Origin of the sequence: Pseudomonas sp. CCC4.1 (genome assembly GCF_035019225.1) — a bacterium.
Taxonomy (GTDB): domain Bacteria; phylum Pseudomonadota; class Gammaproteobacteria; order Pseudomonadales; family Pseudomonadaceae; genus Aquipseudomonas; species Aquipseudomonas bubulae.
In genome coordinates this window covers 1-44,552 of sequence record NZ_JASJWL010000035.1, presented here as the reverse complement: position 1 = coordinate 44,552, position 44,552 = coordinate 1, and the positions used below count along the sequence as shown (strand labels likewise).

The window sequence follows — 44,552 nt, the reverse complement described above, 5'->3', positions numbered from 1 at the left end:
AGCCTGCTCGCGAAGGTCGTTCGCGAGCAGGCTCGCTCCCACAATAGGGCTTGACCTGCAACAGAGTATCTACAGGTCGGCCACAGGTTTTGGCCTTTGGGTTTATTTCTGTAAAAACTGTGCGAAGTTGACGCCAGTACCTGTAGGACGCACGTCCTGCAGATAGGAGTCCTTGTCTGCACTCAACTCCAGGCTCATGGTCGGCGTACGCTTGTGCGTTGCACGTACTACCATGCCTTCGCGTTTTTCACGCAGGAATGCAGTCGTTACCTTCAGGTGCAGCAGTTCGTCGGTGCTTGGGGTGTGCAGGAGCAGATGCACCCATTCGTACTGGCCGACGGCCAGGCGCGCCAGCGGAATATCGAACCACCAGATGTTCTTGTTGGTGTTCAGTGCGGCGAAATGGCAGTTGTTGACGCCGAGTACCGCGCCGCCGAGTTCCTGGTTCCTGCGGGCAATAGCCAGCTTTTTATCGAGTTTCATAACCTTCCTACAATTGCGGATCTTCAGCGCCATAGCCTGAATACGTCGCGTATTCTCGGGGGTTAGCGGGCAAACATAAAGCCCAACCTGCGCTGATCGACGAAATGATGGGCAGAAAATAAATGAAACTCGATGCCGGACCACAAGGTCAATGTTGGGTTGGCCTTTTTACGGGTTTGGCGATCCGGTATTTTCAAAGTCGCCAATTGGGCTACTTTTAGGTAAAACCCTTCGCTTGGAGGCGTGTTGACCTCATTAACGGTGCGGCGAAAGGAGACGCTATGTTATTCCCAGGCTTGAACGGCCTGCCTTTGGGCAAAGTCTTGATCCGAACGGTCAAGGAATTTATCGACGATGAAATGTCGACCTACGCCTCGGCGCTGGCCTATCAAATGCTGTTTTCGTTATTCCCTTTCATTCTGTTCCTGATTGCATTGATCGGTTTTTTGCATCTGCCAGACTTCTTTACCTGGTTGCGCCTGCAGTCCGAACTGGTACTGCCGCCGCAAGCGCTGGAGCAGGTCAACCCGGTGATCGACCAGTTGCAGCAATCCAAGGGCGGATTGCTTTCGGTAGGTATCGTCATTGCGCTATGGACGGCTTCTGCGGGTGTGCGCCTGATGATGAGCGCAATGAATGCTGCCTACGACGTGGTTGAAGGGCGCCCTGTCTGGAAACGTTTTCCGCTGTCGATTTTCTACACGATCGGCATTGCCGGCATGCTGCTGGTCGCCGCCGCACTGATGGTGCTCGGACCGCAGGTGATGAGCTGGCTGGCGGGGCAGGTGGGGCTTGAAGACTTTGTGGTCACGCTGTGGACCATCCTGCGCTGGCCGGCGATTATTTTGCTGATGATGGTGGCAGTGGCGTTGATGTATTACGTGATGCCCGATGTTGAGCAGAAATTCCGTTTTATTACCCCGGGCTCGGTGCTGGCGGTAGTGGTCTGGATTGTGGCTTCCTTGGGGTTTGCCTTTTATGTCAAAACCTTCGCGGACTACAACGCCATGTATGGCAGTATCGGTGCAATCATCGTGCTGTTGCTTTACTTCTACATTTCGGCCGCGGTGCTGTTGCTGGGCGCTGAAATGAATGCTGTGATCGAACATATGTCGGCTGAAGGCAAAAATCCGGGCGAGAAGACATTCGATGAGTCTGCCGACCCTGATCCAAAGCAGCATGTCTCCGGCCTTGGCCGCGACCACTCCCTTAAATCCACTTCTGATGAAACCTGACCATGATTCGTGAAATCCTGAAAATGGGTGATGAGCGTTTATTACGTGTGGCCCAACCGGTGCCGGATGAGATGTTCGACACGCCAGAACTCTGGCAACTGCTCGACGATATGTTGCAGACCATGGAACACGCTGGCGGCGTGGGCCTGGCAGCGCCGCAGATTGGCGTTGACCTGCAACTGGTGGTGTTCGGTTTCGAGCACAGCGAGCGTTACCCGGATGCCGAAGCCGTGCCGCAGACCATTCTGATCAACCCGCTGATCACGCCGCTGAGCCCGGCAGTTGAAGAGGACTGGGAGGGTTGCCTGTCGGTGCCGGGTCTACGTGGGGTCGTCGAGCGCTTCCACAAGATCCGCTACGAAGGTTTCACCCCCAAGGGTGAGCCAATCGTACGGATTGCAGAGGGGTTTCATGCGCGGGTCGTGCAGCATGAGTGCGATCACTTGATCGGTCGTCTGTATCCGTCACGGATCAAGGACTTCAGCAAGTTCGGTTTTATTGAGGTGCTGTTTCCTGATCTGGATCCGCACACCAAGGAGTAAGGCCCATCGCTATCATCGCTTTGTTGCGTTGATAGCGAACCAGCCGCTCATGCAGGGCATGGGGCAATTCCACGTCCAGGCTAAACCCCAGCTTTTCATAAAACCCCTGCAACTGCGGGTCGCAGAACAACCAGATCGGGCCATCGACGGCAGCTATTGCCTGGCTGACCAGATCGCCAGCCACCCCTTGGCCGCGTAGCGCTGGCGCGACAAAAAGCCCGGTCAGCCAGTGGCCGTGAGCCATTGGCCGCAAACATAAACCGGCAATAATCCCCTCTTTGCGGGCGACCCATAACTGCGCTTCCCTGACCGCCTTCATCGATGATTGATGTGTGCGATAAAACTTGTTCATCAGTGGCCATAAAGCCGCTTCAAGCGGGGCGTAAATAATGGCAGTCATAAGTCCACAGGCTCGGGGGAGGGGCGCGCAGTATAAATAACTAAAAGGCAGATTTCTGCGGGTTATCTGAATAGTGTGGGTGATCTGTATTCGGAATTAAAGGGTACACATACGCATTCATTTCGAAATAACCGACTTTAAATGAAAGTTCACCATGGATCAGTGCTATACCTCAGTGAACAACCCTGGTTACTGGAGTGCATAACATGTCCAAAGGTATGGATTCAAAGAAAGCAGCGAAGAAAAAGCCGGCTAAAACAGCCGATGAAAAACGCGCTGACAAGAAAGCCAAAAAAACTGACACCGGATTGTTTGGTCATTAAGTGGATTTACCGGGGCTCGCTCCTCGGGGCCCTGTCACTTTTAATACTGCATCATCCATTTGGTAAATTTTTAAAGCGTGAGCGTTCCGTCGCAGGTTGATGGCCATTTGCTTGCGCGCGTCATTTGGCTAGCTATGCTCCATGTTTACGGGGTCGTAGCCATAAGTGCTCAAACCCTCGAAGTGCGTACAGCTCTAACGTTAAGAGTGAGATACCCAGCTGATTGGCTGCGTCTTGAAACTTTTGAATTATCAATAGACAGCACCTCCAGGGATTGAGCCATGTTTAATTCGCATCGCAAAGCCGATCTGCTCGAAAATCAACGTCTTAGCGGCTTATTAAATGACATGGCCGCTAAAGTGCAGGCTATCAGCCGTTCCATGGCAATTATTGAGTTCGCCCCTGACGGCACCATTCTGGATGCCAACGAGAATTTTTGTCGGGTTGTGGGTTATTCCGCTGACGAGATTCGGGGCAAGCACCATCGGCTATTTTGCGAAGCGGCTTACGTAAAATCCAGTGAGTACAACAATTTCTGGCGGGACCTGGCCCGAGGCGAACCTTTGAGCGGCACCTTTTCACGGCTCGACAAGGCGGGGCGTGAGGTGTGGCTGGAAGCCAGCTACATGCCCATCGTCGGCGCTGACCAGCACGTTGTGCGTGTCATCAAGGTGGCTTCGGATGTCACAGATCGAATCAATAAAGAACATGAAACCCAGAGCATCGTAAACGCCCTGAGCCGGTCGATGGCGGTGATCGAGTTCTCACCGGATGGGCGGGTAATCAATGCCAACCAGAACTTCCTCGACACCATGCATTACTCGCTGAGCGAAATTGTCGGCCAGCATCACGGCATGTTCTGTCGTCGAAGCGAGGCCGAGTCAGCCGGCTACAAGGCTTTCTGGGCCTCGCTCAATCGCGGCGAGTACCATTCCAGGCGATTTGAGCGGGTCGACAAACACGGTCATACGGTGTTTCTCGAGGCCTCCTACAACCCGATCTTCGATGCCAGGGGGCGCCTGTACAAAGTGGTGAAATTCGCCAGTGATATCACTGCTCAGGTCACCAACCTGCAGACTGCCGCCGAATCGGCCCACAGCACTTCAGTGCAAAACGATGCCTGTGCGCAGAAGGGCTCGCAGGTGGTGCAGCAAACCGTGCAAATCATCGAGGCCATTTCCAAAGACCTTAATGAAGCGGCGCAGAGCATTGATGCGGTAAGCAAGCAGTCGGACAGTATCGGCAAGATCGTGCAGACCATTCGTGGTATTGCGGATCAAACCAATTTACTGGCGCTCAATGCCGCGATCGAGGCAGCGCGGGCGGGGGAGCACGGGCGCGGCTTTGCCGTGGTGGCGGATGAGGTCAGAAGCCTGGCGGCGCGCACCAGTGCGGCCACCCTGGAAATTGTCGAAGTGGTGCGTCGAAATCATGATCTGTCGCTGAGCGCTGTGACCAGCATGCAGTCGAGCCTTAGCCGCACAGGGCTTGGTGTTGAGCTGGCAAATGAGGCCGGGGAAGCGATTCTGGAAATCCAGCAAGGCTCCCGGCATGTGGTCGATGCCATCAGCCAGTTCAACTCGACGTTGCAACTGCATTAAAGCTGTACTGTTTACATGATGAGGGTGAGGGGCTTTAACTGCTTTCACGCACCATCAGTTCAAAGCCCATGTCCTGCACAGGGTTGGCAACTTTATTGCCTGCCATCAGTGTCAGCATCTGCTCGGCTGCGCGACGGCCAATAGCTTCCCGGGGCGTACGAATACTGCTCAGGCGAGGCACCATAAACTCTGAAGACGGCAGGTCGTTAAAGCCCAGTACGGCGATTTGCTCCGGGATTTTGATGCCGATGCGTGCAGCCTCAAGCAAGGCGCCCTGGGCCAGGTCGTCGTTGCCGAAAAAGATCGCATCCACTTGTGGATGGCTGGCGAGCAATTGCAGGAACAATTCGCCCCCCAGGCCAACCGAAGACGGACGTGGCGTCAGTACTTCAAGATCAGGGTTGTACAGTCCGGCTTCCTGCAAAGTGCGGCGATAACCCTCACCGCGCAGCAACGTGCGTTGATCGAGCTGGGCGCCGATATAGGCCAGATGTCTGCGGCCACGGGAGATCAAGTGCCGGGCAGCTGTTTCACCGGCCTGCAGCTGTGAAAAGCCGACGCAGTTCAAGCCCTCGGCGGCATCCAGCTCCATCATGTACACGCAGGGTACATTGCTGGTCTCGATCATCCGCCGTGAGCTTTCAGAACGATCAAAACCGGTCAGCAGCAGGCCTCGGGGCTGGTAGGCCATATAGTTGCGCAGCAAATTTTCTTCTTCGTCACGGGAATAGTGGAAGTTGCCGATCAATACTTCAAAGCCCCGGGGGCGCAACACGTCATGGATGGCTTCGAGGGTGTCTATAAAAAGCAGGTTGGACAGCGAAGGTACCAGCACCACGACAGAATGACTCTGCGCCGAAGCTAGCGCGCGGGCGGCGGGATTGACCACATAGTTCAGCTCGTCGGCGGCAACACGGACCTTTTCGGCCAGCTCCGTGGCAACGCTGCTGATACCGCGCAGGGCTCGCGAGGCGGTGATGGGGCTGACCCCCGCAAGGCGGGCAACTTCGTTAAGGGTGGGGCGACCCGTGGTCCGGGTGTTTTTATCGTTTTTGGAGGTGGTCATCAGGGCGGCTTGCCAAACAAAAAACAAGTCACTAAGGTAGCGCTGTCCTGGCGGACCCGCAATTGCCTGATTGCGTGTAAATCAGTTACCCCAGCTTTGTATGTCGAGAGCGTCTCCGCGTCTCCCCATAAAAATGAGAAATAGACGTCGGTAGCCTAAGCTTTGTGCTTTGCTTTCAAGTATTGAACGCATGAACAAAGACAGCGCTGTCTACGGACTGAGGTGTTTCATGAGTCAACCTATCACTGCTCTGGTCATCATGGGTGTTGCCGGCTGCGGCAAATCCAGCGTTAGCCAGGCATTGTGCCAGCTCAATGGCGCGACCCCGATTGAAGGCGATGCGTTTCACCCGGCGGCCAACATTGCCAAGATGAGTGCCGGTATTCCCCTGACCGATGAAGACCGTGCCGGCTGGCTTGACAGCCTGTGCGACGAATTGCGTCGTGCGGTTGCCAGTGGTCAGCGCCCGGTGCTGACCTGTTCGGCACTCAAGCTGCGTTATCGCGAGCGTTTACGCAGTGCGGTAGATGGTCTGGGTTTTGTGTTTCTGGAGCTGACCCCTGAGGTGGCGGCTGCCCGGGTGGCCGATCGTCCGGGGCACTTTATGCCCAAGACCCTGATCGACAGCCAGTTCGCTGCGCTTGAATCACCGACCAATGAATCCTTGGTGCTGACTCTGAATGCAGCCCAGATGAACGTTAAGCAATTAGCAAGCGCCGCCCGAGACTGGTGGTGCGAGCAGACGGTAATGGCAACTTCATGATGTTGTTTCAAACAGATAGCGCTATCTGCCTCGGCTGTAGCGGCACCCCCGTACTTGATAACAACAAAAAGGCAGGAGACGCCCCATGCTAGGCATGTCCCATAATACGTTTCTGCTGCTTGATGCAGTGGTGACCATTATCGGCCTGATCGTACTGATCACCCGATTCAAACTGCACCCCTTTATTGCCTTGATCATCGCCTCTGCGTTTCTGGGGCTGACGGCCGGCATGCCTGCCAACCTGATCATCAAGTCGTTCCAGGATGGTTTTGGCGGCGTGTTGGGCTTTGTCGGGATCATCCTGGCGCTGGGCACCATGCTTGGCAAAATGATGGCCGACTCCGGTGGTGCTGACCAGATCGCCCGTACCTTGATCCGTGCCTTCGGCAAGGACAAGGTGCAGTGGGCAATGATGTTTGCCGCCTTTCTGGTCGGTATTCCATTGTTCTTCGAAATCGGCTTTGTACTGCTGATTCCGCTGGTGTTTATCGTTGCGCGACGTACTGGCGTGTCGATCATCAAGATCGGTATCCCGCTGCTCGCCGGCTTGTCGGCTGTTCACGGGCTGGTACCGCCGCACCCGGGCCCGCTGCTGGCCATTGGCGTGTTTGGTGCCGACATCGGCAAGACCATTCTGTACGGCCTGATTGTTGCTCTGCCTACCGCGATCATTGCCGGACCGATTTACGGTACGTTTATCGCCAAGTACATCCCGGGCCATGCATCCCAGGACCTCATGGATCAACTGGCCAGTGAGCCGGAATCCAGCACCTTGCCGAGTTTTTCCATCACCCTGATCACCGTGCTGTTGCCGGTATTCCTGATGCTGCTCAAGACGTTCGCCGACGTGGCGCTGCCCGATGGCAACTTCTTCCGTGTGTGGATGGACATGATCGGCCACCCGATCAGTGCGCTGTTGCTGGCATTGCTGCTGGCGCTGTACACCTTTGGCGCCCGCCAGGGTATCGACTCCAAACGCATCCTCAAGCTGCTGGACGCGAGCCTGGCTCCTACCGCAGCGATCATTCTGATCATTGGTGCGGGCGGCGGTTTCAAGCAGATGCTGGTAGCCAGCGGTGTGGGTGACGTGATCGGCCATATGGCGGTAAACGCGCAAATTTCGCCGATTTTGCTGGCCTGGCTGGTGGCTGCAGTGATTCGTATCGCGACGGGTTCTGCGACCGTAGCGACCATTACCGGGGCGGGGATTGTGTTGCCGGTGGTGGACATGATTCCGGGTGTGAACCGTGAGCTGCTGGTATTGGCAACCGGCGCAGGCTCGTTGATCCTGTCTCACGTCAACGACGCAGGTTTCTGGCTGGTGAAGCAGTACTTCAATATGACCGTGGCTGAAACCTTCAAGACCTGGACCGCGATGGAAACCATCCTCTCGGTTGTAGGTTTGATCTTTATTCTGCTGCTGTCGTTGGTGGTTTAAAGCACCAATAAACCTGTGGGAGCTGGTTTACCAGCTCCCACAGTCGTTTTAGCCAGCGTTAAAGCCATCAGCGCGGAACATAGCGCGAATTCCACGCAGCGCCTGACGAATGCGATCCTGATTTTCAATCAGGGCAAAGCGCACATGGTCGTCACCGTACTCCCCAAAGCCTACCCCCGGCGAAACACAGACCTTGGCATCTGCCAGCAGCTTCTTGGCGAATTCCAGTGAGCCCAGGTGGGCGTAGTGTTCGGGAATCTTGGCCCAGATATACATCGAAGCTTTCGGGTTTTCGACCATCCAGCCCAGTTCGTGCAGCCCTTTGACGATCACGTTACGGCGCTGACGATACTGTTCGGCAATATCCTTCACACATTGCTGGTCACCCTCAAGTGCAGCAATTGCCGCCACTTGCAGCGGGGTAAAGGTGCCGTAGTCGTGGTAACTCTTGATTCGCGCCAGAGCATTGACCAGCTCAGGATTGCCCACCATAAAACCGATACGCCAGCCTGCCATGTTGTAGCTTTTGGACAGCGTGAAGAACTCCACGGCGATGTCCTTGGCGCCCGGTACTTGCATGATCGAAGGCGCTTTCCAGCCGTCATAGACGATATCGGCGTAGGCCAGATCGTGCACAACCAGCACATCATATTGCTTGGCCAGGGCCACCACGCGCTCGAAGAAATCCAGTTCGACACACTGCGCCGTCGGGTTGGACGGGAAGCCCAGGATCATCATTTTCGGTTTGGGGATGGAGCCGCGGATAGCTTTTTCCAGCTCAGCAAAAAAGTCCACGCCGGGGATCAGCGGTACCGAACGCACCTGGGCACCGGCAATCACGGCACCGTAGATATGAATCGGGTAGCTGGGGTTGGGCACCAGCACGGTGTCGCCCTGATCCAGGGTGGCAAGCATCAAGTGCGCCAGGCCTTCCTTGGAGCCGATGGTGACAATGGCTTCGTGCTCGGGATCGATCTCAACGTTATAACGGTCGGCATACCAGCGCGAAATGGCCCGGCGCAGGCGTGGAATTCCCCGCGAAGTCGAGTAGCCGTGAGTGTCTTCACGCTGCGCGACGGTGCAGAGTTTTTCGACGATGTGGGGAGGTGTCGGGCCGTCAGGGTTACCCATGCTGAAGTCGATGATGTCTTCGCCACGACGACGGGCGGCCATCTTCAGCTCGGCAGTGATATTGAAAACATAGGGGGGGAGTCGATCTATGCGCGCAAAGCGTCGCGGCGAACCTTGCTCTGCCATGTGTGCCTCTGATACGTAAGCGCCCGGAACCGTCCGAGCGACGTTGACCACTGCGGTGGTCTGGACGAAACAATACGGGCGCTGATGACCTTTTGTCTAGGTGCTGTCAGCGTCTATTTTTCGCTGATCCGACCTGTATGTGGTTTTGTTCCTATACTCAGATGCTAGGTTTCCTACTTCCTCCATCGAGCATGCCCCATGGACCAACTAAAAAAGTTCGAGCTGTCAGCGCCGCGATTTGCCAAAGGCCAGTTTCAATTGATCGCGGGTTTGGGTGGCCGTTTCACTGAGGAGAGCGTTGATCGAATCCCGCTGTTATGGGAAAAATTCATTCCCGAAATCGGCAAAGTACCAAGCCAAATTGGCGATGAAACCTACGGTGTTTGTTGTAATCCTGATGGCGAGGGTGGTTTTGAATACATTGCTGGCGTGGCTATCAGCAAGCTTGATGATCTGCCTGAGCGGTATCGCTGGATTGAACTGCAGGAGCAGTCTTACGCGGTCTTTGAGCATCACGGGGCATTGGACACGCTTGGTCAGACCTTTCAGGCGATCTGGAAAGACTGGTTGCCAAATTCGGGCTACCAAGCCGCTGATGCGCCCGAGTTCGAGCGCTACAGCGCAGACTTCAATGCGGACACCGGTACGGGGCTGCTGGAAATCTGGCTGCCGATCAAAAAGCCTGCTTAGCTTGCCTGCAACTGCAGGGGCAGCATGGGGGCCAGCGACAGCACCAACCGTCGCTCACCACGATAGGCCTCGCCTTGCTCGACCCAGCCCTGGCTCAGATAAAAAGCCATGGCGCTGGTATTGAACGGGCTGACCGAGAGCATCAATTGGCGAATCTCGGGCCATATCTGTTCAATGGCCCTGGCCAGCTCGCGCAAACAGGCCTTGCCCAATCCCTGGCCCTGAGCACGGCTGTCGACCTGTAGTGCGTGCAAGGTGGCGCAGCCCGGCTCAGCCCAGTGGGCCAGAAGCGGCTCGCGCTTGAGAAGCAAAAATGCCACTGGCAACTCGTCGTTGAGCAGCACCAGCCCTTTGATGCCCGCCTGCGGCTGGACCGGCAACGAGTGCAGGGCAGACTCGATGGTGCCGCAAAAGGCAATCTGCTCAGGGCGAACTTCTATCTCGCGCAGTTGCTCGCGCTGGCGGGGTGTCAGGTCTTCATAAGCGCATAGGCGGGTGTTCATGTCGGGTTTCTGTCGAGGCGCAATAGGAGGCATCTGACAGGCAGTGTCAGTAGCCGCTGAACAGCGCGTCAGTTTCTACCCATCACGGTTCTAAATACAGATTTATTCGTGGGTCAGCGCCCGGTGCCGGACTTGCGGCGTAGAGAGGGCAGCAACATGCCGACGTTTTTTTGATAAACCCGGTACTTGTCCCCAAACAGCTCAACCAGATCTTTCTCTTCCAGTTGGGTGCCGATCAGAATGTAAAGGGTGCTTGTCAGTGCAAACACCAGGTGCCCGACACTCATCTCGGGCGTTACCCAGAAAGCGATCAGGAATCCCAGATACAACGGGTGACGCACGAGCTTGTAGAGCGCGGGGGTTCTGAATGCGTTGTTTACGGGTTTTGGTTGGCGCAGGGTGTCCAAGGGCTGTTTGACGCCAAACAATTCGAAGTGGCTGATCATGAAAGAGGCCAGCAGCACCAACCCCCATCCGAACCAGTACAGCGTGACAAGTAACCCCGCAAACAAGGGCGACTGTACACTCCAGACACTGATATCGATCGGCTGCCACAGCCAGCATATAAGCGCCAGCACCGCACTGGAGGCCAGGACATAAGTGGCTCGTTCAATAACTGGCGGTATGACATGACACCACCTGCGCTTGAAGCTTTTGCGCGCCATGATGCTGTGTTGCAGGGCAAATACGGTGATCAGCAGCACATCGACCACAAGCGCCCAGGGCCATGCCAGGCCTGGCCCCGAATCGATACTTTTCGGGACGGCGACATTCCCCAGAAAACCTATCAGATAAACAAATGTCAGTAGAAAAAACAGATAGCTGAACAGGCTATAGAGCAGCGCTGCGAGTTTTTCAGTACGGCTGGTTGAACGCGGTTTCAGCTCAATTTTGGTGTGCATGAACGACTCCTTTCGAACATGGCGAAATTTCAATTAAAACGTCTACAGCCAGTACCTTAGCCCCTATATGGCAAATGGCTAGCGTCGCGGCCGGGCGGTCATAAGATGTCGTCTCACATACCAGTCGAGGGCGTCAGAGCATCAGGGCAGCGCCATGCTGAAGGTGAAGACTGTGCCTTGGTCCTGGTCCGAGGTGACTTCCATATGGCCGCCGTGGGACAGGGCGATCTGGCTGGCAATATACAGCCCAAGGCCAAGTCCGGCCTGGGGAGTGTCGGTGGCCGGGCGTGAGTAGGGTTTGAACAAATGCGGCAGTTGTTCGGCCGGGATGGGCTCGCCCTGGTTGCAGATCCTCAGGGTGAATACCCCATTGAGTACCAGTGCCGAGATGTCAACGGGCCCGTCGGGGCAGCCATGGGTGATGGCATTGGTCAACAGGTTGGAGAGCAGTTGGGCCAGGCGGCCGCTGTCACAGCGGATGCCCTCAAGTGGCCCTATGTCTGAGCGGATGGAACGTTGCGCATGAACGTTTTGCAGTTCCGAGATGACATGGATGAAGACCTGGTCGAGATCGGGGCACTCGCGCAGCGTCAGCGGGATGCCGCTACCGAGCCGTCCGCGGGCAAAGTCCATAACGTCCTCAACCAGCTGCGAGGCACGGTTGCCGCAGCTCAGGATATGCTTGACCAGGACATCGGTGGAGGGGGCTGGGTGCACCCGTAGCAAGCGCTCTGCGGCTGTGGTGATGGCGAATAACGGGTTGCGCAGGTCATGGCCTATAACAGCGATAAATTGCTCGCGCAGCTCTGCGGTTTCACGCTCCTGCTCCAACGCGGTTTCTGTACGTTGCAGGTTTTCTTCGGCGTCAATTTGCAGCGACAGCAGGCGTGCGAATGACTCCATTGTGGACTGGATCGTACTGTTCCTGAGGCTTGCAGGCTCGGGGTCGAGTGCGCACAGGGTGCCGAAAAAACTACCGTCAGTGCGCCATACCGGAATCGTGATGTAGCTTTCGAAGCGATAAATCCGCGGCGTGTGATGGTGTTGGTACAGCGGATCGGCGCTGGCTTTATCAATGATGATAGGCAGGTGCGAGTTCATGCTTTCAAAGCACAGGGTGCTGACCAGGTCCAGCTCGCCACCGGACTGCAAACCGAAACCCAGCTTGTCGAGTACCGCGCAGGCGGTCCAGGTGGTCTGGGTGACACGGGCAACGGCAGCAAAGCGCATACCGGTCATTTCCGTAATCACCTGCAACATTGCAGGTACGGCACTGATCCGGTTAATTGTCGCGATATCGTCAGCCGTGCCGTACGTCATGGTAAATGCTCGAGCTCAAAAAGATGATTCTAGCCAGAACACTTGAGCGCGGCACTTATTCCTAAGCAAGCGCTAAATAAAAAGGCCGCGCCACCCATGAAGAGTGGCGCAGCCTTTTATTCAAATCAACTTAGGTGTCTTGTTTGTCTTGCAGCACTTCGCCGGTTTTTGCGTCGAGATCTACGTCCCATTTGATGCCTTTGGTATCGCGCAATTCAACTTCATACACCAGCTTGCCGTAGGAGTGATCAAGCTCGGTATCGAGAATGGTCGCGCCAGGGTGTTTGTCCAGTGCTGCTTGATTCAACTTTTCAAACGAGGTGATTTCACCCGATTTGATCAGGCCCGGGATATGGTCCGGGCGTACATCGGCCTGAGCAATACCGGCAGTCAGAGCCAGGGCAACAGTTGCAAATACCAGATTAAGTTTTTTCATGTTGAGTCCCTTTGGGTTGATCTGTTCAAGTGGGATCAGATTAACCGGCGCAACTTAACTCACCCTTAATTTTCGCCCCTTGCCGGCTTGCAGGTTTAAAAGCCATTTTTCTCCAGCAACTGATTGACGCTTTGTGGCACCGGGCGCTGGTAATACGTGAGCAACTCGCTGGCGCGGTTGGTGAAGATGCCGTCGACACCTGCGTCCATTGCCTTTTTGAAGTCAACGGGGGCATCGAGGGTGTAAACATGTACCAGCATGCCCCGGTCATGGGCGGCGCTGTTCATCCAGGGCTGGATCAGGTCGAAGTAGCTCTGGTCACCCCCGTGGGTCAAGGCTGCCGAAGGGCCTGTACCGATGGCACCGTTGGCCTTGGCAAAGTCGAGCCACTGGATGAATTCGGCTTTGTCCTTGGGTTGCTGTTTGGCGTAGTACGCGGCTTTATCCTTTTCGCCGGAGTCGGCGAAACTGACTGAGGTGTTGGGCTTCATGCCGCCTTCACCTACCCATAACAGCAGGATCTTCGGCGTGTTGGGCATTTCTTTTTGCAGTAGCTCAAGGCTGTTTTTGTCGAAGGTTTGCAACATGACCCGGCCTTTGCCCTGGCCGACCAGTGGTTTGCCTTCCGCCTCTGCCGAGGCAACGGGCTCAAGCCAGCCGCGTTCGCTCAACTTGTTTTTCAGATCGTGTTCAAGGCCCGGGAACTGCCTGGGCTCTTTGGTTTCGATGTAGAGGCCCGGTTTGTACTGTGGATTGCCCTGGGCGATATCGATAATTTCGTCCAGGGTCAGGATCGGCAGCCCGACATAGGACGGGCGCGCGCGATCCGGATAAGCCTGGTTGAACCAACTGCCGGCATCCAGGGTTTTAAGCTCGGCCAGGGTAAAGGCGCTGGCCGGGCTGTCCTTGCGTTGCGGAAACTTTTTGGCGACGTCAGTGGTGCGCAACAGGCTGTTGTCATGCAGCGCAAACAGAACGCCGTCCTTGCTACGTTGCAGGTCCATTTCCAGATAGTCAGCCCCCAGATCCCTGGCAAGGGTGTAGGCGGCAGCGGTTGATTCCGGAGCATCGAAGGACGCACCGCGATGGGCGATCACCGCCGGGCGCGGTATGCCGTGAGCGTTGGCCAGTGCCGCCTCGGTCGCATTGGATGCGCCAGCATTCTGTACGCCACCCAAGCCCAGGAGCAGGCTCAGCAGCAGGGCGTTTTTGCCAAAAGTGTCAGGCATTGGTTGAGTTCCTTTCAATCATAAAAGCAGAGGGTGTTTTTTAGCGGTTTTTCGTGAAGATGTGCAGTATTCTTGGCCACATCAACGTCCCCGGCAGAGGGGCAGGCAATCGAACTTGCGTGTAAACCACCGTCCCGGAGCCTTTCAGGCTCATCAGTGAGGTTTACCATGCGTATCACTTCGCAACTCATCTGTCAGGCCGCCGACCTACTTAGCGGCTTTGTTGGTTTCAATCGTAAGACAGGCCAGCACATTGTCCGTTTCAGTGAAGATTCATTTGGAATGGATGTCGCCGACGACAACATCACGCCCACCAGCGAATTTGTCTGGCAGGCCGATGGTGCTGGCACCATGACTCTCAAGCGCGAGTTGATTCAGTTGTTGCTGGATCAGAATATCGATGACCGCCTGAACATCACCGAGCCCTTGAGGGTGTATATGCATCGCCAGGATGTGCCCGAGATTTCGGCCTTGCGTCGCTGCATCAGTTGAATAGCGCTGCCCGGGCCCTGTTTCTATACCGGATCATTGCTCAGCTGTGATTCAGCAAGGGTGTCTGCTGCGCCAACACTGATTTTGTTGCGCCCGGTATTCTTTGCGATATATAGCGCTTTGTCTGCCTCGTTCAGCCACGTGCTGGCCTGGAGGAGTTCGGGGCGGCAAGTGGCAAGCCCGATACTCAGGCTAACGCACAGGCCGGGCTCGTCGGCGTGTTGATAGTTGTCAATCACATGGCGCAGCCGTTCCATGATTTCCCGGGCCTGGTCCAGGGTGCGATTGGGCAGGATGACGCAGAATTCATCACCGCCGTAGCGGCCTGCAAGGTCTTCAGTACGCAAATTGTCCTTGAGCTCCTTGCTGAGCTGGCGCAATACACTGTCGCCGACAATATGCCCGTAGGTGTCGTTGATCTGTTTGAAGTGATCGATATCAATCAGCGCCAGAGTCGCCGGAGAATTGCGCTCCAGACTTTGCTGGAAACTGAGTTGCAGCAGGTCTTTCCATGAGCCGTGATTAAGCAGCCCGGTCAGGCTATCGGTGCGGCTGAGGGTACTGAGGGTGCGTTTATGCTCGGCCAGGGTGATTGCCAGACCATAGCTGACCATGCCTACAGCAAAAGGGTAAAGAATCAGCACGGGTACGCAGGCATAGACCTGCAGGCTGGTGGTATGGGGTGTAAACGCAAAGCCGAACAGCAGCAACGCGACCAGGGCGCCTGCCAGCTGCGCCAGCGCTCCGCGAACCAGCAGTTTTGGCCCTCCGGCAGCCACGTTGTGCATGGTCATCATCGACACGATGATCACCGTAGGCAGCGGATTGAACTCGATAGCCGCCGCCCAAAACCCTCCGCACATGGAATCAATCAAAATATTTCGACGTTCAGCCCGGTAGGGATAGGTTGCACGCGATGACAATTGATAGGCCAGGTGAGGCCATACGAACGCGTTTAGCAGCAGTAGTGGCCAAACCCATATGGATCTGTCGAGGGGGTAGAGGGCGGCCATTAGCCCGATACTGCCAAACCCTGAGCCAATCACTCGCGGCGCATAAATACGCTTGGCGAACGACAACCCTTTGCCTCTTTTATTGTCCATGTCTATCTGCGCAAGATGTGCGGGCGGAGTTTCTGGCAACTGCCGGGTACTGCATTATCGATTGTTGGCTGGTCGGTCAGCCTTGTCGAGAATACACCCCATCTGTTCCGAAAATTCTGAAACAGTAATGGGGACTAGATTAGCTTATTAAGTCGAGGGCAAGCTGCGGCGCAGAAGGATGCCAGTAGAATGTCGATCATCCTCTAACAGGCCTGTAAACAGAGTATTAATCACTTTTGACTGGAGCCTTCAAGCCATGGCACTCGACTCAAGCAGTGCAGAGGGGCCTAAGCCCGCTGAGCGTCATAAAGGTGCATTTCAAAATGCTGGCGTCAGGCCGCCTTCCAGTATCGGCAAAACCTTGGGCATTTTTTGGAGAATGATATTCCAAAAGCCTGCGAGCACTCGCCCTGCAGGTGTGATCCCGGTCAAACCGCTGACCCGTGAGCAATTGGACGAGGCTGCGGATTTCAGTGTGTACCGGTTGGGTCACTCGACTCTGCTGCTCAAGCTCAAGGGAAAGTACTGGTTGACCGACCCGGTCTATGCTGAGCGTGCATCGCCGTTCCAGTGGGCTGGCCCCAAGCGCTTCCATGCGCCGCCCATCAGCCTTGATGAGCTCCCGCCATTGGAAGCTGTGATTCTTTCCCACAATCATTACGATCACCTGGACCAAAAAACCGTATTGCAACTGGCCGCCAAAACACAGCAGTTTTTGGCGCCGCTGGGTGTGGGCGACTTGCTGGTCAAATGGGGAGTACCAGCCAGCAAGGTTCAGCAACTGGATTGGTGGCAGGGCACCCAACTTGCAGGTATCCGCTTTATCGCGACTCCTTCCCAGCACTTTTCAGGCCGCGGCCTGTTTGATCATAACCAGACGCTTTGGGCATCCTGGGTGATGATCATTGATGACGTGCGAATCTTCTTCAGTGGAGATTCAGGTTACTTCGACGGTTTCAAGCTGATCGGCGAGCAGTTTGGGCCATTTGATCTGACCCTGATGGAGACGGGTGCCTACAACACCGACTGGCCCGATGTGCATATGCAGCCCGAACACAGCCTGCAAGCGCACAACGACCTCAACGGGCGTTGGTTGTTACCTATTCACAACGGCACCTTTGATCTGGCCTTTCATGCCTGGTTCGAGCCGTTTGAGCGCATTGTGGCGTTGGCAGAGCAGCGCAAAGTGCTGATTACAACGCCACAAATGGGTGAGGCTTTCAATCTGCTAACCCCTCACCGGGGCCGTGCCTGGTGGCTTGAGGTAGAAACCCCAGGGCAATAGGGCCGTATTTCACTCGATCAGAGCAAAATCATCGCGCCCCATCGGGTCTGGTGTTGTGCCGCGAACATTTCCCCCGCGACCGGGGGTAAAGCCGGGAAAGAACACCAGGCCCTGCGCCTCAAGGCTATAGGCCAGGGCCAGCCGGGTTACGTCGCGAACGGGGGCTTGTGACTCGAAGCGTTCAATGGCCGAGACTGAAACCCCGGACTGCTCACTCAGGTACTCGCGATTCCAGCCCAGCATTTCGCGGGCCTGCGAGCAGTGCAGCGGGGTAAATTGATTGATGACGATACGTTCAAACGTACTGCGCGTGGCTGAATGAGGCATGGGTTTCTCCAGGGCTGAGTCAGTGCTTGAAAATGTACTGTGTTTTTATACAGCTATCTTGGTGCCGGAACAAACTCATTTTTTGATAAGTGCCGAGGGGCGAAATCTGTTGTCTGGCTGCATTTTTATGAGCTTTTGCGCGAAGAGCATGGGTCGAAAATTTCGATAGTGGGGTGTGTGTAATCTTTTCGCGGAAAACGGCCATGTTGCTCACGTCATCGCGGGGACACGGTTAGCAGAGCTTTCTTCGTTGAAATCAGAAAAATCCTAACTCTTTTATTTTAAATAAGCTTAAGACTGGTTCCCATATCAGGGATGTCCCAGTGCTTAGCCTGCACATTGACGCTATCAAAATATAATGCCCATAAAGTTTGCACACTTGTATCTGTTGAAGCAGCCATCACCTTCTACGAAGACACCCACGTTGTATTCAGGGTGGGAGCCTTGCGGCGAAAATCAGCAATAAGTCAGTTGCAAAAGGTATCTGGGGTTTTCTCTGTCGCTGGGTGTGTGCGGTTAATGTAAAAGAGAACTTTTAAACAGTTTTTCAGTAGTCGGATGATGACTGTTTAAACGTTTACCCTTATCTGCAAGAACGGTATAAAAAAGATGATGGAAGCCAAAGGTGAGCCCACCAACAGTATCAATCAACTCCTGTATTTGCTGTATGGCGACAAAGAAGTTTATCGGCTTGAAGCAAAATTCAGTATTTTGTCGGCGTTGCGCTACAGAAAAGATCCGGCTGACTTTACGATCACACTGATGACTGATCAGCCTGAGGCATTTGATGGCTGGCCTGTGAGCGTGTTGCCTCTGAGCGTTGAGGTGCTGGACGCCTGGCAAGGGGCAGGTGGTTATTATCACCGGCGTAAGGCTTGCGCTATCCAGGCGGGCGTTGCGCTGTCTGGCAAAACCATTTTCGTTGATACCGATACGGTTTTTTTCAAAGACCCGGCCCAATTGTTTAAACGGGTCTCTGATAATCATTTTTTGATGGATAAGTTTGAGTTGAGTTGGGCAGATGCTTCCCGGCGCCTGGGGTTTCGTAAACTGGTTACACAGCTCGACGCTGAAAATAAAGCCCCCGCACCGTGGTTGAAGCTGTTCAATAGCGGGGTTTGCGGGATGACCAAAACCAACGGTCATATTTTTGAAGGTGTAATTAGTTTGATTGATCAATGGGCTCATCATGGAGCAACACTTCTTACGATTGAGCAAATTGCTATATCGTTTATGCTGCATGGTCGAAAAGTGATTGCGGCCAATGACTGCATTAATCATTACTTCTCGGTGAAGCACTATCACCATGCAATGTACCGGGCTTTTTTTAATAAGCAGGATGAGGGCTATCGTGAGGGTTTACCGCAAGCATCATTTGCCGTTCCTGACCGTCTTCCCAGGGTCTCACTGCGTCACCGTTTACAGCTGAGGTGGAAATTGAGGGGGCAATGCAGTACCTCTCGAAAAATTGCCAAACTCTATCTGCTGGGTAAGGCGGGTAGCCAATTACCCTATCTTGAGGCGTGTAAGCCTCTTTGGTGGGCTGTAGCCGTTGAGGAGCTGAGAAATCTGGAAGCTGCTGGGAAGTCTCACACGAAACTCGCCGCACTATGGCAGGCGGATTCCGGCTTTTTGAGTTTAATAAAGGGTAATTGAAAATTTCGATGCCAATAAAAAGGGCCAACATGGTTGGCCCTTTTTATTTACCCGGTGTGGCTTTAACCAACCCGGTGTATCAATCCCAGCTCAATGCACCGCCGGTTTGGTATTCGATGACCCGTGTTTCGAAGAAGTTTTTCTCTTTCTTCAAATCCATGATTTCGCTCATCCATGGGAACGGGTTAGTCGTGCCCGGGTATTCTTCTTTCAGGCCGATTTGCGACAGGCGGCGGTTGGCGATGAACTTGAGGTAGTCTTCCATCATCGCTGCGTTCATGCCCAATACGCCGCGTGGCATGGTGTCACGAGCGTATTCGATTTCCAGCTGGGTGCCTTGCAGAATCATCTGCGAAGCTTCTTCCTTCATTTCAGCGTCCCACAAGTGCGGGTTTTCGATTTTGATCTGGTTGATCACGTCGATGCCGAAGTTCAGGTGCATGGATTCGTCGCGCAGGATGTACTGGAACTGCTCGGCAACCCCGGTCATTTTGTTGCGACGACCCATCGACAGGATCTGCGTAAAGCCGCAGTAGAAGAAGATGCCTTCCAGAACGCAGTAGTAGGCGATCAGGTTGCGCAGCAGCTCTTTGTCGGTTTCGACAGTACCGGTTTCGAACTTCGGATCAGAGATCGAACGGGTGTATTTCAGGCCCCAGGTAGCTTTTTTAGCAACCGACGGGATCTCGTGGTACATGTTGAAGATCTCGCCTTCATCCATGGCCAGCGATTCGATGCAGTACTGGTAGGCGTGGGTATGGATCGCCTCTTCGAAAGCCTGGCGCAGGATGTACTGGCGGCACTCCGGGTTGGTGATCAGGCGGTATACGGCCAGTACCAGGTTGTTGGCAACCAGGGAGTCGGCAGTCGAGAAGAAGCCCAGGTTGCGCATCACGATGCGGCGCTCGTCGTCGGTCAGGCCTTCCGGGTTTTTCCAGAGGGCGATGTCGGCGGTCATGTTGACTTCTTGCGGCATCCAGTGGTTTGCGCAACCGTCCAGGTATTTCTGCCACGCCCAGTCGTACTTGAACGGTACGAGCTGGTTCAGGTCGGCGCGGCAGTTGATCATCATTTTTTCGTCAACCGCTACACGGGCGGAAGCGCCTTCGAGTTCGGCCAGACCTTCAGCAATGTCGAGGTTGTCCAGCGCGGCTTTGGCACGAATGATCGCGGCCGAGTCGGTAGCCGTGACTGCGCGGGCTTCCTGGGCAGCTACGCCGCCAGCGGCGTCGAGGCGGTCCATGTTGGCTTCGGTTGCGTGGCCTGCGTTGGCGCCTTTAACAGCGACTTCGCCTTCGTCTTCTTTGTCGAATTCGTCCCAGCTCAGCATGACGTGTCGTCTCCTGCGTGAGGGCCTGATAGCTGCGTGAAAACACTTATGGTTTGGTTTTTACGCGGCCATAGGCCACTTGGATCTAAGAAATGTTGCTTGCAGTAGCGTTGTGCTCACGCAAAAACATGAATGTGTACGTTGGCTTGTACCGCTGTCGTTCAGGGAAGGAGGTCGTGCCTGCACTTGCCCTGGGCCTTGAGGCCGTAGCAGCGTGGTTTTTTAGCCCGCGAAGGGGATATGCCAAGCCTTTTTGATGGCCGCAGTATAAGGCTTTTGCACAAGGTATTTCAGCCAGTTTTTTTGCTGGAGATGCGACGAAACGCCCTAAATTTGTCCAGGGCTTAAGCAAGGCTGCGGCTGGGCGAGGGTTTGCCGGGGCAGAAGTTTTTTTGTCATGGGTCTGGGCGACCAAATGACCTGTGGCATGAGCGGGAGGGAAGGGAGATTTGTTGCAAGGCAGACCACGCCCGGCAGCTACCGGGCGTCAGGTCGAAGCGGTGTTAGCTGAGACGATGGCCGTTGGTACGGTCATAGCCGTCTTCAGCAAAGCTGGCCGAGCGGGTGCTGTCATAGCCGTCTTCGGCAAAGCTGGCCGAGCGAGTGCTGTCATAGCCGTCTTCGGCAAAATTGGCCGAGCGGGTGCTGTTGTAGCCATCTTCAGTAAAAGTGGCGGCGTGGGTACGGTCATAACCGTCAGCGGCAAAAGCTGAACTGGCCAGAACAGACAAACTGAAAGCCACTATCAAAGAACGTTTCATTAGATAATTCCCGGGCGATACATGCGCGGCGGGCAACGTTTCAAAGTTATATAAGCCAGGTTGAAAGTTGCAATTAAACACCGCGTTGGTTCGCGTGAATAAGTGAGTTGATTAACGCTGGAATAAATCGCAGGTTATTAATCAGCCGTTGGAGCAGCCGTTGCCCATGACACGGTATTCAAGAGTGTGCTGCTTGCCCTGCGAGTCTTCGTAGACCATCTGGGCCGGCACAACTTCGCAAACGCTGGGGATTTCGCTCATGGAAATCACTTTGGCGATGTCCAGTTCGGATGAGTAGGAATACTGTTCGACGGCAGGTTGCGGGTGCGCAGCTTGTGTGTTCACTTCCTCAGCCATGGCGGTCAGACACACACTGCTCAGGGCCAGAACTAACAACGCTTTCATTTCAGAGTTACCTGTTTTAGGTCGAGTGGGGTCACACAGCCCTTGTGAGGCTGTGCGTGAAACTGAGTATTGAAGAGCGACTTAACTTGCCTTCGTGGGGGCTGTAACTTGGGTTAATCGCGGTGCCTTGGTTGGCGAGATGAATTTTAGGCCTGTGCCGTGCGGGCATATAGAGGGAGTTTTGATAAAGACTGTTGACAGTTTCTGCAACAATCGTCGAAAACAGAGCTCATTTCTGACGTTTACAAGGCGCGTGACGAGCAGGAAATCGCTGTAAGTACTGTGCTTGAGCCTTGCGCAGAAAAACCATGACTTTTCTGCGTGTTTCTTACTACCAACGTCGAATGGATCTCACGGCCTGGCCCGGCTAAAACAGGGTCATAAAACAACAACTACAAGCATTGAGGTATGAAACATGAGTGCCGCTTCCCTGTATCCCGTACGCCCTGAAGTCGCTGCCAATACGCTGACTGACGAGGCGACCTACAAGGCGATGTACCAGCAGTCCGTCGTCAACCCGGATGGCTTCTGGCGCGAACAAGCAAAGCGCCTCGACTGGATCAAGCCTTTTACCACCGTCAAACAGACCTCTTTCGACGATCATCATGTCGATATCAAATGGTTCGCGGACGGCACTCTCAACGTTTCCTACAACTGCCTGGACCGTCACCTTGCCGAGCGCGGCGATCAAGTGGCCATCATTTGGGAAGGGGATGATCCTTCCGAGCAGCGCAACATTACCTACCGTGAGCTGCACGAAGAGGTGTGCAAGCTGGCCAACGCCTTGCGCGGTCAGGATGTGCACCGGGGTGACGTAGTCACCATCTATATGCCGATGGTGCCTGAGGCTGTGGTCGCCATGCTGGCGTGTACCCGGATCGGTGCAATCCACTCGGTTGTATTTGGTGGGTTCTCGCCAGAGGCGCTGGCCGGCCGGATCATCGACTGCAAATCCAAGGTAGTGATCACCGCTGACGAAGGCCTGCGTGGCGGCAAGCGTACCGCGCTCAAGGCCAATGTCGATGTGGCACTGACCAACCCGGATACCTCCAGCGTTCAGAAGATCATCGTGTTCAAGCGTACCGGCGGGGACATCGCCTGGTACAAGCATCGTGATATCTGGTACCACGACCTGATGGCCGTGGCCTCGACTCACTGCGCCCCGAAAGAAATGGGCGCAGAAGAAGCCTTGTTTATCCTTTATACCTCCGGCTCTACCGGCAAGCCCAAAGGTGTGCAGCACACCACGGGTGGCTATCTGCTCTATGCGGCGTTGACCCACGAACGCGTGTTCGACTACCGCCCGGGCGAGGTGTACTGGTGCACGGCGGACGTCGGCTGGGTGACCGGTCACACGTATATCGTCTACGGGCCATTGGCCAACGGCGCAACCACCGTGCTGTTCGAAGGTGTGCCGAACTACCCGGACATTACCCGCGTTTCGAAAATTGTCGACAAGCACAAGGTCAATATTCTCTACACCGCGCCTACAGCCATTCGCGCGATGATGGCCGAAGGTCAGGCGGCGGTTAAGGATGCCGATGGCTCCAGCTTGCGCTTGCTGGGCTCGGTGGGTGAGCCGATCAACCCTGAGGCCTGGAACTGGTACTACACAACGGTCGGCAAAGAGCGTTGCCCGATTGTGGATACCTGGTGGCAGACCGAAACCGGCGCTTGCATGATGAGCCCGCTGCCTGGGGCGCATGCACTCAAGCCAGGCTCTGCAGCGCGTCCGTTCTTTGGTGTGGTGCCGGGGCTGGTGGATAACCTTGGCAACCTTATAGAAGGGGCCGCTGAAGGTAACCTGGTGATTCTGGACTCCTGGCCTGGACAGGCGCGCACCTTGTATGGCGATCACGACCGGTTCGTCGATACCTACTTCAAGACCTTCCGTGGCATGTACTTCACCGGCGACGGCGCGCGTCGTGACGAAGACGGTTACTACTGGATCACCGGTCGTGTAGATGACGTGCTCAACGTGTCCGGCCACCGGATGGGGACTGCTGAAATCGAAAGCGCAATGGTGGCCCACCCTAAAGTGGCAGAGGCTGCAGTGGTTGGCGTGCCCCATGACATCAAAGGGCAGGGGATTTATGTCTATGTCACCCTCAATGGTGGCGAAGAGCCAAGTGAGGCGTTGCGCCTTGAATTGAAAAACTGGGTGCGCAAAGAGATCGGTCCGATCGCTTCGCCGGATGTCATCCAGTGGGCGCCCGGCCTGCCGAAAACCCGTTCGGGCAAAATCATGCGTCGTATCCTTCGCAAGATAGCTACCGGCGAATACGACGGTCTGGGTGATATTTCTACTCTGGCTGACCCGGGTGTGGTGCAGCACTTGATCGATACCCATAAAGGCATGAAGGTCGCCTAACACGGCCTGAAGGTCACCAAGCCCCGTCCGGCATAACCTGGCGGGGCTTTTTATTGGGCAACTGCAGATCCTGTGGGAGCCGACTATGTGTTACCGCAGATGTAACCGGTTGCCCGTTAGCGGGGCCTTCTGATACTCAAAGCACCGTTTTAGAGCCCTTTTCGGCTCCTGAATAAATAAGATGAAACGCTGCACTTGCCGGAATAGAAGGCTTTGCGAATAATAGGCCCGCTATTTGCAACTCACATAGGTTCTATGTCTTTTGCTCTTGCATAAACATGAAGAGCTGTCAATGCCTGGAGTCGCTTTTTTCGGTGCATCTGTAACTAGTTGTCGCATTGAAGAAATAACGGCTTGAAGCCTGTCGTTAGAATGCCGATCACCCGCTCGTCGTTGTTGTGCTGGTCACAGTGCAACGCCAGTAGGACGTGGCGCCGCATTCCCGGTTTAACCTCCGCATATTGGGCTCAGGCTCACTCTGCTTTTATTGCCTTTACCGATGGAGTCCTAAGATGAAGAAACTCGTGCTTCTTGGCGCCCTGGCACTGTCCGTGCTGTCCCTGCAGGCTTTTGCTGCTGACAAACCTCTGAAAATTGGTATTGAAGCGGCTTACCCTCCGTTCGCTTCCAAAGCCCCGGATGGCAGTATCGTGGGTTTTGACTACGACATCGGTAATGCACTGTGCGAGCAGATGCAGGTCAAGTGCGTGTGGGTCGAGCAAGAATTCGATGGCCTGATCCCGGCACTTAAAGTGCGCAAAATCGACGCAATCCTGTCCTCGATGTCCATCACCGAAGACCGCAAGAAGTCCGTTGATTTCACCAACAAGTACTACCTGACGCCAGCGCGCCTGGTGATGAAGGAAGGTACTGTGGTCAGCGACAGCCTTGATGAACTCAAAGGCAAGAAAATCGGCGTACAGCGCGGCTCGATTCACGACCGTTTCGCCAAGGAAGTTCTGGCGCCTAAAGGTGCCGTTGTCGTTCCTTACGGCTCGCAGAACGAAATCTACCTGGACGTGGAAGCGGGTCGTCTCGACGGCACCGTTGCAGACGCCACCCTGCTGGAAGACGGTTTCCTGAAGACCCCGGCTGGCAAAGGCTACGCATTCGCAGGCCCGGCATTCACCGACGTCAAGTACTTTGGTGATGGCGTGGGTATCGCCGTACGCAAGGGCGACGCCCTGAAAGACAAGATCAACGCTGCTATCACGGCTCTGCGTGAAAACGGCAAGTACAAGCAAATCCAGGACAAGTACTTCAACTTCGATATTTACGGTCAGTAATACATCGCAGCGGTACGTCCGAAATGGCGCAAGCGACAGAATCTCTGAAGTTTGCGCCATTTTTTATTCCCCCATTTTCGAGCTATTTTTTAGAGGGCCGGAATCATGTTGAAAGGCTACGGGGCTGTCATCCTCGATGGCGCTTGGCTGACGCTTCAGCTCGCCTTGTCGTCCATGGCCCTGGCCATTGTTCTAGGTCTGATCGGTGTTTCGTTGCGCTTGTCGCCGGTACGTTGGCTGGCTTGGATGGGCGATCTGTATTCAACGGTAATCCGCGGGATTCCCGACCTTGTGCTGATTTTGCTGATTTTCTACGGCGGTCAGGACCTGCTCAATCGCGTTGCGCCGATGCTGGGCTACGACGATTACATTGACTTGAATCCGTTGGCGGCCGGTATCGGCACCCTGGGCTTCATTTTTGGTGCCTACCTGTCCGAGACCTTTCGTGGGGCCTTCATGGCCATTCCCAAGGGGCAGGCTGAAGCCGGCATGGCTTATGGCATGAGCCCGTTTCAGGTGTTTTTCCGGGTATTGGTGCCACAGATGATTCGCCTGGCGATCCCTGGCTTTACCAATAACTGGCTGGTGTTGACCAAGGCGACTGCACTGATTTCGGTGGTGGGCCTGCAAGACATGATGTTCAAGGCCAAGCAGGCGGCTGATGCCACCCGCGAGCCGTTCACCTTCTTCCTGGCCGTTGCGGCGATGTACCTGGTACTGACCAGTGTTTCGCTGCTGGCATTGCGACAACTTGAGAAGCGCTACTCGGTAGGCGTAAGGGCGGCTGATCTATGATCTTTGACTACAACGTCATCTGGGCCAGCATGCCGCTGTACTTGAGCGGCATGCTGGAAACCGTGAAACTGCTGGGTATTTCGCTGTTTTTCGGCCTGCTGGCAGCCGTGCCGCTGGGGTTGATGCGGGTCTCCAAGCAGGCCTGGGTCAACTTTCCGGCCTGGCTGTTCACCTACGTGATTCGCGGCACACCGATGCTGGTGCAGCTGTTCTTGATCTACTACGGGCTGGCCCAGTTCGAAGTGATTCGTGACAGCTTTATGTGGCCGCTGTTGTCCAGTGCCACCTTCTGTGCCTGCCTGGCGTTTGCCATCAATACCAGCGCCTATACCGCCGAAATCATAGCCGGCAGCCTGCGGGCCACGCCCAATGGTGAGATTGAAGCGGCCAAGGCAATGGGCATGTCCCGTTCCAAGATGTATCGCCGCATTTTGCTGCCGTCGGCCATGCGCCGGGCTCTGCCGCAATACAGCAATGAAGTGATCATGATGTTGCAGACCACCAGTCTGGCCTCCATCGTGACCCTGATCGACATTACGGGCGCTGCGCGTACCGTCAATGCCCAGTACTACCTGCCGTTTGAGGCCTACATCACGGCCGGTGCATTCTACCTGTGCCTGACCTTCATTCTGGTGCGCCTGTTCAAACTGGCCGAGCGCCGCTGGCTGGGCTATATGGCCCCGCGCAAGGCCTGAGTCATGGAGCGTATCGATCACCTGCTGCCCTGGAGCAGCCTGGGTTCCGAGCGTCACTTGACGGTGTTCCGTTTCGGTGAAGGTGAGCGCAAAGCCTATATCCAGGCCAGCCTGCATGCAGACGAACTGCCGGGCATGCGTTGTGCTTGGGAACTGAAAAAGCGCCTGAGCGAACTTGAAGCCCGGGGTGCTTTGAATGGCGTGATCGAACTGGTGCCCGTGGCCAACCCCCTGGGGCTCGGCCAGTTGCTGCAAGGCAGTCATCAGGGACGTTTCGAGTTTGGCAGCGGCAAAAACTTCAACCGCGATTTCGTCGAGTTGAGTGAGCCGGTAGCGCAGAGGCTGGCAGGTCGTCTGGGGGATGATCCTCACGCCAACACCCGACTGATCCGTCAGACAATGCTTGATATATTGTCCGAGTTGCCAGATCCGGTCAGTCAGTTGCAAGGTATGCAGCGTGTTTTGTTGAGTCATGCCTGTGATGCAGACATTGTCCTGGATCTGCACTGCGAGACCGATGCCGCACTGCATCTGTACGCCTTGCCCCAGCATTGGCCGCAGTGGCGTTCGCTGGCTGCGCATCTGGATGTGCGGGTTGGTCTGTTGGCTGAAGACTCGGGTGGCAGCTCCTTCGATGAAGCCTGCTCAGTGCCCTGGCTGCGTTTGCAGCGCCAGTTTGCCGATGCGCAGATCCCTTTGGCCTGCATGTCGACCACCCTGGAGCTGGGCGGGCAGGCGGACACCGGCCGCCCGCAGGCCGAGGCTTATGCCGAGGGCATTCTGGCGTTTCTGGCCGAACAGGGCCTGATCACAGGTGACTGGCCTGCAGCGCAGCATGAGGCATGTGAAGGCATGCCATTTGAAGGCACTGAGTTGTTGTTTGCACCGCACCCCGGTGTGGTGAGTTTTTTACGTCCGGTGGGCGCCTGGGTTGAGCCCGGCGAGCCGCTGTTTGAAGTGATTGATCCTTTATCTGACCGGGTCAGTACGGTATGCGCGGGCACCGCCGGTGTGTTATTTGCCGTTGAGCGACTGCGCTATGCCCAACCCGGTTTCTGGCTGGCTAAAGTGGCGGGGCGCAAGCCTTTGCGTCACGGGCGCTTGCTCAACGACTGACTGTTTTTGTGAGAACCGACAGCATGTACAAACTTGAAGTCCAAGACCTGCATAAACGCTATGGCAGTCATGAAGTGCTCAAAGGCGTTTCGCTGGCCGCCAAGGCAGGTGATGTGATCAGCATCATCGGTTCCAGTGGCTCCGGCAAAAGTACCTTTTTGCGTTGCATCAACCTGCTCGAGCAACCCCATGCAGGCAAGATCCTGCTCAATGGTGAAGAGCTCAAGCTGATTGCCAACAAGGATGGCGCGCTCAAGGCCGCCGATCCCAAGCAGTTGCAGCGCATGCGCTCGCGCCTGTCGATGGTGTTCCAGCATTTCAACCTGTGGTCGCACATGACCGCGCTGGAAAACATCATGGAAGCGCCGGTGCATGTACTGGGCATGTCCAAGGCCGAAGCCCGTGACAAGGCTGAGCATTACCTGCAGAAAGTAGGCGTGTCGCACCGCAAGGATGCTTACCCGGGGCATATGTCCGGTGGCGAGCAGCAGCGTGTGGCAATTGCCCGTGCCCTGGCGATGGAGCCTGAGGTCATGCTGTTTGACGAGCCGACCTCGGCCCTTGACCCTGAGCTGGTGGGTGATGTACTCAAGGTGATGCAGGATCTGGCCCAGGAAGGTCGCACCATGGTGGTGGTGACCCACGAAATGGGTTTTGCCCGTGAAGTGTCGAACCAACTGGTGTTTCTGCATAAAGGTATTGTCGAAGAAAGCGGTGACCCGCGTGAAGTGCTGGTTAACCCGCAGTGCGAGCGGTTGCAGCAGTTTCTGTCGGGCAGCTTGAAATAACTGCAATTTTAAGACTGCCGCTGTGCACCAAAATAGGTCATGCTCCGCATCCCGCGTAGCTGGCCCAGGCTGGGTGCACAGGTTTTATTCCCGTTTTCGTTCCGGATAGCACGCCATGACCGCCCATCGAATTGGTTTCCTCATTTGGCCCAGCACCAAAGCCTTGACTCTGGCGCTGGCCGAGGAAGCGTTGCGTGTTGCCCAGCGCGTGCATCCTGAAGTCGTCTACGAGTTGTTGTTCTTGCAGGCCGAGGCACCGCTTGAAGGAGCCTGGCAATTGCCGGGTGAGCCCTGGAACGGCAAGCTTGAAGGTTGCCAAAAGCTGTTTTTGCTGGCGGATGAGCCGCCTGCCGCCCTGACCTCGGCCCTGAGCAGTGCGCTCAAGCAACTGGTGCGGGCAGGGTGCGTGATTGGCGGGCTGTCGGCGGGTGTCTACCCGCTGGCGCAATTGGGTTTGCTGGATGGCTACCGTGCGGCCGTGCACTGGCGCTGGCAGGACGATTTCGCCGAGCGCTTCCCCAAAGTAATCGCCACCAGTCATTTGTTCGACTGGGATCGTGATCGCCTGAGCGCTTGCGGCGGGCTGTCGGTACTCGATTTGTTGCTGGCGGTGCTGGCTCGCGATCATGGTGCCGAACTGGCCGGTGCGGTGTCCGAGGAGCTGGTGGTCGAGCGCATCCGTGAAGGCGGTGAGCGTCAGCGTATCCCGCTGCAGAACCGTCTTGGCTCCAGCCATCCCAAGCTGACCCAGGCTGTGTTGCTGATGGAGGCCAATATTGAAGAGCCCCTGACCACCGACGAAATCGCCCAGCATGTGTGCGTTTCCCGTCGTCAGTTGGAGCGTATCTTCAAGCAGTACCTCAATCGCGTGCCGAGTCAGTACTACCTCGAACTGCGCCTGAATAAAGCCCGGCAGATGTTGATGCAAACCAGCAAGTCGATCATCCAGATCGGCTTGTCCTGCGGTTTCTCGTCGGGGCCGCATTTCTCCAGCGCCTATCGCAACTTCTTTGGTGCGACTCCCCGTGAAGATCGCAATCAGCGCCGTAGCAGCAGCCCTTTCGAGTTGTCTTCGGCCCCGGCCGAGCGCGGCTGAGGTCAGGTCAGCCTGGCTCTGGTCAGAGCCTGACGGGTCAACTGCCGGCTGAGCTCTTTGCGTTCATCGGCGATCTGGCTGTAGATCCGGTAGTAGAGCTTGTCATTCATGGGCTCGGAGGTGAATACCTGAGGCTCAGGCACTGCCAGTTTTAGGGCGAGTTCCTGCAGCTCGACACGCTGCCCTGCATGGCGCTGCTCCAGGCGCGTATCCGAGCGAACCCAATTATCCTGCAGCTCCCTGAGCTGCTCGAGCCACTCGGCCTTCTGTTCGAAGAGGCTGGCGTTGGCGTCCAGTTCCGAGGCGTAAGTTTTGTTCAGGTAGGTCTCCCAGAAGGGCACATCAAGGATCTGATTGACCAGCCCGTCACCGGCTTCGCCCTCATGAATCAGGCGATAGGCCCTGACAAACTCCGTATCGCCCACCTGGGCAGTCATCCTGTAGACCATGTAGTTGGGTACCCAGGGCAGTTCGAGGCTTGTGCTCAGCCGGGTCTGGTAGCCGGTGTGGACTTCGACTTCGTCGACCGTTCCGGGCGCACCATCGATCACTTCGCTGGTAAACCTCAAGCCCTGGCCGCCCTCACTCACAGGCCTGACACGTTGCGCCACATCAGCCCGGGCAATGTCACCGATCTTGGCCAGCCGGGCCTTGCCGCGTGCCAGCGTTATCAGGTTTTTTTCCAGTTCCAGTGGTGTGCTTCGGGCGTTATAGAACTCATGGGCCATGGTTTCCAGGCCCATGGCATTGAATATCTGGGCGCCGGCGTCGGCGCAATTGGTGGGCGAACTGGCCATGGTGAACAGTAGCTCGCGCATGCGGGTGTCGTTACTGGCAGCATCGATCAAGCGCCAGACTTTCTGCTTCAAATCTCCCAGGCCTTCCTGATAGGCAATTTGGTCAGAGGGTGTTTCAAATACGTCCGGGGGGATTTCCATTCGGGCGATGACTTCAAAAAATCCCTGTGAGCCATGCTCGTGCTCTAGAGTCTCCCAGAGTTCCTGCATGGATACCTGTGACCCGGGGGGGCCGAACAACCAGAATGAGCTTTGCTCTGACCCTCGTGGCGGATAAGTGCGATGAGGGTCTAGGCCAAGGGCGCGGCGATACTGAGTGACACGGTCCTGACTCTCCAGGTCGAGCTTCTGGCGTTCAAGGCGGGCATTGGCAATCAACCAGGATTCGGCCGATTGATCGGGGTAGTCGGGCACGGTATGGATCTCATTACCCAGCAGGTTCAATTTGAAAGCCTTCGGTCGTGGCTGGTCGAACAACCCCGGGGGCCATTGAGTGATGCGGGTGTTCTCCAGTACCAGTGTCCTGAGTTCGGGCATATGCCCCACGGCCAAAGGGCTGCCAAGAGGGTTGTGACCCAGATCAAGGTGTTGAAGACGGGTAAGGTGCTTGAGCTGACTCTGCATCCCGGCGTTCAGGGTCAGGCGGTTATGGGCAAGGTGCAGCGACCTGAGGTGCGGCAGTGTATCGAGTGTCTCGGGCAGGGTTTCAAGGTCGTTGGCGTTGAGCGAAAGTACCTTCAGATTGGGAAAGTAGGTCAGGAAGTCGCCCTGGTTTGGGGAAAAGCTGCAATCGTCGAGCCTCAGCAGGCCTACATGGCTCAGGGGGCGGCTTAAAACCAGGCTGTCGGTGCCGGCATGGCCGAACAGGGTGCTGCTGAAGTCCAGTTCGGCCACTATGGCAGCCTGTCCTGTTTTGTTGATATGGACCTTGTCGGCCGATAGCCAGGAGTTCTTTATTCTGGAGCCTATCAGGCGCCTTAAACCATGAAGGTTGGGTGGCAATGCGTTGTCGGTGGTGACGCCGATCGCAGCGCTGATCCAGTTGTCCAGTGTCTCGAAAAGCTGGTCTTTTTCCTCCTCGGTGGCGCGCAGGTGTTCAAGGGCCTGCTCGCTGTCGATTCGCGCCGTGATCAACGCTATCTCGTCGTTATTTCGATAGGGGTAGAGGGCCTTGACCCGTTCCTGCAAGGGATTGGCTGCAGGCGTGGTATTGACCCGGCTGCTGGCGGCGCCGCGCAACAGGGTTTCGCTTTCGGTTGCCACGCAAGCTGCCGGGGATGGCAGATCAAGTGCCGTTCGGATTTCACCGGGGGCGCTGTACTTATCTGCCAGCCATTGTTTGAAGTTCTGGCCAATGGCGAACCTGGATTTCAGGTGCTCGCTGTTACGTTCGGGGAGCGCCTTCATCAGCGCACCGTGAAAGCGCGAGGCTGGATGCAGCAGGGCATGCTCGCCATCGTAGGTCTCATAGGCGTCCGGACCTTTACGAACCAGTATTCGGGTGTGCCTGGCGTCCTTGGGGGCATGGCTGCAGCGCAAGGTGCCGTCAACGACCAGATCGCGCACCTCGAGATGAAGGTCGTGGATCGCATCGGTGTAGGTTTTCAGGGTGTTTATGGCCAGTTTTTCGCCGTCTGGAGTCAGCAGGTCATCTTCAAGCAGTCCCTCCTGGGCGTGAGCTATGCGGGTTTGGTGTTCCAGCTCGGTGGCCAGATTTTTTACCCTCAGGGGGATTCTGCCATTCTCGAGGAGGGTGGTTTTCTCGAGCGTGCTGGTGGTCTCAAGCAGCGCTTGGGTGACAGGGGCGGGCAGGTGCGCAAAGGTGCTTTCTATCAATCGCGCTGCCGGGTTTTTTGTCTGGCGCTCCCTGGCGTACTGATGGTCGAAGATGTCTTCCCGTCGTTGCCGGGCGTAGTCGGACACCTTGGCCTGCAGGGTGTTGACGGCTTCTGTCTTTGTTGCGCGCGGGCCCAGCAGGGCATCGAGTTGAGGCGTGTTGAAGTTGTCGACAATCAGGGGCCACAGTTTGCCGTTCTTGATGTCCTGCTGAGAAATCCTGAGAGAGTCCTCGGGGAGTGCCTCGGGGGCACCGTAGACATGGGCCATGCCACTGAGGGTTTCATCGACAAAGACATTCAGGGCTTTGTCTGGCGGCCAGCCGGGTAATTCGGTGGGCAGGCTTTCCAGCCAGTTCCCCTTGGTTGAAAGGGCTCGCCCTTGGCGAATACGGGTGATGTCCTCGATATTTTGTTTTTGGATCCTCAGTCGTGCCATACAGTCTTTGAGCAGAGGCGGAGTCGGTTCGTTATGCAGGTGAACCCTTCGCAACACGCCTTCATCGGTGCCGCTGATAATTCGCAGCTTCTCCAGCTCGGCATCGCTGAAGCCCTCGGCGACAGGGCCGAGCCGACGCATAAGGATCGAGCCTTGCCAGGTTTGCGGGCGCTCACCCTCCATCAGCCAGGCGCCTTCACCGTTGTGCTGCATCCGGGGGCCGTAGGCGTGGGGCCGTGTCGGGTGACGCAAGGTATAAGGGCCGGCGCTTTCGGTCTTGTCCAGTACCAGCGTGTGTCGGGCTTGCTGCCCGGAACTGAGGGTCAGCAGTGTTTTGTCCTGGTGGTACTGCAGGCCCAGTTCGTCGGACGCGAGGTGTTCGGGCAGGGCCAGGTCGTGGTGGTAGGCGCTGATGTCAGGGTTCCACAATCGAGTGGCGCCATCGTTGCAGGTGACAGGTTTCATGCCTTGTACAAAGGCGGATGGCTTGGGCAGCAAGCCTCCCAGCACTTTTGTGCCCGCCGCAAAAAAACCTGCCTGGATACCGCTCTCCAGCACCCCGAACAGGTGTTCGAATGCTTCAGTGGTCTTGCCTTGCACCCAGTCGTGGATACCCTCATAGGTGTCGTCCAGCAGTTGCCAGGCCATTTGCAGCAGCATCAGTTCGCCGACGACAGGTACAAAAGGCGCGATGACAAAGGCTGCGGCATTCAGCAGTGCCATGCCAATGCCTTTCAGGCGTTCAAGGCGTGCCTCACGGGTTTTGCGGTCTTCGGCATCGGTCGACACGGCGAGGCTTTTGGCATCGTTGAAAATTTTTGCCAGTTGCCTGCTGTAAAGCGTTTCCCAGAGGTCATCAGGTATCGGCACCAGCAGGTATTCAATCGCGGGTTTTTCGATCGGTATCAGGGTTTGCGCAACCAGTGCGTCTGGTAGCGTTGCGCCCGGTGCGATGGGGGTGTCGGGGATGACCTGCCAGTAGGTTCTTTTAAGACCCTCCAGAAAAGCCCCCAATCGGTCGTGGGCGACGAAGCGGCTGAAGAAATGCTGGTAGGAAGTGCTTTTCAGGCGTTCGGTCAGATGCGCCATGCACTCGCCGATCGATGAGTACTCCTTGACCGGATGCAGGGGGTCGTGGGGTATGTACGCAACTACCGATCGTTGATGTACCGGCATGAAGATCAGCGGGCTTTCGATGTCGAGGGAGAGCACTGTCAGGCGATAGGTCAGCCAACGGTTGTCCAGGCCTATGAGAAAGGCATCCAGTGACTCATACAGGGGCAGGCCGATCTGTCTGGTCATCACGGCGTAGGTCAGATCGGCCTTCAGGTCGGCGCGTTGACTGTCCAGTATTTTGTTTTTCAGCCTTAACTGCCTGCCATGATCGTCAAGACCCAGATGGCGCGTGAGATGGTCCTTGTAGCGGGCGCCCAGATTCAGTGTTCGGCACAAGGCCGTGAACGCCTGCACGGGCATGTGCTCGGTGATGTGATTGAGCTGCTTGAAATGCCCCTGGGCATCGGGGCGGCTGATATACCCCGAGCCTGAGAGGTAGGCATAGGGCAGGGTTTCATGCAGTTCAAAGTTGTGCAGGGCCGCGTTTAGCAGGGACACGCGCCAGGTCGTGGTACCGCTTTCGCGCAGGCCGATGACAGGCAGGTAGTTCGGGATATACAGATTGATAAAGGTGTTGTGTACATCCAGGTCCAGCTGATATTGGCGTTTAATAAGGTTGTTCAGCAAGGGCGCCGCAAACCCGTGAACATCTACGACCCTTGCCAGGTCTTTTTCAACATCGTTGCGGGCGGCCCATCGCGCTGCAAACGTTTTGCGCAAGGTGTCGCCCTGAGCGGGCGTGAGGGTCCTCAAGGTTGGGTGAAGGCTGGGGGACGTCCCTTTCAATGCGTTCAGGGTCGGTCGGCCCAGGGACGTGGCCCAGGGCGGCATGGCCTCGGCAATGGTCGTGAAGTGGGGGATGGTCTGGAGTCGGTTCGCCGCTGTTAACCCTTTTTCAGGGGGCGGTTTCAGGGGCGCAAGAGGTGTTGGATCGGGCATGTCCGGTACTCGTATGTCCTGATGGAGTACCTTCAAGATCCGCCAGTACGAGCCCGTTAAAAAGCGCAAATATTTGCTGGCTGGCGGAGGCTTTGCATCAACAATCAGCGATCAATCCATACATATTTAGCACCCATACGTACAGATCCGGCGGTGATCGGCAAAAACTCGCGTTTTCCGGGAAAATCAGCGCGCCAGAGTGCTGCCGCAAAGACGCCCCAGCGTTTAAACTGCGCCTTTGTGACGGAATATGTCGCATTGTCGTAATGCCTTTGTAAATCGTGGTTTGGCGCTATAAGAAGTTGTCGCTTGGCGACAAGGCGTGCTCCCGATGTGTCCCTACAATCCCCCCATCGCTCGCCAGTTTAGGCAGGCGTTCCTCTTCAGGAGACTCCGATGTCCGTTGAGCAAGCCCCGGTGCAACGCGCCGATTTCGACCAGGTCATGGTTCCCAACTACGCGCCTGCAGCCTTTATTCCTGTGCGTGGTGCCGGTTCCCGAGTATGGGATCAGGCCGGTCGGGAGCTGATCGACTTCGCGGGCGGCATTGCCGTTAACGTTCTTGGCCATGCGCATCCGGCATTGGTCGGTGCCTTGACTGAACAGGCGAATACTCTTTGGCATGTGTCCAACGTGTTCACCAACGAGCCGGCGTTGCGCCTGGCGAAAAAACTGGTGGACTCGACCTTTGCCGAGCGTGTGTTCTTCTGCAACTCGGGCGCTGAAGCCAACGAAGCCGCTTTCAAGCTGGCCCGTCGTGTCGCCCATGACCGTTTCGGCAGCGAGAAGTACGAAATCATCGCTGCGCTCAACAGCTTTCACGGCCGCACGCTGTTCACCGTGAACGTGGGCGGGCAGTCGAAGTACTCCGACGGTTTTGGTCCGAAAATCACCGGCATTACTCATGTTCCGTTCAACGACCTTGATGCGCTGAAAGCGGCGATTTCGGACAAGACCTGCGCAGTGGTGCTGGAGCCGATCCAGGGCGAAGGCGGCGTGCTGCCGGCCGAGCAGGCTTACCTGCAAGGCGCCCGCGAACTGTGCGACCAGCACAATGCGTTGCTGGTGTTTGACGAAGTTCAAACCGGCATGGGTCGTACCGGCGAGCTGTTTGCCTACATGCATTACGGCGTGACCCCGGATATTTTGACCAGCGCCAAGAGCCTGGGCGGCGGTTTCCCGATCGCAGCCATGCTGACCACCGAAGCGCTGGCCAAGCATCTGGTTGTCGGCACCCACGGCACCACCTACGGCGGTAACCCGCTGGCGTGTGCAGTCGGCAATGCGGTAATCGATGTGATCAACACGCCAGAGGTACTGCAAGGCGTCAAGGCCAGGCATGACCTGTTCAAGACCCGCCTTGAGCAAATCGGCCAGCAATACGGCCTGTTCACTCAAGTGCGTGGCATGGGCCTGCTGCTGGGTTGTGTGCTGAACGATGCCTGGAAGGGCCGCGCCAAAGACATCTTCAACGCCGCTGAAAAAGAAAACCTGATGATTCTGCAGGCCGGCCCCGACGTGGTTCGATTCGCACCAAGTCTGGTGGTCGAGGAGGCCGATATCGAAGAAGGTCTGAACCGCTTCGAACGTGCCGTAAAGAATCTGACGCAAGCCTGAGTGTGACCTCGACGCCCGGCTTGCCGGGCGTCGAACCGAATTTAATGTGCCGGGCCAGGCTCAATGCACAGGGCTTTCAATGTGGGAGCGGGCTTGCTCGCGATACAGGCAGCGCGGTGTGTCAGTCACGCCGCAGTGACGTCATCGCGAGCAAGCCCGCTCCCACAGTTGAAAGCCCGGGTGTACTCGACTGTTCGGCCTATACCCCTCTATGCAATTCAAGGATTAAGGAGTGACACCATGCTGGTGATGCGCCCTGCGCAAATGGCTGATCTGGGCGAGGTACAGCGTCTGGCTGCGGACAGCCCGATTGGTGTCACTTCATTGCCGGACGATATCGAACGCCTGCGCGACAAGATCGCCGCGTCTGAAACCTCGTTCGCTGCCGAAGTGAGCTTCAATGGCGAAGAAAGCTATTTTTTCGTCCTTGAAGACACCGCTGCCGGCAAGTTGGTGGGGTGCTCGGCGATCGTGGCCTCGGCCGGTTATTCGGAGCCGTTTTACAGCTTCCGTAACGAGACGTTCGTGCACGCCTCCCGCGAACTGAAGATTCACAACAAGATTCACGTCCTGTCGCAGTGCCATGATCTGACCGGTAACAGCCTGCTGACCAGTTTTTATGTGGTCCCGGAACTGGTGGGGTCGGCCTGGTCCGAACTCAACTCCCGTGGCCGCCTGCTGTTTGTGGCCAACCACCCGGAGCGTTTTGCCGATTCCGTGGTCACCGAGATCGTTGGCTACAGCGATGAAAATGGCGACTCGCCGTTCTGGGACGCCATTGGTCGCAACTTCTTCGACTTGAACTATGCCGCCGCCGAGCGTCTGTGCGGGCTTAAAAGCCGCACCTTCCTTGCCGAGCTGATGCCGCATTACCCGATTTACGTGCCGCTGCTGCCTGACACCGCCCAAGAGGCCATGGGGCAAGTCCACCCGCGTGCGCAGATCACCTTTGACATCCTGATGCGCGAAGGTTTCGAGACCGATCACTACATCGATATTTTCGACGGTGGCCCGACCTTGCATGCCCGGGTTTCGGGCATCCGCTCAATCGCCCAGAGCCGCGTGGTTCCGGTCAAGATCGGCGCACTGAGCACAGGCGGTGGACGTCAGTATCTGGTGGCCAATGCCCAGCTACAGGATTACCGCGCCGTATTGCTGGAGCTGGATTGGGCGCCGGGCAAACCGGTCACGCTGGATCTGGAAGCGGCCGAAGCACTTGGTGTTGGCGAAGGTGCCAGCGTACGAGTGGTAGCGGTATAACGCGTTTGAGCGAGTTTCGCGGGGGTCGTCAGCGAGCCCCGTCCAAGGAGATAGCATGATCGTTCGTCCTGTACGCAACAGCGATTTACCGGCCCTGATTGAGCTGGCACGCAGCACCGGCACCGGCCTGACCACCTTGCCGGCCAACGAAGAGCGCTTGCTGCATCGGGTCACCTGGGCTGAGAAAACCTTCCGTGGCGAAGCCGAGCGTGGCGATGCGGACTATCTGTTTGTGCTCGAAAACGACGATGGCAAAGTGGTGGGTATTTCTGCCATTGCCGGTGCCGTCGGTCTGCGTGAGCCCTGGTACAACTTCCGTGTGGGCCTGACGGTCAGCGCCTCTCAAGAGCTGAATATTTACCGCGAAATCCCGACCCTGTTTCTGGCCAATGACCTGACCGGCAACTCCGAGCTGTGCTCATTGTTCCTCAGTGCCGATTACCGTACCGGGCTCAATGGCCGCCTGCTGGCCAAGGCGCGGATGCTGTTTATCGCCGAGTTCCCGGAGCTGTTTGGCAGCAAGATCATTGCCGAAATGCGTGGCATGTCCGATGAAAGTGGCCGCTCGCCATTTTGGGAAAGCCTGGGCCGGCACTTTTTCAAAATGGAGTTCAGCCAGGCCGACTACCTGACCGGCGTGGGCAACAAAGCCTTTATCGCCGAGTTGATGCCCAAGTTCCCGGTGTACACCTGTTTCCTGTCCGAAGATGCCCGAGCGGTGATCGGCAAGGTGCATACCCACACCGAACCGGCCTTGAACATGCTTAAAAGCGAAGGCTTCAGTTATCAGGGCTACGTCGATATTTTTGACGCAGGCCCGGCGGTGGAGTGTGAAACCAGCAAGATCCGCGCAGTGCGCGACAGCGAAGCGCTGGTGCTGGCTATTGGCACACCGGGTGACGACGCAACGCCTTACCTGATGCACAACCGCAAACGCGAAGATTGCCGCATCACGGCCGCCCCTGCGCGGCTGGCTGCTGGCACCCTGGTGGTCGACCCGCTGACCGCCAAACGCCTGCAACTGAGCGCGGGCGACCAGGTGCGCGCCGTTGCCTTGTCCGCCCAGTCAGTGGCCCCACGGGAGTCAAAATAATGAGTACGTTGTATATCGCAGGTACCTGGCAGAGCGGGCAGGGCGAGGCTTTGGAGTCGCTGAACCCGGTTACCCAACACGTGCTTTGGGCTGGCAAGGGCGCCGATGCCGGGCAAGTGGATGCCGCCGTGAAGGCTGCGCGCCAGGCTTTCCCGCAGTGGGCCAAACAGACTTTCGAGCAGCGCCTGAGCGTGCTCGAAGCGTTTGCCGCAAGCCTTAAAAACCACGCCGACGAACTGTCGCGCTGCATCGGTGAAGAAACCGGCAAACCCCTCTGGGAGTCGGCCACCGAAGTCACCAGCATGATCAATAAAGTGGCGATTTCGGTACAGAGCTACCGCGAGCGCACGGGTGAAAAAAGCGGACCGCTGGGGGATGCCACGGCCGTTTTGCGTCACAAGCCTCACGGTGTAGTGGCTGTTTTCGGCCCGTACAACTTCCCCGGTCATTTGCCCAACGGGCACATTGTTCCGGCGTTGCTGGCGGGTAACAGCGTGGTATTCAAACCGAGCGAATTGACCCCTAAAGTCGCCGAACTGACGGTCAAGTGCTGGATCGAAGCGGGTCTGCCTGCGGGCGTGCTCAACCTGCTGCAGGGCGCACGCGACACCGGTATCGCCCTGGCGGCGCACACGGGTATCGACGGGTTGTTCTTCACCGGTTCGAGCCGCACCGGCAATGCCCTGCATCAGCAATTTGCCGGGCGCCCGGACAAGATCCTGGCTCTGGAAATGGGTGGCAACAACCCGCTGGTGGTCGATCAGGTAGAGGACCTGGACGCAGCGGTGTACACCATCATCCAGTCGGCCTTTATCTCCGCCGGGCAGCGTTGCACCTGTGCCCGCCGCTTGCTGGTGCCGCAAGGCGCATGGGGCGACAGCCTGCTGACGCGCCTGGTTGAAGTGAGTCAGAGCATCGAAGTGGGTGCTTTCGATCAGCAGCCGGCGCCATTCATGGGGTCGGTGATTTCCCTTGGCGCAGCGCGCGCCTTGATGGATGCCCAGGAAGTGTTGCTGGGGTCGGGGGCTGTGGCCTTGCTGGAAATGCACCAGCCAGACATCAATGCCGCCTTGCTGACGCCGGGCATTATCGATGTGACAGAGGTTGGCGATCGTTCGGACGAAGAACTGTTCGGGCCATTGCTGCAAGTGATTCGCTACGCTGACTTTGATGCGGCGATTGCTGAAGCCAACAACACGGCGTTTGGTCTGGCGGCCGGGTTGCTGTCGGATTCCGAAGCGCGTTACCAGCAGTTCTGGCTCGAAAGCCGCGCCGGTATCGTCAACTGGAACAAACAATTGACCGGCGCGGCGAGCAGTGCGCCATTTGGTGGTATCGGGGCGTCGGGCAATCATCGCGCCAGTGCCTACTACGCGGCGGATTATTGCGCATACCCGGTGGCTTCCCTTGAAACGCCGACCCTGGCTTTGCCAGCAGCGCTGACCCCGGGCGTGCGGATGTCGTAACGCTTATCTCAACCCTGTGGGAGCGAGCCTGCTCGCGAAAGCCTTATAGGCCATTCGCGAGCAGGCTCGCTCCCACAGGTGCTGTATGACTTATAACCGTTTTCCGGAGCCTCGCTGATGAAGTCCTTTGAAGTCAATTTTGACGGTTTAGTGGGGCCGACCCATAACTATGGCGGTTTGTCGTTTGGCAACGTCGCTTCCCAGAGCAACAGCCAGCAGGCTTCCAACCCTAAGGAAGCTGCGCTGCAAGGCCTGGAAAAAATGAAAGCGTTGATGGACATGGGCTTTGTCCAGGGCGTGCTGGCCCCGCAAGAGCGTCCGGACGTTGCTGCCTTGCGCAGCCTGGGTTTTGCCGGGACTGATGCTCAGGTGATCGAGCGCGCCGCCAAAGAGGCCATGCCATTGCTGGTCGCCAGCTGCTCGGCCTCGAGCATGTGGGTAGCCAATGCGGCCACAGTCAGCCCCAGTGCCGACACCGCTGACGGTCGCGTGCACTTCACCGCTGCCAACCTCAATTGCAAATACCATCGCAGTATCGAGCACCCGACCACCAGTCGCGTGCTGGGCGCGATGTTTGCCGATCAGGAGCATTTTGCCCACCACGCGGCTTTGCCGGCAGTGGCGCAATTTGGCGATGAAGGTGCAGCCAACCACACGCGTTTTTGCCGCGATTATGGTGAGGCCGGTGTCGAGTTTTTTGTGTTCGGCCGCAGTGCGTTCGACAGTCGTTACCCGGCACCGCAAAAATACCCGGCGCGCCAGACCCTCGAGGCTTCGCAGGCAGTGGCTCGCCTGCATGGCCTGAGCGAGGAGGGTGTGGTGTTTGCCCAGCAAAATCCCGCGGTCATTGACCAGGGTGTGTTTCATAACGACGTGATCGCCGTGGGTAATGGTGAACTGTTGTTCCATCACCAGGATGCTTTCCTCAATACCGAGCAGATGCTGGCCGAGTTGCAGGCCAAGCTGGCGACCCGTGGCGCCAACTTCCAGTCGATCAGCGTGCCCCGTGATCAGGTGGCCGTGGAAGATGCCGTGCGCTCTTATCTGTTCAACAGCCAGCTGCTGAGCCGCGCCGATGGCTCGATGCTATTGATCGTGCCTGAAGAGTGTCGTGCCAACCCGCGCGTGTGGCAGTACCTGCAAGGGCTGACGGCCGCTGGCGGGCCGATCCGTGAGGTCAAGGTGTTCGACCTCAAGCAGAGCATGCAGAATGGCGGTGGTCCGGCGTGCCTGCGCCTGCGGGTCGCGCTCAACGAAACCGAGCTGGCGGCCGTCAACCCCGGCGTGATCATGACCCCGGCGCTGTACGACACCCTGACGGTCTGGGTGAACAAACATTATCGTGATGCTTTGCGCGAAAGTGACCTGGCTGATCCACAATTGCTGCTTGAATGCCGCACGGCATTGGATGAACTGACGCAAATCCTTAAACTGGGCGCGGTTTACCCCTTCCAGATCAATTGAAAGGCGCTGTGCCTGGGCGATAGTTGACGCCGGGCACGCACCTTCACACCCCAATGAGAGCGATGAAATGACTGATACCCTGAAGCTGATCCTTGAAGACACCGACGGTACCCAGCTGGAAACGTCCTGCACGCGCGTTGCTGTCATGTGGCAGGGCAAGGAATTGTGGATCCAGCAGGACGGCCGTGGCCAGTTGCTGATCGGTGTAGACGTTGAAGAAGGCGATGCCGAATACGCCAACCTGCTGCTGCGCCCATTGGCGACTAACCTTGTGAGCCTGCAACTGGAAATGGAACCGGCTGATCTGGGCGATGATGAAGACGGTCACGTACACGGTCCGGACTGCAACCACTGATAAGGAAGTTCTATGCTCGCTCTCGGCAAACTGCTTGAACTGACCTTGGCCGGACGTGAACCGGCCGAGAAAACTCAACTGACTGTCGACGGCGTGCGGATGCGCTGGCTGACCGAAGGCGCGCTTGAAGTGCGCCCGCCCGAGGCTCGTGACAACGGTATGGATCTGTTGTTGTCAGCCGGCATCCATGGCAATGAAACAGCGCCGATCGAGTTGCTTGATCGCCTGTTGCAGGCCATTGCACGGGGTACTATCAAGCCCCGTGCGCGAATTCTGTTCCTGTTCGGCAACCCCGGCGCCATGCGTACTGGCGCACGTTTTGTCGAGGAAGACCTCAACCGGCTGTTCAACGGCCGTCACGAAAGCAGCAGTGGCCCCGAAGCCCTGCGTGCGTGCGAGCTTGAACACCTGGCTGAAACCTTTTTCAGCCCTCCCGGGCGTACTCGTCTGCACTACGACTTGCACACGGCCATTCGAGGGTCGAAGATCGAGCAGTTTGCGTTGTATCCCTTCAAGGAGGGCCGTAGCCACTCTCGCGAAGAGCTGTCGCGCTTGCGTGCGGCCGGGATGGAAGCGGTGCTGTTGCAAAACAAGCCCTCCATTGTGTTCAGTGCCTATACCTACGATCGCTTGGGCGCCGAGGCGTTTACCCTTGAGTTGGGCAAGGCCCGGCCTTTCGGGCAGAACGGCGGAGTCAATGTCGAACGTCTGGAGCAGCGTTTGCAGCAGATGATCGAGGGTAGCGAGCCAGCACTGGCCGATGCTTCGCTCGAGGGTTTGCAGTTGTTCAGTGTGGCGCGTGAAGTCATCAAGCACAGTGATGCCTTTATCCTGCACTTGCCTGCCGATATCGAAAATTTCAGCGAGTTGCCCAAGGGCTATCTGCTGGCGCAAGACGCCGGCAAAACCCGCTGGATTATTGAAGAAGAGGGTGCGCGGATCATCTTTCCCAACCCTAAAGTCAAAAATGGCCTGCGCGCCGGTATCATTATCGAACCGACAACCCTGGCCCCACAGGGTTAATCATCCGAGTAATGGATATAGGTTTTGCGCAGGGGCAGCCCCAGTTCTTCGCGTATGCCGTTTTCGCTGAACTGTGCCGGGTTCGTGGGGAGGGCAGGGGTTGCAGGGTCTTTATCGAAGTCAAAGGGCTCTGTGTTGCAAGGTAAGCCCACGGCCTGCAGTTCATCATTTTTCACCAGCGCAGCTTGCTTGGTTCCCTGATGCCCGTCGGGGCTTGCGCCTAAAAATCGTGTGCCCGTGACAAAGTTGTAGGCGTGGCATAGCTCGTGGTAGAGAGAGGTAAGCGGTATCGCGCCGGGTGTGGAAAATGCCGGGTTGTAGTACACCGTTCCTCCGAAATCAGGCAGACCTGCCATCCCGACCTGAATAAAAGACCGGCCATCACCCAGATTGGGTATGTATAGGCCGTTATTTACCTGCTTGAGTTCGGCGATGGTGATGGGTTTCTGGCTTTTACGAATACTTTTTGTCAGTTCGCGCAGTAGCTGGCTCCCGTTGCCGGAGCTCAGCAACAGTTTCAAGTCATCCTGAACCCTTACGATAAACTCTTCGCTGCCTTGAATAATCAGCCCTGATTCCGGCAGGGGGATTGGGCTGCCAATAAATGTATTGGCGACCTTTTTGTGCGGGGTGATTCTGCCTTCGGCGATATAGGTGGGCTCGCTGTCGGTGAATACTTTGTCCCTGTCTTTTATTTGATTGAGGATGTCCTGGCCCTGGCCGGTATAGATCACATTGGAGCCCGCTCCTGCTGTAATAAGGTCATCGCCGTCGCCCCCGCATAGAATGCTGTGGCCCTGGCCTCCGACGGCTACATCGTCACCTTCTCCTGCGTCGATAAAGGCCATGCCGGCCCCGCCACGAAAAAAGTCTGCCCCTTTGCCCGTGTAGGCAACGGTTGTGCCCGTGCCATTGGCGTTGACGATGTCATTGCCATCTCCAGTGTCTACGTAGCTGGTGCCCCCACGGGTCATCACCATGTCATCGCCAGTACCGGTCAGCACCGTGGACTTGCCGCTGCTGGTCACGACGGTGTCATTGCCGGGGCCGGTTTCGATATGAAAGGTGTTTTTCAGGGTGTCGGCGATGTAAACCGTATCGTTGCCGTTCAAGGTATGAATTTCGATGATCTGCTTTGCACTTGCAGGCTTTATCCGATAGCGCTCATGGTTCAGGTCGATCAGCAGAGAGTCGTTGTCGCCCTTGGTGACGCAAATGGATGCCCGCGCCACCGAGGCACGGAAGACCAGGCGGTCAATGGGGCGGGGGTACAGGACGCCTTCAGTGACGTAGCGCACGAGGGTGGCGTTATCGCCAATATGAAGAATGCTTTGTGTGGTGCTCTCTGTCACATGGGGCAGGGGGTGTGAAACCGTTGTTTCGGTTCTTTCGAGCGGGGCCTGGGCACCGCCGTCAAACTCGAAATGATGAGGGGCTGTCTCTTATACACATCT

At 56.6% G+C, this 44,552-nt stretch carries 39 protein-coding genes and 1 pseudogene; 24 read left to right on the top strand and 16 right to left on the bottom strand.

The features are described from left to right. Positions 1-102: 102 nt before the first annotated feature. Positions 103-483, bottom strand: coding sequence for a hypothetical protein (locus tag QN377_RS14860; protein WP_016782092.1), 381 nt, complete (start codon positions 481-483; stop codon positions 103-105). A 281-nt stretch (positions 484-764) separates the two neighbouring features. Between QN377_RS14860 and QN377_RS14855 the strand changes: the two genes are divergently transcribed. Both QN377_RS14855 and def read left to right on the top strand, forming a co-directional pair. Beyond that, a complete protein-coding gene (locus QN377_RS14855) occupies positions 765-1,718 on the top strand; it encodes a YihY/virulence factor BrkB family protein (protein WP_095003262.1) in 954 nt (317 codons plus the stop codon). A 2-nt stretch (positions 1,719-1,720) separates the two neighbouring features. Continuing rightward, entirely contained in the window at positions 1,721-2,260 is a 540-nt protein-coding gene (gene def / locus QN377_RS14850) for a peptide deformylase (protein WP_095003261.1), read from the top strand. Here def and QN377_RS14845 read toward each other — a convergent pair. Next, complete coding sequence (locus QN377_RS14845) at positions 2,214-2,660, bottom strand: GNAT family N-acetyltransferase (RefSeq protein ID WP_095003260.1); 447 nt, start codon at positions 2,658-2,660, stop codon at positions 2,214-2,216. The two genes, def and QN377_RS14845, sit on opposite strands and share 47 nt — an antisense overlap. A 604-nt stretch (positions 2,661-3,264) precedes the next feature. Between QN377_RS14845 and QN377_RS22895 the strand changes: the two are divergent. Beyond that, a pseudogene (locus QN377_RS22895) lies at positions 3,265-4,035 on the top strand (PAS domain-containing protein); the annotation flags it as partial. Continuing rightward, the gene (locus QN377_RS22890; protein ID WP_371928113.1) at positions 4,012-4,584 is read left to right on the top strand and encodes a methyl-accepting chemotaxis protein; all 573 of its coding nucleotides are present in this window, start codon (positions 4,012-4,014) and stop codon (positions 4,582-4,584) included. The pseudogene QN377_RS22895 and the gene QN377_RS22890, both read left to right, overlap by 24 nt. Before the next feature lie 34 nt (positions 4,585-4,618). On the opposite strand, the gene QN377_RS14835 is transcribed toward QN377_RS22890, so the two are convergent. Next, positions 4,619-5,650 carry a LacI family DNA-binding transcriptional regulator gene (locus tag QN377_RS14835; RefSeq protein WP_095003278.1) on the bottom strand — a complete coding sequence of 344 codons (1,032 nt, stop codon included), beginning with the start codon at positions 5,648-5,650 and terminating at the stop codon, positions 4,619-4,621. A gap of 229 nt (positions 5,651-5,879) precedes the next feature. Between QN377_RS14835 and QN377_RS14830 the strand changes: the two genes are divergently transcribed. Together QN377_RS14830 and QN377_RS14825 are read left to right on the top strand one after the other, a co-directional pair. Further along, positions 5,880-6,413 carry a gluconokinase gene (locus QN377_RS14830; RefSeq protein WP_095003258.1) on the top strand — a complete coding sequence of 178 codons (534 nt, stop codon included), beginning with the start codon at positions 5,880-5,882 and terminating at the stop codon, positions 6,411-6,413. An 85-nt stretch (positions 6,414-6,498) separates the two neighbouring features. Continuing rightward, entirely contained in the window at positions 6,499-7,851 is a 1,353-nt protein-coding gene (locus QN377_RS14825; protein WP_095003257.1) for a GntP family permease, read from the top strand. Positions 7,852-7,899: 48 nt separating this feature from the next. Here the strand turns inward: QN377_RS14825 and alaC are convergent, their stop codons facing one another. Continuing rightward, complete coding sequence (gene alaC, locus QN377_RS14820) at positions 7,900-9,108, bottom strand: alanine transaminase (RefSeq protein WP_322212520.1); 1,209 nt, start codon at positions 9,106-9,108, stop codon at positions 7,900-7,902. 198 nt (positions 9,109-9,306) lie between these two features. Here alaC and QN377_RS14815 point away from each other — a divergent pair, with 198 nt between their 5' ends. Further along, a complete protein-coding gene (locus QN377_RS14815; protein ID WP_095019698.1) occupies positions 9,307-9,798 on the top strand; it encodes a GyrI-like domain-containing protein in 492 nt (163 codons plus the stop codon). On the opposite strand, the gene QN377_RS14810 is transcribed toward QN377_RS14815, so the two are convergent. From QN377_RS14810 to QN377_RS14790, 5 genes are all read right to left on the bottom strand, one after another. Next, positions 9,795-10,301 (bottom strand): GNAT family N-acetyltransferase, encoded by a 507-nt coding sequence (locus tag QN377_RS14810; protein ID WP_095019699.1) that lies wholly within the window; start codon positions 10,299-10,301, stop codon positions 9,795-9,797. The genes QN377_RS14815 and QN377_RS14810 overlap by 4 nt on opposite strands. Before the next feature lie 113 nt (positions 10,302-10,414). Then, entirely contained in the window at positions 10,415-11,203 is a 789-nt protein-coding gene (mddA, locus tag QN377_RS14805; protein WP_095019700.1) for a methanethiol S-methyltransferase, read from the bottom strand. A gap of 141 nt (positions 11,204-11,344) precedes the next feature. Next, a complete protein-coding gene (locus tag QN377_RS14800; protein WP_095019701.1) occupies positions 11,345-12,523 on the bottom strand; it encodes a GAF domain-containing sensor histidine kinase in 1,179 nt (392 codons plus the stop codon). 130 nt (positions 12,524-12,653) lie between these two features. After that, a complete protein-coding gene (locus QN377_RS14795; protein ID WP_095003251.1) occupies positions 12,654-12,959 on the bottom strand; it encodes a PepSY domain-containing protein in 306 nt (101 codons plus the stop codon). Positions 12,960-13,054: 95 nt separating this feature from the next. Continuing rightward, positions 13,055-14,188 (bottom strand): glycerophosphodiester phosphodiesterase, encoded by a 1,134-nt coding sequence (locus QN377_RS14790; RefSeq protein WP_095019702.1) that lies wholly within the window; start codon positions 14,186-14,188, stop codon positions 13,055-13,057. A 168-nt stretch (positions 14,189-14,356) separates the two neighbouring features. Between QN377_RS14790 and QN377_RS14785 the strand changes: the two genes are divergently transcribed. Further along, positions 14,357-14,680: a DUF2025 family protein gene (locus QN377_RS14785; RefSeq protein ID WP_095019703.1), complete on the top strand. Its 324-nt coding sequence runs from the start codon at positions 14,357-14,359 to the stop codon at positions 14,678-14,680. Between the two features lie 23 nt (positions 14,681-14,703). Here QN377_RS14785 and QN377_RS14780 read toward each other — a convergent pair whose 3' ends face one another. Further along, positions 14,704-15,783, bottom strand: a complete 1,080-nt coding sequence (locus QN377_RS14780; RefSeq protein ID WP_095020862.1) for a diguanylate cyclase — start codon at positions 15,781-15,783, stop codon at positions 14,704-14,706. A 256-nt stretch (positions 15,784-16,039) separates the two neighbouring features. Between QN377_RS14780 and QN377_RS14775 the strand changes: the two genes are divergently transcribed. Further along, positions 16,040-17,068 carry an MBL fold metallo-hydrolase gene (locus tag QN377_RS14775; RefSeq protein ID WP_095003247.1) on the top strand — a complete coding sequence of 343 codons (1,029 nt, stop codon included), beginning with the start codon at positions 16,040-16,042 and terminating at the stop codon, positions 17,066-17,068. A gap of 9 nt (positions 17,069-17,077) precedes the next feature. Here QN377_RS14775 and QN377_RS14770 read toward each other — a convergent pair whose 3' ends face one another. Further along, on the bottom strand, positions 17,078-17,395 hold the full coding sequence (locus QN377_RS14770; RefSeq protein ID WP_095019705.1) for a helix-turn-helix domain-containing protein: 318 nt from the start codon (positions 17,393-17,395) through the stop codon (positions 17,078-17,080). A 609-nt stretch (positions 17,396-18,004) separates the two neighbouring features. On the opposite strand from QN377_RS14770, the gene QN377_RS14765 reads away from it, so the two are divergent. Continuing rightward, positions 18,005-19,051, top strand: coding sequence for a hypothetical protein (locus QN377_RS14765; protein WP_095019706.1), 1,047 nt, complete (start codon positions 18,005-18,007; stop codon positions 19,049-19,051). 79 nt (positions 19,052-19,130) lie between these two features. Here QN377_RS14765 and QN377_RS14760 read toward each other — a convergent pair whose 3' ends face one another. The 3 genes from QN377_RS14760 to QN377_RS14750 form a co-directional block, all read right to left on the bottom strand. Further along, positions 19,131-20,381 (bottom strand): ribonucleotide-diphosphate reductase subunit beta, encoded by a 1,251-nt coding sequence (locus tag QN377_RS14760; protein ID WP_016782118.1) that lies wholly within the window; start codon positions 20,379-20,381, stop codon positions 19,131-19,133. Between the two features lie 503 nt (positions 20,382-20,884). Continuing rightward, on the bottom strand, positions 20,885-21,142 hold the full coding sequence (locus QN377_RS14755; RefSeq protein ID WP_095019707.1) for a heme utilization protein: 258 nt from the start codon (positions 21,140-21,142) through the stop codon (positions 20,885-20,887). Positions 21,143-21,283: 141 nt separating this feature from the next. Beyond that, entirely contained in the window at positions 21,284-21,547 is a 264-nt protein-coding gene (locus QN377_RS14750; RefSeq protein ID WP_095003243.1) for a DUF2790 domain-containing protein, read from the bottom strand. A gap of 415 nt (positions 21,548-21,962) precedes the next feature. On the opposite strand from QN377_RS14750, the gene acs reads away from it, so the two are divergent. The 7 genes from acs to argR all read left to right on the top strand — a co-directional run bounded on the left by acs (position 21,963) and on the right by argR (position 29,694). Further along, a complete protein-coding gene (gene acs, locus QN377_RS14745; RefSeq protein WP_086798394.1) occupies positions 21,963-23,918 on the top strand; it encodes an acetate--CoA ligase in 1,956 nt (651 codons plus the stop codon). Between the two features lie 512 nt (positions 23,919-24,430). Next, positions 24,431-25,204 carry an ABC transporter substrate-binding protein gene (locus QN377_RS14740; RefSeq protein ID WP_095003241.1) on the top strand — a complete coding sequence of 258 codons (774 nt, stop codon included), beginning with the start codon at positions 24,431-24,433 and terminating at the stop codon, positions 25,202-25,204. Between the two features lie 105 nt (positions 25,205-25,309). Continuing rightward, the gene (locus tag QN377_RS14735; protein WP_095003240.1) at positions 25,310-25,999 is read left to right on the top strand and encodes an ABC transporter permease; all 690 of its coding nucleotides are present in this window, start codon (positions 25,310-25,312) and stop codon (positions 25,997-25,999) included. After that, entirely contained in the window at positions 25,996-26,694 is a 699-nt protein-coding gene (locus QN377_RS14730; protein ID WP_095003239.1) for an ABC transporter permease, read from the top strand. The genes QN377_RS14735 and QN377_RS14730 overlap by 4 nt, the downstream gene beginning before the upstream one ends. 3 nt (positions 26,695-26,697) lie before the next feature. Next, a complete protein-coding gene (locus tag QN377_RS14725) occupies positions 26,698-27,810 on the top strand; it encodes a succinylglutamate desuccinylase/aspartoacylase family protein (RefSeq protein ID WP_095019708.1) in 1,113 nt (370 codons plus the stop codon). A gap of 23 nt (positions 27,811-27,833) precedes the next feature. Then, positions 27,834-28,598 carry an ABC transporter ATP-binding protein gene (locus QN377_RS14720; protein ID WP_095003237.1) on the top strand — a complete coding sequence of 255 codons (765 nt, stop codon included), beginning with the start codon at positions 27,834-27,836 and terminating at the stop codon, positions 28,596-28,598. 115 nt (positions 28,599-28,713) lie between these two features. Continuing rightward, entirely contained in the window at positions 28,714-29,694 is a 981-nt protein-coding gene (gene argR, locus QN377_RS14715) for a transcriptional regulator ArgR (protein ID WP_095003236.1), read from the top strand. A 2-nt stretch (positions 29,695-29,696) separates the two neighbouring features. Here argR and QN377_RS14710 read toward each other — a convergent pair whose 3' ends face one another. After that, entirely contained in the window at positions 29,697-34,820 is a 5,124-nt protein-coding gene (locus tag QN377_RS14710) for an NEL-type E3 ubiquitin ligase domain-containing protein (RefSeq protein WP_095019709.1), read from the bottom strand. Between the two features lie 396 nt (positions 34,821-35,216). Between QN377_RS14710 and QN377_RS14705 the strand changes: the two genes are divergently transcribed. From QN377_RS14705 to astE, 7 genes are all read left to right on the top strand, one after another. After that, complete coding sequence (locus QN377_RS14705) at positions 35,217-36,437, top strand: aspartate aminotransferase family protein (protein WP_095019710.1); 1,221 nt, start codon at positions 35,217-35,219, stop codon at positions 36,435-36,437. A gap of 240 nt (positions 36,438-36,677) precedes the next feature. Then, positions 36,678-37,697, top strand: a complete 1,020-nt coding sequence (gene aruF, locus QN377_RS14700; RefSeq protein WP_095003233.1) for an arginine/ornithine succinyltransferase subunit alpha — start codon at positions 36,678-36,680, stop codon at positions 37,695-37,697. A 55-nt stretch (positions 37,698-37,752) separates the two neighbouring features. Further along, the gene (gene astA / locus QN377_RS14695; RefSeq protein ID WP_095003232.1) at positions 37,753-38,790 is read left to right on the top strand and encodes an arginine N-succinyltransferase; all 1,038 of its coding nucleotides are present in this window, start codon (positions 37,753-37,755) and stop codon (positions 38,788-38,790) included. Then, positions 38,787-40,256 carry a succinylglutamate-semialdehyde dehydrogenase gene (astD, locus tag QN377_RS14690; protein WP_176464316.1) on the top strand — a complete coding sequence of 490 codons (1,470 nt, stop codon included), beginning with the start codon at positions 38,787-38,789 and terminating at the stop codon, positions 40,254-40,256. The genes astA and astD overlap by 4 nt, the downstream gene beginning before the upstream one ends. 117 nt (positions 40,257-40,373) lie before the next feature. After that, complete coding sequence (gene astB / locus QN377_RS14685) at positions 40,374-41,720, top strand: N-succinylarginine dihydrolase (protein ID WP_095003230.1); 1,347 nt, start codon at positions 40,374-40,376, stop codon at positions 41,718-41,720. Between the two features lie 67 nt (positions 41,721-41,787). Beyond that, positions 41,788-42,075 (top strand): hypothetical protein, encoded by a 288-nt coding sequence (locus QN377_RS14680; protein ID WP_003440880.1) that lies wholly within the window; start codon positions 41,788-41,790, stop codon positions 42,073-42,075. A gap of 12 nt (positions 42,076-42,087) precedes the next feature. Further along, complete coding sequence (astE, locus tag QN377_RS14675) at positions 42,088-43,098, top strand: succinylglutamate desuccinylase (protein ID WP_095003229.1); 1,011 nt, start codon at positions 42,088-42,090, stop codon at positions 43,096-43,098. On the opposite strand, the gene QN377_RS14670 is transcribed toward astE, so the two are convergent. Continuing rightward, the gene (locus QN377_RS14670) at positions 43,095-44,450 is read right to left on the bottom strand and encodes a M91 family zinc metallopeptidase (RefSeq protein WP_095019714.1); all 1,356 of its coding nucleotides are present in this window, start codon (positions 44,448-44,450) and stop codon (positions 43,095-43,097) included. The two genes, astE and QN377_RS14670, sit on opposite strands and share 4 nt — an antisense overlap. Positions 44,451-44,552 lie beyond the last annotated feature (102 nt).

What these genes read in the sequence shown, in the direction of transcription:
- QN377_RS14730 (WP_095003239.1), top strand. Translation starts at nt 25,996, where the DNA reads ATGATCTTTGACTACAACGTCATCTGGGCCAGCATGCCGCTGTACTTG.
- astB (WP_095003230.1), top strand. Translation starts at nt 40,374, where the DNA reads ATGAAGTCCTTTGAAGTCAATTTTGACGGTTTAGTGGGGCCGACCCAT.
- QN377_RS14790 (WP_095019702.1), bottom strand. Translation starts at nt 14,188, where the DNA reads ATGCCTGACACTTTTGGCAAAAACGCCCTGCTGCTGAGCCTGCTCCTG.
- QN377_RS14825 (WP_095003257.1), top strand. Translation starts at nt 6,499, where the DNA reads ATGCTAGGCATGTCCCATAATACGTTTCTGCTGCTTGATGCAGTGGTG.
- QN377_RS14845 (WP_095003260.1), bottom strand. Translation starts at nt 2,660, where the DNA reads ATGACTGCCATTATTTACGCCCCGCTTGAAGCGGCTTTATGGCCACTG.
- QN377_RS14810 (WP_095019699.1), bottom strand. Translation starts at nt 10,301, where the DNA reads ATGAACACCCGCCTATGCGCTTATGAAGACCTGACACCCCGCCAGCGC.
- astE (WP_095003229.1), top strand. Translation starts at nt 42,088, where the DNA reads ATGCTCGCTCTCGGCAAACTGCTTGAACTGACCTTGGCCGGACGTGAA.
- QN377_RS14710 (WP_095019709.1), bottom strand. Translation starts at nt 34,820, where the DNA reads ATGCCCGATCCAACACCTCTTGCGCCCCTGAAACCGCCCCCTGAAAAA.
- QN377_RS14775 (WP_095003247.1), top strand. Translation starts at nt 16,040, where the DNA reads ATGGCACTCGACTCAAGCAGTGCAGAGGGGCCTAAGCCCGCTGAGCGT.
- QN377_RS14720 (WP_095003237.1), top strand. Translation starts at nt 27,834, where the DNA reads ATGTACAAACTTGAAGTCCAAGACCTGCATAAACGCTATGGCAGTCAT.
- QN377_RS14860 (WP_016782092.1), bottom strand. Translation starts at nt 483, where the DNA reads ATGAAACTCGATAAAAAGCTGGCTATTGCCCGCAGGAACCAGGAACTC.
- aruF (WP_095003233.1), top strand. Translation starts at nt 36,678, where the DNA reads ATGCTGGTGATGCGCCCTGCGCAAATGGCTGATCTGGGCGAGGTACAG.
- QN377_RS14785 (WP_095019703.1), top strand. Translation starts at nt 14,357, where the DNA reads ATGCGTATCACTTCGCAACTCATCTGTCAGGCCGCCGACCTACTTAGC.
- argR (WP_095003236.1), top strand. Translation starts at nt 28,714, where the DNA reads ATGACCGCCCATCGAATTGGTTTCCTCATTTGGCCCAGCACCAAAGCC.
- QN377_RS14795 (WP_095003251.1), bottom strand. Translation starts at nt 12,959, where the DNA reads ATGAAAAAACTTAATCTGGTATTTGCAACTGTTGCCCTGGCTCTGACT.
- QN377_RS14705 (WP_095019710.1), top strand. Translation starts at nt 35,217, where the DNA reads ATGTCCGTTGAGCAAGCCCCGGTGCAACGCGCCGATTTCGACCAGGTC.
- QN377_RS14750 (WP_095003243.1), bottom strand. Translation starts at nt 21,547, where the DNA reads ATGAAAGCGTTGTTAGTTCTGGCCCTGAGCAGTGTGTGTCTGACCGCC.
- mddA (WP_095019700.1), bottom strand. Translation starts at nt 11,203, where the DNA reads ATGCACACCAAAATTGAGCTGAAACCGCGTTCAACCAGCCGTACTGAA.
- QN377_RS14855 (WP_095003262.1), top strand. Translation starts at nt 765, where the DNA reads ATGTTATTCCCAGGCTTGAACGGCCTGCCTTTGGGCAAAGTCTTGATC.
- QN377_RS14780 (WP_095020862.1), bottom strand. Translation starts at nt 15,783, where the DNA reads ATGGACAATAAAAGAGGCAAAGGGTTGTCGTTCGCCAAGCGTATTTAT.
- QN377_RS14725 (WP_095019708.1), top strand. Translation starts at nt 26,698, where the DNA reads ATGGAGCGTATCGATCACCTGCTGCCCTGGAGCAGCCTGGGTTCCGAG.
- QN377_RS14815 (WP_095019698.1), top strand. Translation starts at nt 9,307, where the DNA reads ATGGACCAACTAAAAAAGTTCGAGCTGTCAGCGCCGCGATTTGCCAAA.
- QN377_RS14830 (WP_095003258.1), top strand. Translation starts at nt 5,880, where the DNA reads ATGAGTCAACCTATCACTGCTCTGGTCATCATGGGTGTTGCCGGCTGC.
- QN377_RS14770 (WP_095019705.1), bottom strand. Translation starts at nt 17,395, where the DNA reads ATGCCTCATTCAGCCACGCGCAGTACGTTTGAACGTATCGTCATCAAT.
- QN377_RS14765 (WP_095019706.1), top strand. Translation starts at nt 18,005, where the DNA reads ATGATGGAAGCCAAAGGTGAGCCCACCAACAGTATCAATCAACTCCTG.
- QN377_RS14740 (WP_095003241.1), top strand. Translation starts at nt 24,431, where the DNA reads ATGAAGAAACTCGTGCTTCTTGGCGCCCTGGCACTGTCCGTGCTGTCC.
- QN377_RS14755 (WP_095019707.1), bottom strand. Translation starts at nt 21,142, where the DNA reads ATGAAACGTTCTTTGATAGTGGCTTTCAGTTTGTCTGTTCTGGCCAGT.
- astA (WP_095003232.1), top strand. Translation starts at nt 37,753, where the DNA reads ATGATCGTTCGTCCTGTACGCAACAGCGATTTACCGGCCCTGATTGAG.
- QN377_RS14835 (WP_095003278.1), bottom strand. Translation starts at nt 5,650, where the DNA reads ATGACCACCTCCAAAAACGATAAAAACACCCGGACCACGGGTCGCCCC.
- QN377_RS14760 (WP_016782118.1), bottom strand. Translation starts at nt 20,381, where the DNA reads ATGCTGAGCTGGGACGAATTCGACAAAGAAGACGAAGGCGAAGTCGCT.
- def (WP_095003261.1), top strand. Translation starts at nt 1,721, where the DNA reads ATGATTCGTGAAATCCTGAAAATGGGTGATGAGCGTTTATTACGTGTG.
- alaC (WP_322212520.1), bottom strand. Translation starts at nt 9,108, where the DNA reads ATGGCAGAGCAAGGTTCGCCGCGACGCTTTGCGCGCATAGATCGACTC.
- QN377_RS14680 (WP_003440880.1), top strand. Translation starts at nt 41,788, where the DNA reads ATGACTGATACCCTGAAGCTGATCCTTGAAGACACCGACGGTACCCAG.
- QN377_RS14735 (WP_095003240.1), top strand. Translation starts at nt 25,310, where the DNA reads ATGTTGAAAGGCTACGGGGCTGTCATCCTCGATGGCGCTTGGCTGACG.
- acs (WP_086798394.1), top strand. Translation starts at nt 21,963, where the DNA reads ATGAGTGCCGCTTCCCTGTATCCCGTACGCCCTGAAGTCGCTGCCAAT.
- QN377_RS14800 (WP_095019701.1), bottom strand. Translation starts at nt 12,523, where the DNA reads ATGACGTACGGCACGGCTGACGATATCGCGACAATTAACCGGATCAGT.